The 55,291-nt window shown below is 71.4% G+C and carries 55 protein-coding genes and 2 pseudogenes; 24 read left to right on the plus strand and 33 right to left on the minus strand.

The annotated features are described in order from the left end of the window. Nucleotides 1–78: 78 nt before the first annotated feature. Nucleotides 79–1,260, minus strand: a complete 1,182-nt coding sequence (locus ACWED2_RS41560) for an NAD(P)-dependent malic enzyme (RefSeq protein ID WP_449696006.1) — start codon at nucleotides 1,258–1,260, stop codon at nucleotides 79–81. Between the two features lie 357 nt (nucleotides 1,261–1,617). On the opposite strand from ACWED2_RS41560, the gene ACWED2_RS41565 reads away from it, so the two are divergent. The 4 genes from ACWED2_RS41565 to ACWED2_RS41580 all read left to right on the plus strand — a co-directional run bounded on the left by ACWED2_RS41565 (nucleotide 1,618) and on the right by ACWED2_RS41580 (nucleotide 3,861). Next, a complete protein-coding gene (locus ACWED2_RS41565; RefSeq protein ID WP_449696007.1) occupies nucleotides 1,618–2,223 on the plus strand; it encodes a dTDP-4-dehydrorhamnose 3,5-epimerase family protein in 606 nt (201 codons plus the stop codon). A gap of 63 nt (nucleotides 2,224–2,286) precedes the next feature. Then, nucleotides 2,287–2,700 (plus strand): SRPBCC family protein, encoded by a 414-nt coding sequence (locus ACWED2_RS41570; RefSeq protein ID WP_449696008.1) that lies wholly within the window; start codon nucleotides 2,287–2,289, stop codon nucleotides 2,698–2,700. Further along, nucleotides 2,697–3,131, plus strand: coding sequence for a MarR family winged helix-turn-helix transcriptional regulator (locus ACWED2_RS41575; protein WP_449696009.1), 435 nt, complete (start codon nucleotides 2,697–2,699; stop codon nucleotides 3,129–3,131). The genes ACWED2_RS41570 and ACWED2_RS41575 overlap by 4 nt, the downstream gene beginning before the upstream one ends. A 70-nt stretch (nucleotides 3,132–3,201) precedes the next feature. Continuing rightward, nucleotides 3,202–3,861 carry a hypothetical protein gene (locus ACWED2_RS41580; protein WP_449696010.1) on the plus strand — a complete coding sequence of 220 codons (660 nt, stop codon included), beginning with the start codon at nucleotides 3,202–3,204 and terminating at the stop codon, nucleotides 3,859–3,861. On the opposite strand, the gene ACWED2_RS41585 is transcribed toward ACWED2_RS41580, so the two are convergent. Continuing rightward, nucleotides 3,858–4,331 carry a hotdog fold domain-containing protein gene (locus ACWED2_RS41585; RefSeq protein WP_449696011.1) on the minus strand — a complete coding sequence of 158 codons (474 nt, stop codon included), beginning with the start codon at nucleotides 4,329–4,331 and terminating at the stop codon, nucleotides 3,858–3,860. The genes ACWED2_RS41580 and ACWED2_RS41585 overlap by 4 nt on opposite strands. Before the next feature lie 83 nt (nucleotides 4,332–4,414). On the opposite strand from ACWED2_RS41585, the gene ACWED2_RS41590 reads away from it, so the two are divergent. Next, entirely contained in the window at nucleotides 4,415–5,002 is a 588-nt protein-coding gene (locus tag ACWED2_RS41590) for an acid phosphatase (protein WP_449696012.1), read from the plus strand. Between the two features lies 1 nt (nucleotide 5,003). Beyond that, on the plus strand, nucleotides 5,004–5,486 hold the full coding sequence (locus ACWED2_RS41595; RefSeq protein ID WP_449696013.1) for an N-acetyltransferase family protein: 483 nt from the start codon (nucleotides 5,004–5,006) through the stop codon (nucleotides 5,484–5,486). On the opposite strand, the gene ACWED2_RS41600 is transcribed toward ACWED2_RS41595, so the two are convergent. Continuing rightward, nucleotides 5,483–5,953: a hypothetical protein gene (locus ACWED2_RS41600; protein ID WP_449696014.1), complete on the minus strand. Its 471-nt coding sequence runs from the start codon at nucleotides 5,951–5,953 to the stop codon at nucleotides 5,483–5,485. The two genes, ACWED2_RS41595 and ACWED2_RS41600, sit on opposite strands and share 4 nt — an antisense overlap. Before the next feature lie 324 nt (nucleotides 5,954–6,277). On the opposite strand from ACWED2_RS41600, the gene ACWED2_RS41605 reads away from it, so the two are divergent. Both ACWED2_RS41605 and ACWED2_RS41610 read left to right on the plus strand, forming a co-directional pair. Beyond that, on the plus strand, nucleotides 6,278–7,204 hold the full coding sequence (locus ACWED2_RS41605; RefSeq protein ID WP_449696015.1) for a diacylglycerol/lipid kinase family protein: 927 nt from the start codon (nucleotides 6,278–6,280) through the stop codon (nucleotides 7,202–7,204). A gap of 274 nt (nucleotides 7,205–7,478) precedes the next feature. Continuing rightward, entirely contained in the window at nucleotides 7,479–7,733 is a 255-nt protein-coding gene (locus ACWED2_RS41610; protein WP_043777259.1) for a WhiB family transcriptional regulator, read from the plus strand. Between the two features lie 468 nt (nucleotides 7,734–8,201). Here ACWED2_RS41610 and ACWED2_RS41615 read toward each other — a convergent pair whose 3' ends face one another. Next, nucleotides 8,202–9,722, minus strand: coding sequence for a sensor histidine kinase (locus ACWED2_RS41615; RefSeq protein WP_449696016.1), 1,521 nt, complete (start codon nucleotides 9,720–9,722; stop codon nucleotides 8,202–8,204). 74 nt (nucleotides 9,723–9,796) lie between these two features. Here ACWED2_RS41615 and ACWED2_RS41620 point away from each other — a divergent pair, with 74 nt between their 5' ends. After that, nucleotides 9,797–9,871 carry a 50S ribosomal protein bL37 gene (locus ACWED2_RS41620; RefSeq protein WP_098515123.1) on the plus strand — a complete coding sequence of 25 codons (75 nt, stop codon included), beginning with the start codon at nucleotides 9,797–9,799 and terminating at the stop codon, nucleotides 9,869–9,871. A gap of 61 nt (nucleotides 9,872–9,932) precedes the next feature. Here ACWED2_RS41620 and rsrA read toward each other — a convergent pair whose 3' ends face one another. Both rsrA and ACWED2_RS41630 read right to left on the minus strand, forming a co-directional pair. Further along, on the minus strand, nucleotides 9,933–10,253 hold the full coding sequence (gene rsrA, locus ACWED2_RS41625; RefSeq protein WP_449696017.1) for a mycothiol system anti-sigma-R factor: 321 nt from the start codon (nucleotides 10,251–10,253) through the stop codon (nucleotides 9,933–9,935). Continuing rightward, nucleotides 10,250–10,873 carry a sigma-70 family RNA polymerase sigma factor gene (locus tag ACWED2_RS41630; RefSeq protein WP_043777180.1) on the minus strand — a complete coding sequence of 208 codons (624 nt, stop codon included), beginning with the start codon at nucleotides 10,871–10,873 and terminating at the stop codon, nucleotides 10,250–10,252. Before ACWED2_RS41630 ends, rsrA begins: the two co-directional genes overlap by 4 nt. A gap of 192 nt (nucleotides 10,874–11,065) precedes the next feature. Between ACWED2_RS41630 and ybaK the strand changes: the two genes are divergently transcribed. The 3 genes and pseudogenes from ybaK to ACWED2_RS41645 all read left to right on the plus strand — a co-directional run. Further along, nucleotides 11,066–11,542, plus strand: a complete 477-nt coding sequence (ybaK, locus tag ACWED2_RS41635) for a Cys-tRNA(Pro) deacylase (protein WP_449696018.1) — start codon at nucleotides 11,066–11,068, stop codon at nucleotides 11,540–11,542. 495 nt (nucleotides 11,543–12,037) lie between these two features. After that, on the plus strand, nucleotides 12,038–12,178 hold the full coding sequence (locus ACWED2_RS41640) for a hypothetical protein (protein WP_449696019.1): 141 nt from the start codon (nucleotides 12,038–12,040) through the stop codon (nucleotides 12,176–12,178). Between the two features lie 6 nt (nucleotides 12,179–12,184). Beyond that, a pseudogene (locus ACWED2_RS41645) lies at nucleotides 12,185–12,348 on the plus strand (IS30 family transposase); the annotation flags it as partial. A gap of 148 nt (nucleotides 12,349–12,496) precedes the next feature. Here the strand turns inward: ACWED2_RS41645 and ACWED2_RS41650 are convergent. Next, nucleotides 12,497–13,105 (minus strand): alpha/beta hydrolase family protein, encoded by a 609-nt coding sequence (locus ACWED2_RS41650; protein WP_449696020.1) that lies wholly within the window; start codon nucleotides 13,103–13,105, stop codon nucleotides 12,497–12,499. Then, complete coding sequence (locus ACWED2_RS41655) at nucleotides 13,102–13,860, minus strand: SOS response-associated peptidase (protein ID WP_449696021.1); 759 nt, start codon at nucleotides 13,858–13,860, stop codon at nucleotides 13,102–13,104. The genes ACWED2_RS41650 and ACWED2_RS41655 overlap by 4 nt, the downstream gene beginning before the upstream one ends. Before the next feature lie 114 nt (nucleotides 13,861–13,974). Here ACWED2_RS41655 and rsgA point away from each other — a divergent pair, with 114 nt between their 5' ends. From rsgA to ACWED2_RS41670, 3 genes are all read left to right on the plus strand, one after another. Next, on the plus strand, nucleotides 13,975–14,997 hold the full coding sequence (gene rsgA / locus ACWED2_RS41660) for a ribosome small subunit-dependent GTPase A (RefSeq protein ID WP_449696022.1): 1,023 nt from the start codon (nucleotides 13,975–13,977) through the stop codon (nucleotides 14,995–14,997). A 101-nt stretch (nucleotides 14,998–15,098) separates the two neighbouring features. Next, nucleotides 15,099–15,980, plus strand: a complete 882-nt coding sequence (locus ACWED2_RS41665) for a hypothetical protein (protein WP_449696023.1) — start codon at nucleotides 15,099–15,101, stop codon at nucleotides 15,978–15,980. A gap of 69 nt (nucleotides 15,981–16,049) precedes the next feature. Next, nucleotides 16,050–16,787 (plus strand): hypothetical protein, encoded by a 738-nt coding sequence (locus tag ACWED2_RS41670; RefSeq protein WP_449696024.1) that lies wholly within the window; start codon nucleotides 16,050–16,052, stop codon nucleotides 16,785–16,787. Nucleotides 16,788–17,242: 455 nt separating this feature from the next. Here ACWED2_RS41670 and ACWED2_RS41675 read toward each other — a convergent pair whose 3' ends face one another. Together ACWED2_RS41675 and ACWED2_RS41680 are read right to left on the minus strand one after the other, a co-directional pair. Then, nucleotides 17,243–17,734 carry a DUF6912 family protein gene (locus ACWED2_RS41675; RefSeq protein WP_364014012.1) on the minus strand — a complete coding sequence of 164 codons (492 nt, stop codon included), beginning with the start codon at nucleotides 17,732–17,734 and terminating at the stop codon, nucleotides 17,243–17,245. After that, complete coding sequence (locus ACWED2_RS41680; protein ID WP_449696025.1) at nucleotides 17,731–19,137, minus strand: WS/DGAT/MGAT family O-acyltransferase; 1,407 nt, start codon at nucleotides 19,135–19,137, stop codon at nucleotides 17,731–17,733. The genes ACWED2_RS41675 and ACWED2_RS41680 overlap by 4 nt, the downstream gene beginning before the upstream one ends. Before the next feature lie 34 nt (nucleotides 19,138–19,171). Here ACWED2_RS41680 and ACWED2_RS41685 point away from each other — a divergent pair, with 34 nt between their 5' ends. Beyond that, nucleotides 19,172–19,933 (plus strand): TrmH family RNA methyltransferase, encoded by a 762-nt coding sequence (locus ACWED2_RS41685; RefSeq protein WP_449696026.1) that lies wholly within the window; start codon nucleotides 19,172–19,174, stop codon nucleotides 19,931–19,933. A gap of 3 nt (nucleotides 19,934–19,936) precedes the next feature. Here the strand turns inward: ACWED2_RS41685 and ACWED2_RS41690 are convergent, their stop codons facing one another. Continuing rightward, nucleotides 19,937–20,311: an HAD-IA family hydrolase gene (locus ACWED2_RS41690; protein ID WP_449696049.1), complete on the minus strand. Its 375-nt coding sequence runs from the start codon at nucleotides 20,309–20,311 to the stop codon at nucleotides 19,937–19,939. Nucleotides 20,312–20,498: 187 nt separating this feature from the next. Here ACWED2_RS41690 and ACWED2_RS41695 point away from each other — a divergent pair, with 187 nt between their 5' ends. After that, nucleotides 20,499–20,960 carry an Rv3235 family protein gene (locus ACWED2_RS41695; protein WP_449696027.1) on the plus strand — a complete coding sequence of 154 codons (462 nt, stop codon included), beginning with the start codon at nucleotides 20,499–20,501 and terminating at the stop codon, nucleotides 20,958–20,960. Nucleotides 20,961–21,116: 156 nt separating this feature from the next. On the opposite strand, the gene ACWED2_RS41700 is transcribed toward ACWED2_RS41695, so the two are convergent. The 8 genes and pseudogenes from ACWED2_RS41700 to ACWED2_RS41735 form a co-directional block, all read right to left on the minus strand. Continuing rightward, a complete protein-coding gene (locus ACWED2_RS41700; RefSeq protein ID WP_449696028.1) occupies nucleotides 21,117–22,322 on the minus strand; it encodes a cytochrome P450 in 1,206 nt (401 codons plus the stop codon). Between the two features lie 66 nt (nucleotides 22,323–22,388). Further along, complete coding sequence (secA, locus tag ACWED2_RS41705; protein WP_449696029.1) at nucleotides 22,389–25,274, minus strand: preprotein translocase subunit SecA; 2,886 nt, start codon at nucleotides 25,272–25,274, stop codon at nucleotides 22,389–22,391. Nucleotides 25,275–25,571: 297 nt separating this feature from the next. Next, entirely contained in the window at nucleotides 25,572–26,258 is a 687-nt protein-coding gene (hpf, locus tag ACWED2_RS41710) for a ribosome hibernation-promoting factor, HPF/YfiA family (protein WP_449696031.1), read from the minus strand. A 745-nt stretch (nucleotides 26,259–27,003) separates the two neighbouring features. After that, entirely contained in the window at nucleotides 27,004–27,795 is a 792-nt protein-coding gene (locus ACWED2_RS41715; RefSeq protein ID WP_449696050.1) for a ComF family protein, read from the minus strand. Nucleotides 27,796–27,866: 71 nt separating this feature from the next. Next, on the minus strand, nucleotides 27,867–29,576 hold the full coding sequence (locus ACWED2_RS41720; RefSeq protein ID WP_449696032.1) for an LpqB family beta-propeller domain-containing protein: 1,710 nt from the start codon (nucleotides 29,574–29,576) through the stop codon (nucleotides 27,867–27,869). 59 nt (nucleotides 29,577–29,635) lie between these two features. Continuing rightward, on the minus strand, nucleotides 29,636–31,363 hold the full coding sequence (gene mtrB / locus ACWED2_RS41725; protein WP_449696033.1) for an MtrAB system histidine kinase MtrB: 1,728 nt from the start codon (nucleotides 31,361–31,363) through the stop codon (nucleotides 29,636–29,638). Between the two features lie 7 nt (nucleotides 31,364–31,370). Beyond that, nucleotides 31,371–32,048: pseudogene (gene mtrA, locus ACWED2_RS41730) on the minus strand (MtrAB system response regulator MtrA). A gap of 179 nt (nucleotides 32,049–32,227) precedes the next feature. Then, the gene (locus ACWED2_RS41735; RefSeq protein WP_449696034.1) at nucleotides 32,228–32,542 is read right to left on the minus strand and encodes a bifunctional 3-phenylpropionate/cinnamic acid dioxygenase ferredoxin subunit; all 315 of its coding nucleotides are present in this window, start codon (nucleotides 32,540–32,542) and stop codon (nucleotides 32,228–32,230) included. Between the two features lie 166 nt (nucleotides 32,543–32,708). On the opposite strand from ACWED2_RS41735, the gene ACWED2_RS41740 reads away from it, so the two are divergent. From ACWED2_RS41740 to solA, 3 genes are all read left to right on the plus strand, one after another. Beyond that, nucleotides 32,709–33,533 (plus strand): IclR family transcriptional regulator, encoded by an 825-nt coding sequence (locus ACWED2_RS41740; RefSeq protein WP_449696035.1) that lies wholly within the window; start codon nucleotides 32,709–32,711, stop codon nucleotides 33,531–33,533. Between the two features lie 85 nt (nucleotides 33,534–33,618). After that, nucleotides 33,619–33,885 carry a hypothetical protein gene (locus ACWED2_RS41745; protein ID WP_449696036.1) on the plus strand — a complete coding sequence of 89 codons (267 nt, stop codon included), beginning with the start codon at nucleotides 33,619–33,621 and terminating at the stop codon, nucleotides 33,883–33,885. Continuing rightward, the gene (gene solA, locus ACWED2_RS41750) at nucleotides 33,882–35,012 is read left to right on the plus strand and encodes an N-methyl-L-tryptophan oxidase (RefSeq protein WP_449696037.1); all 1,131 of its coding nucleotides are present in this window, start codon (nucleotides 33,882–33,884) and stop codon (nucleotides 35,010–35,012) included. Before ACWED2_RS41745 ends, solA begins: the two co-directional genes overlap by 4 nt. On the opposite strand, the gene ACWED2_RS41755 is transcribed toward solA, so the two are convergent. The 3 genes from ACWED2_RS41755 to ACWED2_RS41765 form a co-directional block, all read right to left on the minus strand. Continuing rightward, a complete protein-coding gene (locus ACWED2_RS41755; RefSeq protein WP_449696051.1) occupies nucleotides 35,001–35,654 on the minus strand; it encodes a dTMP kinase in 654 nt (217 codons plus the stop codon). The genes solA and ACWED2_RS41755 overlap by 12 nt on opposite strands. Before the next feature lie 62 nt (nucleotides 35,655–35,716). Then, entirely contained in the window at nucleotides 35,717–36,466 is a 750-nt protein-coding gene (locus ACWED2_RS41760; protein ID WP_449696038.1) for a hypothetical protein, read from the minus strand. After that, a complete protein-coding gene (locus ACWED2_RS41765; RefSeq protein WP_449696039.1) occupies nucleotides 36,463–37,041 on the minus strand; it encodes a papain-like cysteine protease family protein in 579 nt (192 codons plus the stop codon). Before ACWED2_RS41765 ends, ACWED2_RS41760 begins: the two co-directional genes overlap by 4 nt. A 246-nt stretch (nucleotides 37,042–37,287) precedes the next feature. Here ACWED2_RS41765 and ACWED2_RS41770 point away from each other — a divergent pair, with 246 nt between their 5' ends. After that, the gene (locus tag ACWED2_RS41770) at nucleotides 37,288–38,286 is read left to right on the plus strand and encodes a hypothetical protein (RefSeq protein ID WP_003085563.1); all 999 of its coding nucleotides are present in this window, start codon (nucleotides 37,288–37,290) and stop codon (nucleotides 38,284–38,286) included. A 246-nt stretch (nucleotides 38,287–38,532) separates the two neighbouring features. Here the strand turns inward: ACWED2_RS41770 and ACWED2_RS41775 are convergent, their stop codons facing one another. Then, on the minus strand, nucleotides 38,533–38,958 hold the full coding sequence (locus ACWED2_RS41775; protein ID WP_449696040.1) for a YjdF family protein: 426 nt from the start codon (nucleotides 38,956–38,958) through the stop codon (nucleotides 38,533–38,535). Between the two features lie 221 nt (nucleotides 38,959–39,179). Further along, nucleotides 39,180–40,652, minus strand: a complete 1,473-nt coding sequence (gene ahcY / locus ACWED2_RS41780) for an adenosylhomocysteinase (RefSeq protein ID WP_449696041.1) — start codon at nucleotides 40,650–40,652, stop codon at nucleotides 39,180–39,182. A gap of 92 nt (nucleotides 40,653–40,744) precedes the next feature. Here ahcY and ACWED2_RS41785 point away from each other — a divergent pair, with 92 nt between their 5' ends. Next, a complete protein-coding gene (locus ACWED2_RS41785) occupies nucleotides 40,745–43,003 on the plus strand; it encodes a hypothetical protein (RefSeq protein ID WP_449696052.1) in 2,259 nt (752 codons plus the stop codon). A gap of 51 nt (nucleotides 43,004–43,054) precedes the next feature. Here ACWED2_RS41785 and ACWED2_RS41790 read toward each other — a convergent pair whose 3' ends face one another. From ACWED2_RS41790 to ACWED2_RS41800, 3 genes are all read right to left on the minus strand, one after another. Then, entirely contained in the window at nucleotides 43,055–43,744 is a 690-nt protein-coding gene (locus ACWED2_RS41790; protein ID WP_449696042.1) for an LPXTG cell wall anchor domain-containing protein, read from the minus strand. Nucleotides 43,745–44,013: 269 nt separating this feature from the next. After that, on the minus strand, nucleotides 44,014–45,540 hold the full coding sequence (locus ACWED2_RS41795; protein ID WP_449696043.1) for an amino acid permease: 1,527 nt from the start codon (nucleotides 45,538–45,540) through the stop codon (nucleotides 44,014–44,016). Nucleotides 45,541–45,629: 89 nt separating this feature from the next. Then, nucleotides 45,630–46,547 carry a cation diffusion facilitator family transporter gene (locus ACWED2_RS41800; RefSeq protein ID WP_449696044.1) on the minus strand — a complete coding sequence of 306 codons (918 nt, stop codon included), beginning with the start codon at nucleotides 46,545–46,547 and terminating at the stop codon, nucleotides 45,630–45,632. 153 nt (nucleotides 46,548–46,700) lie between these two features. On the opposite strand from ACWED2_RS41800, the gene ACWED2_RS41805 reads away from it, so the two are divergent. After that, entirely contained in the window at nucleotides 46,701–49,634 is a 2,934-nt protein-coding gene (locus tag ACWED2_RS41805) for a BTAD domain-containing putative transcriptional regulator (RefSeq protein WP_449696045.1), read from the plus strand. A 164-nt stretch (nucleotides 49,635–49,798) separates the two neighbouring features. Here ACWED2_RS41805 and ACWED2_RS41810 read toward each other — a convergent pair whose 3' ends face one another. The 6 genes from ACWED2_RS41810 to ACWED2_RS41835 form a co-directional block, all read right to left on the minus strand. Continuing rightward, nucleotides 49,799–49,936 carry a hypothetical protein gene (locus tag ACWED2_RS41810; protein WP_449696046.1) on the minus strand — a complete coding sequence of 46 codons (138 nt, stop codon included), beginning with the start codon at nucleotides 49,934–49,936 and terminating at the stop codon, nucleotides 49,799–49,801. Nucleotides 49,937–50,183: 247 nt separating this feature from the next. Continuing rightward, nucleotides 50,184–51,413, minus strand: coding sequence for a mannose-6-phosphate isomerase, class I (gene manA / locus ACWED2_RS41815; RefSeq protein ID WP_449696053.1), 1,230 nt, complete (start codon nucleotides 51,411–51,413; stop codon nucleotides 50,184–50,186). A 53-nt stretch (nucleotides 51,414–51,466) separates the two neighbouring features. Next, nucleotides 51,467–52,561, minus strand: a complete 1,095-nt coding sequence (locus ACWED2_RS41820; RefSeq protein ID WP_449696047.1) for a hypothetical protein — start codon at nucleotides 52,559–52,561, stop codon at nucleotides 51,467–51,469. After that, entirely contained in the window at nucleotides 52,545–52,766 is a 222-nt protein-coding gene (locus tag ACWED2_RS41825; protein WP_072476466.1) for a Trm112 family protein, read from the minus strand. The genes ACWED2_RS41820 and ACWED2_RS41825 overlap by 17 nt, the downstream gene beginning before the upstream one ends. Nucleotides 52,767–52,840: 74 nt before the next feature. Next, the gene (locus ACWED2_RS41830; RefSeq protein WP_449696048.1) at nucleotides 52,841–54,196 is read right to left on the minus strand and encodes a phosphomannomutase/phosphoglucomutase; all 1,356 of its coding nucleotides are present in this window, start codon (nucleotides 54,194–54,196) and stop codon (nucleotides 52,841–52,843) included. Between the two features lie 81 nt (nucleotides 54,197–54,277). Next, a complete protein-coding gene (locus ACWED2_RS41835; protein WP_033261311.1) occupies nucleotides 54,278–54,631 on the minus strand; it encodes a DUF3499 domain-containing protein in 354 nt (117 codons plus the stop codon). A gap of 79 nt (nucleotides 54,632–54,710) precedes the next feature. On the opposite strand from ACWED2_RS41835, the gene ACWED2_RS41840 reads away from it, so the two are divergent. Continuing rightward, nucleotides 54,711–55,175 (plus strand): metallopeptidase family protein, encoded by a 465-nt coding sequence (locus tag ACWED2_RS41840; RefSeq protein ID WP_004559274.1) that lies wholly within the window; start codon nucleotides 54,711–54,713, stop codon nucleotides 55,173–55,175. Nucleotides 55,176–55,291: the final 116 nt, after the last annotated feature.

Consider the following 55,291-nt stretch of genomic DNA (forward strand, 5'->3'; position numbering starts at 1 on the left):
CATAAGTGGCCGGGGATTTTGTTTTTTTTATTTCTGTTAATAACCCTAATTACCACTCACGACAAGCTGCGGCAGAGGTCAGTCCGTGACGCCGTCGGCTTCCGCGGCCTTCGCCACCGCGGCCGCGACCTCCGGGGCCACCCGCGGGTCGAGCGGCGACGGGACGATCCGGTCCGGGCCCAGGTCGTCCATCGCCACCGAGACGATCGCCTCGGCCGCCGCCAGCTTCATGTTCTCCGTGATCGCCCGCGCGCCGGAGTCCAGCGCACCGCGGAAGACGCCCGGGAACGCCAGCACGTTGTTGATCTGGTTCGGGAAGTCGCTGCGCCCGGTGGCCACGATCGACGCGTACCGCGCCGCCACCTCCGGGTGAACTTCCGGGTCCGGGTTGGACAGCGCGAACACGATGCCGCCGCCCGCCATCCGGCCCAGCAGGGACTCGTCGATCGTCGCGCCCGACAGGCCGAGGAACACGTCCGCGCCTTCCAGCGCCTCCGCCAGCCCGCCGCGCAGGCCGGCCTTGTTCGTCGTCGCGGCCAGCCGCTCCTTGACCGGGTTCAGGCCCTCGCGACCGGAGTGGATGATGCCGCGCGAGTCGAGCACCGTGACGTCGCCGATGCCGGCTTCCTGCAGGATCTTCGCGCAGGCCACGCCCGCCGCACCCGCGCCGGAGACGACCACGCGCTGGTCGGCGATCGCCCGGTCGAGCACCAGGTTGGCGCCGCGCAGGGCGGCCAGCGTCACGATCGCCGTGCCGTGCTGGTCGTCGTGCATGACCGGGCAGTCGAGCGCGTCCTTGAGCTTGTCCTCCAGCTCGAAGCACCGCGGCGCGGAGACGTCCTCCAGGTTGACCGCGCCGAACGACGGCCGCAGCCGCACCAGCGTCTCGACGATCTCGTCGACGTCGGTGGTGTCCAGCACCAGCGGGATCGAGTCGAGCCCGCCGAAGGTCTTGAAGAGCACCGACTTGCCCTCCATGACCGGCAGCGACGCGCTGGCGCCGATGTCGCCGAGGCCGAGCACCGCCGTCCCGTCGCTCACCACGACGACCAGCCTGTCCGCCCACGTGTAGCGCTTGGCCTTGGCCGCGTCCTCGGCGATCGCGAGGCTCACCTTCGCCACACCCGGGGTGTACGCGATCGAAAGGTCACGCGGGCTGGAAATCGGCCGGGTGGCCGCCACCGAGAGCTTGCCGCCCTCGTGCCCGGTGAAGATCTCTTCGTCGGTGACCGGCGCGACGGCGCCGGTGGGGTCGGTCATGGGGTTTCCTGTCGTCGTTTCCGTCATTCCCCCAGTGGGAATGACGGAACTCGCGGTTCGGACTCGGGTCACTGGAATTTCTCCTGGGCATGCGGGCTGGGACCACGGCTTGCAGGGGAAACCGTGGGGGATCCCGGCACGGCAGCCCAGCGCGGTAGCGCCGGCCTGTCGGCGAGGCGTCACGTCGGCCATCGGTGCCGTGGGTCTGGCGATGGCCGCGGACGCGGCGGTTCGTTCATTGTGACAGGTCCCCCGCCGCCGGTGACCCCTCGGTGCGGTTGATGTCACACCACCGCCGATTTCCGGCAATTCCCAAGACGTCCGTCCGGTTTTGTTGGCGCCCGATAAGGTGACCGCATGCAATTCCGCCGGCTGAGCGTCCCGGACGCCTACGAGTTCTCCCCCCGGGCGTTCCCCGACGACCGGGGCCTGTTCGTCGCCCCCTTCCAGGAGGACGTCTTCCGCGAAGCCGTCGGCCACCCGCTGCGGCTCGGCCAGGCGAACCACAGCGTGTCGCGGCGCGGCACGATCCGCGGGATCCACTTCGCCGACACCCCGCCCGGCCAGGCCAAGTACATCTACTGCCCGCGCGGCTCGCTGCTCGACGTCGTCGTCGACATCCGCGTCGGGTCGCCGACCTTCGGCCAGTGGGACGCGGTCGTGCTCGACTCGCGCGAGTTCCGCGCCATGTACCTCGCCGAAGGCCTCGGCCACGGCTTCGTCGCCCTCGAGGACGACACCGTGATGAGCTACTTCTGCTCGGAGCCGTACAACCCGGCGGGCGAGCACGGCATCGCCCCGCTGGATCCAGCGCTGGACCTGCCCTGGCCCGCGGACATCGAGCAGGTCCTGTCCGACAAGGACCGCGACGCGCCGACCCTGGCCGAAGCCGAGGAGCAGGGCTTCCTGCCGGTGTACGCGGACTGCGTCGCCTATTACGACAAGCTCCGCTCGGCGAACTGACCGGCCCCACCCCGGCCATCCGGCCGCTTGCGATTTTAGTAAGCGTGCATATAGTATGCTCACATGGCACTTTACGAATACGAGCACAGCGAGACCTCCACCGCCCCCGCCGCCGCGATCTGGCCGCTGTGGGCGGACACCGGCCGCTGGCCGGAGTGGGACGCGGGTGTCCGATCGGTGGTCCTCGACGGGCCGTTCGCCACCGGGACCGGCGGCACGATGACGATGGACGGCATGCCGCCGATCCCGTTCACCCTCACCGAGGTCACCGAGGGCCGGAGCTTCACCGACGAGACCCGGCTGCCGGACGCGTTCCTGCGGTTCGAGCACGTGCTGACCGACGTCGACGGCGGCACGCGGATCACCTACCGCGTCACCATCGACGGTCCCGAAGGCTTCGGCCCGCAGGTCACGTCGGACACCCCGGACGCCATGCGCGCACTCGCCCGCCTGGCTGAGGCAAGCTCGCGGGTATGACCGCCCCGGAGTCCCGCCTGCCCGGCCCCGAACGCAGCCCCGGCTTCCTGCTGTGGCGCGTCACACTGGCCTGGCAGCGGGCGATGCGGGCCGCGCTGGCCCCGCACGACCTCACGCACGTCCAGTTCGTGCTACTGACGACGACGTGGTGGCTCACCCGCGGGGGCGAGCCACCGACCCAGCGGCAGCTCGCCGACCAGGCCGGCACCGACACGATGATGACCAGCCAGGTCGTCCGCAAGCTCGCCGACCGCGGGCTGCTCGCGCGCGCCGACGACCCGGCCGACGCCCGCGCGAAGCGCCTCGAAGTCACCCCGGCCGGCCTCGAACTGGTCGCAAAGGCGCTGAAGGACGTCGAGGCCGCGGACGCCGAGTTCTTCGCGGCCACCGACGACGGCTTCGTCGACGCGCTGGCCCGGCTCGGTCCCTGATCGAATCCCGGGGCCCGCCTGGGGGCGATCCCGGATGTCCGGAATGCGCGCACCGAGCAGGCTCACCGTCATGAAACTTCTCGCACTGGGGGCGGCCGCGGCCGCACTGGCTCTGCTGCCGGGAACCGCGTCCGCGAACGAACTCCCGACGTTCGACTTCACCGACTGCCCGGCACCGCCCGCGAACGCCGACCCGGGCACGTGGCGCTGCGAAGCCTTTGTCTCCGAAGGAAAGCTGACGATCGGCGGCCAGGAGATCCCGCTCGGGGAGATGCGGCTGACGTTCAGTGAAGGCCGGGTGAACGGCCAGTACGCGCAGGTGTTCGGCGCGCTGCGGCACGAGCCGGTGCGCGTGCCCGGCCTGGCCGGCACGACGCTCCGACTCCGCTACGGCGGCTATTCGGACTTCCAGGGCAACGACGCCCGCCGCGGCGAGCTCGACGTCTACGCCGTGCTGCGACACCCGTTGCTGCGCAAGGACTGCAGCATCGGCACGGCGGCCGCGCCGCTGCACACCGTCGTCCACGACGACCCGGCGCTGCCGCCGACGGTGCTGTCCAAGAACCCGCCGACGTTCCACTTCGGCGTCGTCGACCCGGACCTGGCGCTCCCGGCGACGCAGGGCTGCGGCCCGTTCGGCAAGCTGGTGGACCGGAAGCTGGGGCTACCGTCCCCGACTGGGCAGAACACGTTCCACCAGACGACGTACGTGCAGTACAAGCAGCTCTAACGCTTCTTCGGCGTCACCCAGACGGTGATCGTCCCGGTGACCACGGCTTTGCCGTTCGTGTCCGAAATGGTCACCGGGACTTCGAGGTCGAAGCCCTCGTCGCCGAACTCGGGCAGCTCGGGCAACGCGGCGACCGCGCGCAGGCCCGTCTCGGCCTTGGCGACGTACTGGACGTTCATGCCCTTCGGCAGCCAGCGGTGCGTGGCGGGGACGGTCGCCTCGGCGAGCATGCCCATCGCGATCTCGGCGAGGTTGCAGGCGGCGATCGCGTGGAACGTGCGGATGTGGTTGTGAACACCCCACCACTTCGGCGCGGTCACCTCGCAGTGGCCCGGCCGCAGCTCGCGCACCGAAGGCAGCACCGTGCGGAAGTACGGCACCCGCAGGCACATCGCGGCACTGAACAGCTGCTTTCCGCCCGGCTTGCCGGCCAGCTTGTGCCACATCGCGAACGTCGGCGTCTCGGACATGGGGGTCTCCTCGAACTAAGCTACCGTTCAGTAGCTAAGCAGACGGCCAGCCGTCGCGCAAACGGCCGGGTATGTTCGGCCGGGTGGCGAACCGTCTCTTCCTCCTCCGGCACGGGCAGACCGAATGGTCGCTGAACGGGCGGCACACCGGCCGCACGGACATCCCGCTGACGCCGGCGGGCGAAGGGCAGGCGCGCGCCGCGGGCGGCACCCTCCGCAGCCTGGTGGGCGGCCCGTCGCTGGTGCTCTCGAGCCCGCGCGCCCGGGCGCTGCGCACGGCCGCGCTGGCCGGGCTGCGCGTCGACGAAGTCACCGAGGACCTCGCCGAGTGGGACTACGGCGAGTACGAAGGCGTCACCACGCCGCAGATCCGGGAAACCGTGCCCGGCTGGACGGTGTGGAGCCACCCGATCCCCGGCGGCGAAAGCGCTTCGGACGTCTCCGCCCGCGCGGATCGCGTGCTGGAGCGCGCGCGGCAAGCCTGCGAAGCCGGCGACGTGATCCTGGTCGGCCACGGGCACTTCAGCCGCGTGCTGGTGGCCCGCTGGCTCGACCTGCCCGCCACCGCCGGCGTCCACTTCGGACTCGACGCGGCCGGCATCGCAGTGCTCGGCGACGAGCGCGGCGAACCCCAGATCGAACACCTCAACCTGCTGCCCGCGGAGGACTGACGTGCCCAACGACCGCATCCGCCGGATCCGCCCCGAAGACGTCGAAGCGGCGGTCGGCCTGGCGCACGAGCTGGCGGAGTACGAGCGCGCGCCGGACGAGTGCCACCTGACCGCGGCGCAGCTGCACGAAGCGCTGTTCGGCGAGGCACCGAAGCTGTTCGGGCACGTGGCCGAAGTGGACGGCGAGATCGTCGGCTTCGCGGTCTGGTTCCTGAACTTTTCGACCTGGCGCGGCGTGCACGGGATCTACCTGGAGGACCTGTACGTCCGGGAGTCCCAGCGCGGTTCGGGCCTGGGCAAGGCCCTGCTGGCGGCGTTGGCGGCGGAGTGCGTCGCGAACGGCTACGCGCGGCTCGAGTGGTCGGTCCTGGACTGGAACCCGGCAACGGAGTTCTACAAGGCCCTGGGCGCGGTCGCGATGGACGAGTGGACGGTCAACCGCCTCACCGACGCACCCCTGAAGGCCCTGGCCGCCCAGGCTTAGCCCTCTTCGTGGCCCTCGCGCTCGGCGCGGCGGCCGGCGAGGCCGCCGCGTTCGGCGGCTTCCGTCTCCGTCTCGCCTTCGCGCAGGCCCAGCGCCCAGGCCCGCGACGGCCGCCGGAACAGCAGGACCAGCGCCGCGATGCCCAGCAGCGCGATCGGGACGCCCCACAGCGGCTCACCGGACGGGCCGAGCAGGTACCAGCCGAGCCCGATCACGATCAGCGCGATCACCACGCCCGGCGAACGCGCCCACGTCTGACCGAGCACCAGCCCCGCCGACGCGGCCAGGAACGCCAGCGCCACCACGATGAACGTGCCCGACTCGACGAAGACGTTGTTGCCCGGCTGTGCGGGCGCACCCAGGCCGTTCACCAGCACGACCACCCCGAACACCAGCAGGGCGAGCGACGGCACCGCGGTGACCGCGCCGGCCAGCCGGACCTCACGGGGAGCGGGCGAGAGCTTCACTGCGGCGGCCTTCCGGGGATCTTGACGGGGTCCTTTGCGGGAGCACAGCGAGCTCGACCAGGGCGAGTCACCGTGCGTGAGGCTCTTGCGATCGTATGCCACCCGGTCGGCCGTTTTCCCGGGGCCGCCCGCGCGTCGAAAATCAAGATGTCGTCGATGAGCGGGCGGTCGGCCCGGGTGCACTTGTCACGACGAGCGGACACTCGCACGCGAAGGAGGGCCGCCCGGCACAGGGTCTCGAAGGTGCTGTTCCCCGGGGTTGCGCCCGTCACCATGCGGCGCCGGAAGGTGTTCGGGCCGCCGGAAGTCACTTACTCTGCGGTAATGCGCGCAATCCTCGTGGTGAACCCCCAGGCCACCTCGACCACCGCGGGTGGCCGGGACGTGCTGGCGCACGCGCTCGCCAGCCAGGTCAAGCTCGACGTGGTCGAGACGGACTACCGCGGCCACGCGATGGCCGTCGCGCGCTCGGCCGCGCGGGACGGCATCGACCTGGTCGTGGCGCACGGCGGCGACGGCACGGTCAACGAGGTCGTCAACGGGCTGCTGGCCGACGCCGACGGCGATCCGAACGAAATCGGGCAAGTCCCCGCACTGGGTGTCGTGCCCGGCGGCTCGGCCAACGTCTTCGCGCGCGCCCTCGGTATCTCCGCGGACTCCTTCGAGGCCACCCACCAGCTGCTCAACGCGCTGGAGAACGACCGCTCGCGCCGGGTCGGGCTCGGCCTGGCCGACGGGCACTGGTTCACCTTCAACGCCGGCCTGGGCTGGGACGCCGACGTCGTCGGCCGGGTCGCCAAGCGCCGCGGCAAGCAGACCACCGCCGGTCTCTACATGCGGGCCGCCGTCCGCTCCTACTTCCGCCCGCCGCTGGGCCGCCCGACGCTCACGATCCGCATCCCAGGCGAGGAACCCGCCGAGGCGTTGACCGCTTTCGTGTCGAACACCGATCCGTGGAGCTACCTGGGCGAGCGCGCCGTCCACCTCAACCCGGGTTGCTCGTTCGAGACGGGATTGGGTTTGTTCGCGCTGAACGGTCTGGGGTTGCCCACCGTGTTCAAGCATGTACGCCAAGCTTTGGCTACGAAGAGCAACCAGCGCGGCCGGCGTCTCGTGCGTCACGATGACCTGCCGATGATCCGCATCGACGCAGCTGAACCGGTAAACTTCCAGGTGGACGGCGACCTCGTCGGCCAGCGGACCAGAGTGGAATTCTTCAGCGTCCCCCATGCACTCACGGTGATCGTGTGACGACGGGACCGCTGATCGCCTGCGGATAAGTGCAAGATGCCGTTCGTCGACGGAGAAGCTCCACTCAGCGCATCAGCCTTCCCTTCCGGCGGCTGTTTCGGAAAGAAACCGCAGGTCAGAGGGGTCGCTCGGCCGGGTGACCTGACTCACCGATCTTCCGGAAACCCTTGTCGAAAGCGGTGCTTCGTGAAAGCATTCACAAGCACCCAAGAACACGACCGCCATTGACGACTGTGGCGCGGCCCTCCCGCGCCATATGAAGGAGCTCACGAACATGGACTGGCGCCACGACGCGGCCTGCCGAGACGAGGACCCCGAGCTGTTCTTCCCGGTGGGAACCAGCGGTCCTGCTCTGTCGCAGGTTGCTCAGGCGAAGGCCGTGTGCCACCGCTGCCCCTCCGCTTCCGACTGCCTGGCCTGGGCTCTGGCCAGCGGCCAGGACGCGGGCGTGTGGGGCGGCATGAGCGAGGACGAGCGACGCGCGCTCAAGCGCCGCCGTACGCACATCGGCACGCGTACCAACGCCTAAGTTTCTCGAGATCCACCCAGGCCGAGCAGGAATTTCACCCGGCGGGCATTCGTCGTGCCCACGCCGTCTGGGGTGATACCTACCCGGCTTGAGCTTAACAACCGAGGCGAAACCACCTGGCGACGGGTGCGGTGAAACCTCACCGGGACTTCAAGTCCTCCCGCAAGCGCTGAACGGCCCGGCACCACGCACCTGGTGCCGGGCCTTCAACGTGTCACCCCCAATCTCGCGTGATGCCCCTCCAATCACGCGAGATGCCCCGCAATCACACGTGATGCCCATCGGCGCACACGAGATGCGCGCCCAATCACGCGAGATCCGCCTTCACTCACGTGAGTTCCGCCCTCAATCACGTGAGTCACGCGCTCGATCACGAGGCGAGCCGCCCAACCGCGACTTCAGCCGTGCGCAAATGGGTATCACGCGTGATTGAGCGGGCATCACGCGTGATTGGAGGGGCATCACGAGTCAGAGGCGGCGGGAAAGCGGGATGCGCAGGGCGGCTTCCGTGCCTGTCACGCGGGTCGACGACGTCTCCGACCGCACCTTCCGCAGCGAAAGCGAGCCCCGCAGCTCGGACTCCACCAGCGTCCGGACGATCTGGAGACCGAGGCCGTCCGAACGCTCCAGCGAGAACCCCGACGGCAGGCCACGCCCGTTGTCGCGGATCACGACGTCCAGCCAGCGGGCCGAACGCTCCACGATCAGCTCGACCTTGCCCGGCCGGCCCGCCGGGAAGGCGTGCTCGATGGCGTTCTGCACCAGCTCGGCCAGCACCATCACCAGCGGCGTCGCGATCTCCGCGACCACGATCCCGAACGAGCCCTTCCGCGACAGCCCGACCTGCGACTCCGCCGTGGCGACCTCGCCGACCATCGGCAGCACGTTGTCGAGCAGCTTGTCGAGGTCGACGCGCTCGTCCACCGAAATCGACAGTGCCTCGTGCACCAGTGCGATCGACGTCACCCGGCGCACCGATTCCGCCAGAGCGAGCCGCGCCTCCTCCGACGACGTCCGCCGGGACTGCAGCCGCAGGAGGGCCGCCACCGTCTGCAGGTTGTTCTTCACCCGGTGGTGGATCTCCCGGATCGTCGCGTCCTTCGACAGCAGCGCCCGGTCCCGCCGCTTCACCTCGGTGACGTCGCGGACCAGCACCAGCGCGCCCGCCGCCTGGCCGGCCGGCCGCAGCGGCAGCGCGCGGAACAGCACCACGGCGCCGCGTCGCGAGTCGGCCTCCGTGCGGCTCGACGGCTTCCCGTCGAGAGCCTCGATGATCCGGTGGGACACCTCGGTCGCGTCGAACGGGTCGCGGATCAGCGAGCGCGTCAACGGCGCCAGCCTGGTCCCGACCAGGTCGGATTCGTGCCCCATCCGGTGGTACGCGGACAACCCGTTCGGGCTGGCGAACACGACCGTGCCGCTCGAGTCGAGGCGGATCAGGCCGTCCCCGACGCGCGGGGACGTGTGCGTGTCGGTCGCGTTGGTCCCGTTCGGCGGGAACGTGCCGTCCACGATCATCTGGCACAGGTCGCCGGCGCTGCCCAGGTACGCGATCTCCAACGGCGAAGGCACCCGCGGCGCGGCCAGGTTCGTCTCGCGGCTCATCACGGCGATGACCTCGTCGTGGAACCGCACCGGGATCGCCTCCCGCCGCATCGGCAGGTCGCGGTACCAGTGCGGGTCCTCCTCGCGGCAGATCCGGACCTCGCGCATGGCCTTCGCCAGCTGCGGGTGTTCCTGGACCGTGAACCGCGTGCCGACGACGTCCTCGGGGTGTGCGGTGGGCGCCGTCGTCGGCCGCGCGTGCGCGACGCAGACGAAGTCGCCGCCGTCCGGCTGCAGCTCCTCGCTCACCGGCACCCAGAGCAGGAAGTCCGCGAACGAGAGGTCGGCCAGCAGCTGCCACTCGGCGACGACGGTCTGCAGGTGATCCGCGGCCTCCCCCGGGAGGCCGGTGTTGTCGGCGAGCAGTTCGGCGAGCGTGGACACGCACCCCATCCAACCAGAGCGGGACGTCATGACACACTTGAGAGGTTGACCAGCTTTGACGACGAGGAGTGAGCATGTCGAAGCGCGCCCGCAAGCGTCGCGACCGGAAGAAGAACGGCGCGAACCACGGCAAGAAGCCCAACGCCTGAGCGTTCGGCATGACGAAGGCCCCCACACCGCTGGTGTGGGGGCCTTCGTAGTGCTCGGGCGCTACTCGGAGCGCTGCTCGAGGGTGATCTCGGTGCGTTCCACGGTGACGCCGCCGCGGGAGGCGACGGTCTGGCGGATCGACGCGCGCAGCCGGCTCTTCAGCTCGGCCGGGGCGTGGTCGCCGCCGCACTTGCGGGCCAGCAGCTGCTTGATGTGCTCGTCGATGCCGTACTCCTCAAGGCACGGCGGGCAGTCGTCGATGTGGGCGCGCAACGCGGCGTCCCGCTCGGGGCTGCACTCGCGGTCGAGCAGCAGGTAGATGTCGGCGAGCGCCTCTTCGCAGCGGACCTTGTCCGACGCGCCGTCGCACATGTCGTTCATCGCCCCGCCACCTCCTCCTTGGCACTCCGGATGAAGCCGCGCTCCCGCGCCACGTCGGCCAGCAGGTCGCGCAGCTGGGCGCGGCCGCGGTGCAGACGGGACATCACGGTGCCGATGGGAGTGTCCATGATCTCGGCGATCTCCTTGTACGCGAAGCCCTCGACGTCGGCCAGGTAAACGGCCAGCCGGAACTCCTCGGGCAGCTTCTGCAGGGCGGCCTTGACGTCGGTGTCGGGCAGGTTGTCCATCGCCTCGACCTCGGCCGACCGGAGCCCGCTGGAGGTGTGGCTCTCCGCCTTGGCGATCTGCCAGTCGGTGATCTCCTCGGTGGGCGCCTGCACCGGCTGCCGCTGGCGCTTGCGGTAGCCGTTGATGTAGGTGTTGGTCAGGATGCGGTACATCCAGGCCTTGAGGTTGGTGCCGGCCTTGAAGGACGCGAAGGCGGCGTACGCCTTCAGGTAGGTCTCCTGGACCAGGTCCTCGGCATCGGCGGGGTTGCGGGTCATCCGCATCGCGGCCGAGTACAGCTGGTCGAGCAGCGGCATCGCGTCCCGCTCGAAGCGCTCGGCGCGCTCGGCCTCGGTCGCTTCTTCCGGCGCTGAGTTCTGCGTGCTCGGCAAACCGTTCCCTTCCCGCTCGGCGTCGATGCGCGTGCGCGCATACGGCGGACCCGAGTTTACGCGGGGACCGGGCACGCCGCGGTTCGCCGGTGCCTCGGGACGGCGGCGGCTGCGTGAGCGTGTGGTGGCGAGCGTTGGTGTCACGTCCCGTACAACCGATCGGGGTGATCGGGCATTCCCTAGACTTCCGCCATGGCTGGCAAGGGCACCCCGGCGACGGCGCTGCTGGGGAAGCAGAAAGTGGCGCACACGCTGCACGCTTACGACCACGACCCGCGCGCGGAGTCGTACGGCCTGGAGGCGGTGGAGGCACTGGGCCTGGACCGGGCGCGCGTGTTCAAGACGCTGGTGGCGGAGGTCGACGGCAAGTTGACGGTGGGCGTGGTCCCGGTCACCGGCCAGCTGGACCTGAAGGCCTTGGCGGCCGCGGCGGGCGGCAAGAAGGCGAAGATGGCGGACCCGGCGGCAGCCCAGCGGGCGACGGGATACGTGCTGGGCGGGATCTCGCCGTTGGGCCACCGCAGCCGGCTGCCGGTGGTGATCGACGAGACGGCTTCGAAGTTCGAGACGGTGTTCTGCTCGGCCGGCCGGCGCGGGCTCGAGGTGGAGCTGGCACCCGCTGATCTGATCCGGCTTACTGGGGCCGTGGTGGCGCCGATCGGGGGCTGAGCTGCGGAAATGCCGCCCCCAAGAGGGTTCAGACATCCCCGCTGTTCCGGCAAAGTCGTTGTGCAGGTCGTGTGGGGATTCGGAGGCCAGCGGGCGGCGAGAGGTGCAGCTGCCCCGGGCCTTCCCGGCTGACGAGGAAGGTCGGTGCCCACCACCCCGAAGCCGGGATTGTGACTACGGCCGCCAGTACCGCGTCAAGGCGGGAAAGCGTGCCTTGACCCGGCACCGCCGGCCGTGTTGAGGCTTCGGATCGGGGTTGCGGGGAGGTCTGGGTGGCAGCCTGCCGCTCACACCGGTGAGCCACCTGAAAGGGCCCTCAGACTTCGCCGGACACCCCCGCCCTCGGCGATTTCCAGGGGTGGTTGCAACACCTCAGTTCAGGAGTTGCCTCGTGCCCAGACGAGATCGAGATCGTGCCCCCGGGGCTGCCTCTCCGGCGGTCCTGGTCGGCCTGGCCGGGCGTTGACCGCAGAACGAGCGACCTACTTTGGCCTGGTGGACGCAGGGACAGGCACGAGGGGAGCGGCCCGGCAGGTCGGGGTCAACTACCGGACCGCGAAACGCTGGCGCGCCGAGGCGGCCCAGGCCGCAGCGGCGGTGCCGGTGGCCCGGTCGAGGTGTCTGCGCGGTTCTTGAGCACCCAACGAAAACACCAACAGCCTGCTCCGCCAGTACTCCCCCAAAGGCACCGACCACTCGCCGCCCACACCTCAGAGCACCTCGACACCGTCGCCGTCGAGCTCAACGACCGGCCCCGGATGACCCTCGACTGGGACACCCCGACCGAACGCATAACACAGTTACTCCACAACACCCACAACCAGCATCAGTGTCGCAACGACCGCTGGAAACCGCCCTCCCAGGGGGCCGTCCCTAAGTCCAGCTTATCGACTGTGGGAGCGCAAAACCGGCCCACAGCGAAATCTGTGGACAGCCGACCCCGTTGTGGACAACTCAGGCCAGCGGCCGCAGCACCCGCGACAGCCACTCGGCCGCCGCGCGGGAGATCGTCTCCAGGTCCTTGCCCAAGCTGTGGTCGCCGTCGACCAGCACCAGCTCCTGGTGTGGTCCCGGCTTCGGCCTGCCGAACGGGTCGCGCTCGCCCTGGATCACCAGCGTCGGCACCTCGACCGCGTCGAACTCCGGCTGGCGCGTCTTCTCCGGCTTGCCCGGCGGGTGCTCCGGGAACGCCAGGCACAGCACCGCCACCGCCTGCCCCGCCGACGACGTGCGGCAGGCCACTCGCGCACCCGATGACCGGCCGCCGAACACGAACGGGAGGCCGTCGAAGCGCTCCGACAGCTCGTCCGCCACCGTCAGCCACGCCGTGTCCAGCTGGTTCGCCGGGGCCGGCGCCCGGCGGCCCGCCACCCGGTAGGGCTGCTCGACCAACGCCACGTGCACGCCCGCCGCCTGCGCCGCGCGCGTCACCGCCACCAGGTCCTTCGCCCCGAGGCCGCCGCCCGCGCCGTGGCCGAGCATGAGCACCGCCTCGCCCTCCTCGGCGCAGTGCAGGTACACCCGCGCCGGGCCGTAGGCGGTTTCGATCGGGATGGCCGTCATGACTTCGGCGCGTCGAACAGGGCGCTCTCCTGCGCCGGGTCGACCCGCTCCAGCAGCTCGGGCCCGTTGTTGCGGACGTTGTTCACCTTGCTCGAGACCGGCCGCAGCTCCAGCGACGCCACGATCTCCTCGGGCGTCGGCACCAGCAGGTCGGTGACGTCTTCGCGGTCCGGGTCGAGCCAGCCGTCCCAGTGGTCGCGGGGCACGATCAGCGGCATCCGGTGGTGGACGTCGGTGAGCTGGCCCGCCGCGTCGGTCGTGATGATCGAGAACGTGATCAGCGGCGACGCCTTGTCGTCGTCCTTCGGCCGCCAGCTCTCCCAGATCCCGCCGAACGCGATCGACGAACCGTCGGGCGCCGTCATGTAGAACGGCTCCTTCTCCTTGCCCGTGCGGCGCCACTCGAACCAGCCGTCGGCCGGCACCAGGCAGCGGCGCGACACCAGCGCGCGGCGGAAGGCCGGCTTCTCGGCGGCCGTTTCGGCGCGGGTGTTGATCATCCGCGAGCCGACCGACGGGTCCTTGGCCCAGAACGGCACCAGGCCCCACTTCATCATCCGCAGCGAACGCTCGGCGGGCTCGTCCTCGAGGACCTGGCCGTCTTCGTCACGCGGGTGCCGCTGCACGACCGTGACCACGTTCTTCGTCGGTGCCACGTTGTGGTCGGCGCGCGCGTGGCCTTCGGTGAGGTCGATCGCGTCGAACTCCTCGATCAGCTTCGCCGGGTCCTTCGTCGCGGCGTAGCGGCCGCACATGAGCGCCTCCTCGTGCCGGATACGTCCGGGACGCCATCGTTACACGCAGGCCAGGGCCCTGGCGAGCGACGTGGGATCATTCGGGTGGGCACCGGCGCACGAAAGGACGAGGGTTTGGCGCGCAACGACTGGAGCAGGCTGGACGAGTCCGACGTCCGCGTGCGTCCGGGCAAGGGCAGCCGGCCCCGCAGCAAGCGCCGCCCCGAGCACGCCGACGCCGTCACGGCCATGGTCATCGGCAAGGACCGCGGCCGCTGGACCTGCGCGATCGACGCCGATCCGACCCGGGTGATCACGGCGATGCGGGCCCGCGAGATGGGGCGGACCCCGGTGGTCGTCGGCGACCGCGTCGGCATCGTCGGGGACGTCTCCGGCAAGCCGGACACCCTCGCGCGGATCGTCCGCGTCGACGACCGCACCAGCTCCCTGCTGCGCACGGCCGACGACACCGACCCGTACGAGCGGCTGGTCGTCGCGAACGCCGAGCGCCTGCTGATCGTCACCGCGCTGGCCGACCCGCCCCCGCGCACCGGCTTCATCGACCGCTGCCTCGTCGCCTGCTACGCGGGCGGCGTCGAGCCGGTGCTGTGCCTGACGAAGGCCGACCTGGCCAGCCCGGACGAGCTCCTGGCCGGCTACGCGGGTCTCGACATCCCGGTGATCGTCAGCCGGTACGACGAACAGCCCGAAGGCCTCGACGAGCTGCTGAAAGACCGGCTGACGGCCCTGGTCGGCCATTCCGGTGTCGGCAAGTCGACATTGGTCAACCGCCTGGTGCCGGACGCCGAACTGGCCACCGGTGTGGTGAGCGCGGTCGGCAAGGGGCGGCATACGTCCGTCGCGGCCGTGGCGCTGCCGCTGCCGGACGGCGGCTGGGTGATCGACACCCCCGGTGTGCGGTCGTTCGGGCTGGCCCACGTCACCGCGGACGACATCGTCGACGCCTTCGAGGAGTTCGCCGAAGCCGCCGAAGAGTGCCCGTCGGGCTGCGGCCACCTGGGCGCCCCCGAGGACCCGGACTGCGCGCTCGACGACGTCGTCACCGAGGGGAAGGCGAGCCCCGAGCGGCTCGCTTCGCTGCGGCGCCTGCTGGCGTCCCGCGGCGGCCACGACGTGAGCCGCGCCACCGAGTCCTGAAACCAACTCGGAACCGCTCGCCGACCGTCACCGTCAGATCGGTAACCATTCGCCCGTTCGGGCGATATGCCAGCGGAGAATCCGATCTTGAGGGGAAGTACATGCGCAAGACCACCCTGGTCGCGGCCGGCGCCGCACTGGTTCTGACGCTGACCGCGTGCAGCGGCAACGCCGCCACCGGCACCGCCGAACCGGCCGGGCAGACCCAGGCCCAGTCGAAGGGCCTGGCTTCGCCGTTCACCGACGCGATCCAGCTGGCCTCGGCGTCCAAGCAGGGCACCGAGAAGTCCAAGTCGGCGAAGTTCACCATGGAAGGCTCGGTCGCCGGCGAGAAGCTGACCGCCACCGGGGCGATGGCCATGGACGAGACGGACACCAAGTTCTCGATGACGAGCACGGCCGCCGGTCAGACGACCGAGATGCGCCTGGTCGACAAGGTCATGTACATCAAGCTGCCCGCCGATCAGCAGAAGCAGGTGGGCACGGACAAGGCGTGGGCCAAGATCTCGGCCGACGGCACCGACCCGCTCTCGCAGGCCCTCGGCGGCGCGCTGTCGCAGTCGGCGGAGCAGAGCGACCCGAGCAAGATGCTCGACCAGATCTCCAAGACGGGCCGGATCATCTCGTCCGACCAGACCGAACTGGACGGTGAGAAGGTCAACCACTACAAGGTCGAGCTCGACGTCGCCAAGTCCGTCGACCAGTTCACCGGCCAGGTCCCGGCCGCGGCGCGCGAAAAGCTCACGGACATGCTCAAGGGCAAGGACGTCAAGCTCCCGGCCGAGCTGTGGCTGAACAAGGACAACCTGCCCGTGCAGGTCACCATGGACCAGGGCCCGATGATGCAGGCGCTGGGCGTGCCGGCCGGTGACGCGAAGTTCACGATGAAGTACAGCGACTGGGGCACCCAGGTGGACGTGGCGGCCCCGCCCGCCGACCAGGTCGTCGACCTCGGCGAGCTGCTGAAGAAGGCCGGTCGCTGACCGCGCGACGCTGAGTAGCGGCGGCTCCCCCGAACGAGGTCGGGGGAGCCGCTGTGTTTTTGTTGCGCCATGCGCAAAGCCGTCCTGGTGCTGCTAGCTGCTCTGCTCGCCGGCGCGTGTTCCGACCCGCCGCGACGCCCGGCGTTCGAAGACGCGCGCGCCTTGGCGGACGCCGCCACGGCGGCCACGGCGAGCGGCGGCTCGGCGAAGTTCGGCACGGACGTCGCGGTCGGCTCGATCCGGTCGAAGGGCCAGGGCCAGGCCCGGTTCGGCGCGGGCGGGACGGCCCAGGTGATGACGACGGACGTCCTCGGCGAGCCGGTGGAGCTGCGGCTGGTGGGCGGGACGCTGTACGCGAAGGTGCCACGCGACGACGCCGGCAAGCCGTGGGTGGTGGTCGCCGCGGACGGCACGGACCCGTTTTCCCAGGTCCTCGGCGGCAGTCTGACCCAGCTGGCCGCGCAGAACGACCCGGCGCACACACTGGGCGAGATCCGCACGGCGGGCACGATCGTCGCGGCCGAGCGGGGCCAGCTGAACGGCGCGCCGGCGGAGCACTACCGGATCGACCTGGATCTGGCGCGCCTGGGCACGGACCTGCCGGCCGGGCTGCCGTCGGACGCGGCGGGCCGGGTGGGCGGCAGGTTCCCGGTGGAGCTGTGGCTCGACGAGGCGCACCGGCCGATGCAGATCGTGCTGGACATGTCGCCGATCCTGCCGGGCTCAGAAGCTCGTATCACGACGCGTTATTCGGACTGGGGCATCCCGGTCGAGATCCAGGCGCCGCCGGCGGGCGAGGTGGGGTAGCCGCTCCCCCGGCAGGGTTCCGGTGATGTCGTTGTGTTGGTCGTGTGGGGATGCCGAGCAGGGTGGTGTGTCCGGCTTGTCGGTGTGCGCTGGCGAGGTTGCTGAAGCCGGCCATGACTTGCTCGGCCGACGGGCTGTTGGTGCCCACCACCCCGAAGCCGGGATTGTGACTACGGCCGGCAGCACCGCGTCAAGGCGGGAAAGCGTGCCTTGACCCGGCACTACCGGCCGCGTTCTGGCTTCGGATCGGGGCGGTGGGGGGGTCTGGGTGGGGTGCAGGTCGGGCCGGCAGTATGCCGCTCACGACGGCAAGCCACCAGAAAGGGCCCTCCGACCTAGCCGGCACCCCCGCCCTCCCAGGGGGGCGTCCCCAGTTCCATTCTACCGGCCCCCACCGACAAAACCTCAGCTCAGAGGCAGTTGTCCACAGGGGGCGCCCATTGTGGACGGCGGCCTCAGAGCAACTCGAGCAGGAACGGCAGCTCCTGCGGCGCGTACCAAGCCAGCTCGTGGTCCTCGGCGTCCCCCAGCGTGAACTCCGCGTCCGGGTCCCCCAGGTCCGCCGCGTCGATCACCGCGGCCGCCGCGGCCACCGCCTCGGCCGCCTCCGGGGCGTCCACGTGGATCGCCGCCACCGCCGACAGCGGGATCGGGCCGCCGATGCGGACCACCGGGGCGTCCAGGTCCGGCCGCAACGTCACGCCCGCCACGTCCGCCGACACGACCACCCGGCGCGGCTCGCCCTTCTCCTCCGCCGCGATCAGGCGCAACGAGGCCCGGGCCGCGTCCAGCAACGCCGCGTACTCCAGCTCCTCGTCCGACCCGCTCACGTACGCCTCGCGCAACGCCGGGGTCAGCGCGAACGCCGTTCCGCTGCGGGCGCGGAACTCCCCCGATGTCTCGAGGTCGCGAAGCATCGCGATGGTCGCAGGCAGATAGACCCTCACCAGTGCGCACCCTTCAGCTCTTCCAAGGACTCTTCGATCATCCCGGCGACCAGATCGACGTCGAACGCGGCCTTGCGGTCGCCATTCAGTCCGAAGTAGACGCCGCCGTGGTAGGACGTCACCCCGATCGCCAGCGCCTGGGTGCGCATCAGCGGCATCACCGGGAACATCTCGACCAGTCTGGCCTCTCCCGCGTACATCGGCACCTGGGGGCCCGGTGAATTGGTCACCATGACGTTGAAGATGCGCCCGGACAGCGACCCCGCCGCTCGCGCGCCGAGCGAGTGGAGCGTAGCCGGGGCGAAGCCGCCCACCTTGAGCAGGCCGCGCGCCGCCACCGACCGGCCCGAATCGAGGTGCTCGGCCATCGCGTGGCCGATGTGCTGCAGCCGCAGGACCGGGTTCGGCTCGCCGACCGGCAGGTCCACCAGGTACGCCGCCACCTGGTTGCCGACCAGCCCGGGCGTCGAGTACCCGGGCGTCTCCGCGTCGCGGACCGCCAGTGGCACCAGCGCGCGGATCGTCGCGTTCGGCGTCAGCTGCACTTCGCGCGAAAGGAGCCATTCGCGCAGCGCCCCGGTGATGGCCGCGAGGACGACGTCGTTGACCGTGCCGCCGTGCGCCGCGCGGATCTTGCGGAAGTCCTCCAGCCGCGTGCGGACCACGGAGAACACGCGACCACCCGAGACCCGGACGTTCAGCGGCCCGGACGGTGCCGGGCTCACCAGCGTGCGCAGGGTCGACGCCACCCCGCCGACCGTCTCGGCGAACTTGCCCGCCGCCGCGAACGCGTCGTTCGCCGCCGACCGGACGTTCTCCACCACCTCGCCCGGCCGCTGGACGCCCTCGCTGATCGCGTCCAGCACCAGCTGGGCGCGGCTCGGCTCGCGGCGCGGCGTCCAGAAGTCCTCGAACGGCTCCGGCTCGGCCGGCGCCGCGTCGAGGACGATCTGACCGAGGTCGATCGTGCCGACACCGTCCACAACGGACTGGTGGGTCTTCGTGACCAGCGCCACCCGGTCGCCGGCCAGGCCCTCGATGAAGTACGCCTCCCAGAGCGGCCGCTCCGGCGCCAGCCGGCGCGACATCAGGCGCGCCACCAGGTCGAACAGCTGCTCGTCGCTGCCCGGCTGGGGCAGCGCCGAGCGCCGGACGTGGTAGTTCAGGTCGAAGTCGACGTCGTCCACCCACACCGGCCGCGCCAGGTGGCCGGGCACCTCGAGCACGCGCTGCCGGTAGCGCGGCAGGTACGCCAGCCGCCCGCCGATGAGGTCGACCAGCTGCGAGTAGCCGAACCCGGAGCGCGGCCGCTCGAAGATCGCCACGCCGCCGACGTGCATCGGGGTCGCGTGGTCCTCGACGTAGAGGAACGAGGCGTCCAGCGCGGAAAGGCGGTCGGGCATGAGGCGATCGTCGCACAGTGCGAGACTGCTGGGTGTGGGTGATGAGTCGACTATCTCGCCGAAGGACCGCTTCCTGACCGTGTACGGCCGGAAGCCGGTGCTCGAGGCACTGGCGGACGACGGCCTGCGCGTGGACAAGGTGATCCTGGCCGACACCGCCCGCGGCCCCGGCGCGGCCGAGATCCAGCGCGCGGCGAAGGCGGCCGGCGTGCCGGTGCAGCGCGCCAGCGCGCACCGGGTGAAGGTGCTCGCCGGCAACGGCAAGCAGGACCAGGGCGTGCTCGCCGACGTCGTCGCCCCGCGGATGCGAGCGCTTTCCGCGGCGCTGGCCGACCGGCGGCCGCCGTCGCGGGTGCTGCTGCTGGACGGCATCACCACGCCCGCGAACGTCGGCATGATCCTGCGGACGGCGACCGCGGCCGGGCTGGACGGCGTGATCGTGCCGCGGCGCGGTGTCGCGGCGCTCGACCCGCTGGTGGTCAAGGCCTCGGCCGGGGTGGCGTTCCGCGCGCCGGTGCTGCGCTGCGGCTCGGCGCGCGAGGCCGCGGAGATGCTCACCGAGGCCGGCTACGGGCTCTACGCGCTGGGCGCTTCGGCTCGGGCGACGGTGTTCGACGTGGACCTGCCGCAGCGCGCGGCGTTCGTCCTCGGCGGTGAGACGGCCGGAGTCGGGCCCGAGGTCGGCGAGCTCGTCACGGAGTGGGTGTCGATCCCGATGCCGGGCGAGGTCGAGTCGCTGAACGTCTCGGCCGCGGCCGCGGTGCTGTCGTTCGAGCTGGTCCGCCGCGCGCGCTGACCCTCACCCGGCCGCGAACAGCACGGCGAGCTCGTCCAGCGTCTCGCTGACCGACCGGTGGTGCACCCCGACCATGCCCGCCTCGACGGCGCCGCGGATGTTCGTCGCGGAGTCGTCGACGAAGGCGCAGCGCGTGGCGGGCAACCCGAGCCGGTCGGCCGCGATCAGGTAGACCGCCGGATCAGGTTTGGCCACGCCGACCTCACCGGAGAACACCAGAGCGTCGAAATAGCCGAACATCGTGTTCTTGACCTCGTCCGACGCGCCAGGGGCGTTCGACAGCAGCGCGGTGCGGACGCCGCGCTCGCGTGCGGACACGAGGTAGTCGTAGAACCGGCCGGCGTCGGGATCGGTGAGCACCCCGGCGAAATCGACCAACAGCCCTTTCAGCACCCCGCACACCATAGCCGGGGCGGCAACGCGGTGTCTCACGAACCGGTCGGCTTACCGCATCGGTCGCCGGGAATCCACGGCTTCCGCGGTTCTCGCCCGGATCGTGCGATTCCGGTGTCCTTTTCGGCCCGTTCCCACCTCTAAGCGAAAGCCGAGCCAGGGAGGGCAGGAAATGATCGAGGAACACCGGTTGCGGACGCTGATCCACTGCGAGGCGCCACGCGGGGCGGACCGTCCGGAAGACGTGACACCGAGCGGGCACCGGCAACCCGGCGGCGCGCGGTGCCCGGCGCCGAGGCAGCCCGAAGCGGGCGAAGTGAGCCACCTGCTGAACATGCTGCTGGAGGCGTACGACGGCCGCCGCCCGGCGGCGCAGATCCGCGCATTGGTGGCGCCGGAGGTCTACGCGAGCCTGGCCGGCCCCTGCCCGCCGCGGCCACGGCACCGGACGCAGACGGTCCACACGTGCACCCCGGCACCGGAGGTGGTCGAGGCGTGCGCCCGCGTGGAGGCGGACGGCCGGTCGTTCGCGCTGGCGGCCCGCTTCACCCGCACGCCGACGGGCTGGCGGTGCGAAAGGTTCGCCGTGTTGAAACCGCAGCCGCCGGCGAACCCGATCCGGCGGGCGGCGTGAGGTGGGGTGGCGAGGGCCGCTCGCCGCCGGCGCTGAGTGCCTCCGTCGAGGGTGATGGCGGGGCTTGGCCGGAGCACCGAAGGCACATTGGTGCGCTTCGCTTGGCCGCTGCCGACGCAGCCTCGGACGCGCGGCACCGGTCAGGCGAGCGCTTGTTCAGCTGGTCACCGGGAGGGCCGCCAGGCCGCGCAGGGTGGTCGTCGGGTTCCACTCCGGCGGTCCCGCCAAGGCCAGCCCCGGACGGCGGCGAGCCAGCTCGCGGAAGGCGATCCGGGCCTCCAGCCGCGCCAACGGCGCTCCCAGGCAGAAGTGGATCCCCTGGCCGAACGCCAGGTGGCGGCCCGGCTCCCGCGCCGGGTCGAACGAGTCCGGCGACGGCCCGGTCGCCGGGTCGCGGTTGGCCGCTCCGACGAGGACTATCACCTGGCTGCCCGCCGGTACCGGCAGCTCCGCCAGCGTCGTGTCACGCAGGGCCGTGCGGGCCGTCAGCTGGACCGGCGAGTCGTAGCGCAGGGCCTCCTCCACCACGCGCGCCGCGTGCTCGCCGTCCGCACCCAGCGGCTTCAGGCCCTCCGGGGCGCGCAGGAGCGCCAAGACGCCGTTGCCGATCAAGTTCGTCGTCGTCTCGTGGCCGGCGATCAGCAGGAGCGTGAGCGTCACCAGGAGCTCGCCTTCGCTGAGCACGTCGCCCGCGTCCGATACCGCCACCAGCGCCGACAGCAGGTCTTCGCCCGGGGCGCGCCGCCGGTCGGCGGCCAGTGCGCGGAAGTACGCCACGAACGACTGCCGCGCCTTCACCGCCGGTTCGAGCGTCTCGGGGCGCTGCAGGAACGGCGGGTCCAGCGCTCGCGCCATCGCGTGCGACCACTCCGCGAAGCGCTCGCGGTCGTCCAGCGGCACGCCGAGGAGCTCGGCGATCACTTCGACCGGCAACGGCTTCGCGAGCGCCGTCATCAGGTCGAACCCGGCCGGCGCGCGGTCGACGAGCGCGGCCGCGATCTCCTCGATGCGCGGCGCCAGCTGCTCCACCATCCGCGGGGTGAACGCCTTCGCCACCAGCCGCCGCAGGCGCGTGTGGTCCGGCGGGTTCAGCGACAGGAACGCCCGGACCACCCGTCCCGATTCGTCGACCGGCTGGTCCGGGAGCCGGTCCGCCGGATCCAGGTACTCGGGTTCGGGGTGCCCGAACGCCGGGTCGCGCAGCACCTGCGTGGCTTCGGCGAGGCCGCTGGCCACGAACATCCGCTCCGCGAGGGCCGCCACCGGCCGGCTCTCACGCCACCGCCGGTAGTGCGGGTACGGGTCCGGCCGCCGCTCGGCGGCGAACAGCGCGAAGAACTCCTGCGGATCCGCCGTGGTCATCGAGACATCCCCCATCAACGACTTCGGGGCGCGCGGGTCTCCCCGCGCGCCCCGGTCACACCCGTGTCAGCGACGCGGGCCCTTCTTGCCCTTCTTGGCGGCGTCACGCTGGGCGGCGCGACGATCGCGGCGGGTCCCGCCGGCACCACCGCCCGCGGCCTGCGGCCCGCCCTCGACGTGGGACTCGACCTCGCCGTCCTCACCCGGGCCGGACAGCATCATGCCCGGCTGCTGGCCACCGCCACCGAGGCCCTTGCCGCGCAGGGCGGCCGGGACGGACTCGGTGTCGGTCGTCGGCGGCTGCGGCGGCGCCGGCCGCGCGTGGCGGCCTTCCGTCGCCTGGCCGTTGCCGGTCGGGACGCCCGTCGGCAGCGCCGCGGCCTCCTCGGCCGGCGGGGCCTCCGCGCGCTCGACCTGCAGGTTGAACAGGAAGCCGACGGCCTCCTCCTTCAGCGAGTCGAGCATCGCGCGGAACATGTCGAAGCCCTCGCGCTGGTACTCGATCAGCGGGTCGCGCTGCGCCAGCGCCCGCATGCCGATGCCCTGCTTGAGGTAGTCCATCTCGTAGAGGTGCTCGCGCCACTTGCGGTCGAGGACCGTCAGCATCACCTGGTGCTCCAGGGTCCGCATGCCCTCCGGGCCGACGAGCGCGTTGATCTCCTCTTCGCGCTGGTCGTACGCGCGGCGGGCGTCTTCGAGCAGCGCCTGGCGCAGGCCGTCGGCGTCGAGGTCGCCGTCTTCCATCAGCTCGTCCCAGGTCACGCTGACCGGGTAGAGCTGCTTCAGCGCCGACCACAGCTTCTCGTGGTCCCAGTCCTCGGCGTAGCCGTTGGCCGTCGCACCGTCCACATAGGCGTTGACGACGTCCTCGAGCATGCCCTCGATCTGGTCGCGCAGGTTCTCGCCGGCCAGGACGCGGTGGCGCTCGGCGTAGATCACCTTGCGCTGCTCGTTCATGACCTCGTCGTACTTGAGGACGTCCTTGCGCTGCTCCATGTTGATCTGCTCGACCTGGGTCTGCGCGCTCTTGATGGCCTTGGAGACCATCTTGTGCTCGATCGGCACGTCGTCGGGCAGCCGCATGGTCGTCATGACGCGCTCGACCATGGTCGCGTTGAAGCGGCGCATCAGCTCGTCACCGAGCGACAGGTAGAAGCGGGACTCGCCCGGGTCGCCCTGACGGCCGGACCGGCCGCGCAGCTGGTTGTCGATGCGGCGCGACTCGTGCCGCTCGGTGCCCAGGACGTAGAGCCCGCCCGCCTCGCGGACCTCTTCGCCTTCGGCCTTCGACTCCGCCTTGACCTGCTCGAGGACCTCGGGCCAGGCGGCCTCGTACTCCTCGGAGTGCTCGACCGGGTCCAGGCCGCGCTCCCGCAGCACCTGGTCGGCGATGAGGTCGGGGTTGCCGCCGAGCACGATGTCGGTACCGCGGCCGGCCATGTTCGTGGCGACCGTGACGGCGCCCTTCTGGCCCGCGCGGGCGACGATCAGGGCCTCGCGGTCGTGGTGCTTCGCGTTCAGCACCTCGTGCGGCACGCTCAGCTTCACCAGCAGCTTCGACAGGTGCTCGGACTTCTCGACGCTCGTCGTGCCGACCAGCACCGGCTGGCCCTTTTCGTGCCGCTCGGCGATGTCCTCGGCCACGGCCTCGAACTTGGCCTGCTCGGTCTTGTAGATCAGGTCCGGCTGGTCCTGGCGGATCATCGGCCGGTTCGTCGGGATCGGCACCACACCCAGCTTGTAGGTCTGGTGGAACTCCGCGGCCTCGGTCTCGGCCGTACCGGTCATGCCGGACAGCTTTTCGTAGAGCCGGAAGTAGTTCTGCAGCGTGATCGTCGCCAGGGTCTGGTTCTCGGCCTTGATCTCGACCTTTTCCTTGGCCTCGATCGCCTGGTGCATGCCCTCGTTGTAGCGGCGGCCGTGCAGGATGCGCCCGGTGAACTCGTCGACGATCATGACTTCGCCGTTGCGGACGATGTAGTCCTTGTCGCGGTGGAAGAGCTCCTGGACCTTCAGCGCGTTGTTCAGGTACCCGACCAGCGGTGTGTTCGCGGCCTCGTACAGGTTGTCGATGCCGAGCTGGTCCTCGACGAACCGGACGCCCTTCTCGGTGACCGCGACGGTGCGCTTCCGCTGGTCGACCTCGTAGTGGTACTTCGAGTTGATCAGGTTCGTCTTCTCGACGCGCTCGCGCGACCCCATCGTGGTGGTGTCGATGCCCTGCATCAGCGGGGCGAGCCGGGCGAACTCGACGTACCAGCGCGACGACTGGTCGGCCGGGCCGGAGATGATCAGCGGCGTCCGGGCCTCGTCGATGAGGATCGAGTCCACCTCGTCGACGATGGCGAAGTTGTGCCCGCGCTGCACGCAGTCGTCGAGGCTCCACGCCATGTTGTCGCGCAGGTAGTCGAAGCCGAACTCGTTGTTCGTGCCGTAGGTGATGTCGGCGTTGTACTGGGAGCGCCGCACGTCCGGCTGCTGCTCCGAGAGGATCACGCCGACCTCGAGGCCGAGGAAGCGGTGGATGCGGCCCATCCACTCCGAGTCGCGCTTGGCCAGGTAGTCGTTCGTCGTGACGACGTGGACGCCCTTGCCGGGGATGGCGTTGAGGTAGGCGGGGAGGACGCAGGTGAGCGTCTTGCCCTCGCCGGTCTTCATCTCGGCGACCTGGCCGAGGTGCAGCGCCGCACCGCCCATCAGCTGGACGTCGAAGTGGCGCTGGCCGAGCACCCGCTTGGCCGCTTCCCGGACGACCGCGAAGGCCTCCGGCAGCAGGTCGTCGAGGGATTCGCCGTCGCCGTTCCGCTTGCGGAACTCCTCGGTCTTGGCCCGCAGCTCGGCGTCGGTCAGGTCCTTGACGTCGTCTTCGAGGGTGTTGATGTGATCGGCGATGTTGCGCAGCCGCTTCACCATCTTGCCCTCACCCGCGCGGAGCAGGCGGTTCAGCACCATCCGGTCGACCTCACTAGCTGAATATGAGCGCGCCCAGGCCGGTCCCGGGCAGGTTCTCCCGCGGTGGCGGCCGTGTTCGGCGCCACCTTCCCACCCCCATCGTAGGGAACGGTGGCGCTCGTGTGCACACGCCGTACGTCCTGAGAACCTTATTCAGCCGTCGGCCGGCGCGAATGTCACGTAGGTGGACGGCCTGCGGTCCGTAGCGCCAGCCTAACCAGAATAAGGCTCTGACATGCGGAGGGCCCGCACGCGAGCGCGTGCGGACCCTCCGTCCCGGCCTCCTTCGAACCCGGCTCAGCCGAGCCGGATCACGCCGTAGTCGAAGCCTTTCCGCCGGTAGACCACGCTGGGCCGGCCCGCGTCGGAGTCGTTGAAGAGGTAGAAGTCGTGGCCGACCAGCTCCATCTCGTAGAGAGCCTGGTCCACCGTCATGGGCTCCGCGGTGTGCTGCTTCTCGCGAACGACGCGGCCGGGCTGGTGACCCAGGTCGTCGTCGGCCCAGCTCTGCTGCTGGGGCAGGTGGAATTCTTCGGCACTCGCGAAGCCGTTCGGCTGCGGTTCGGCTTCGGGTGCGTCCAACACCGCGGTACGCGCGGCGGGACTGGCTGCGGCCGGGGATCCACCACCCGGCAGTGCCGAGGTCGCTTCGGCGACCGATTCCGGGCGGCTGCGGCCGTAGTGCACGCGCCTCCGGTCGTGTGTCCTCCGCAGCCGGTTTTCCAGCTTGGTGACTGCGGAATCGAGCGCCGCGTAGAAGTCGGCGGCACACGCTTCAGCGCGTACGGCCGGGCCCCGCCCCTTTCCGGTGATTTCGACGCGCTGGCAGCTCTTGGCCTGGCGCCGGTTGGGTTCGTGGAACAGTTCCACGTCGTACCGGATGACTTTCCTGTCGTAGCGCTCGAGGCGGGCCAGCTTTTCGCTGACAAGCGCCCGATAGTGGTCGGGCACCTCCACGTTGCGGCCCTTAACGACGATGTCCATACACGACCTCCCTCGCTGAGATGACTGCGAGCTGATGTGTTTCACACACGGCGCCGGTATTGCGGGGACGTAAGCCCGGATCGCGGGCTGAGAAGGAACTCGGAAACGGTGGACGACGTCTCGTTCCGGTGACCGAGCGCGGACTCAGCGCACCTCCGGCGCCAGGGACATGGGCTCGTCACCTCCCTGCCTGCGGGGATTGCTGATTGCGGAGCACGTTAGCTTCCCCACGCCCGTTACAACAGCCCCCGAGCCGGGGGATGTCAGGAGATGGGACTCGGTCACCCCGCGCAGTGATCGCGAAGTGGGCACCGCAAAACACCCGCTGGTCGGACGCGGCGCGCTCCTCGTGCTTTCACACGGACGGCGCATCGCTGCCTGCCGCTGGACGCCGAGGGTGACGACCCCGTCTCGCGCAGCCGCCACTCCGGTGGAGTGGTGCGGCGGCCGAGTGATCGTGATCGACACCCTCATGCCCGGACAACGGGCGCCGGTCCGCTCGCGTTCCCGCTTGTTGTCACTCGTGTAGGTGATAGCGGGTTCACCCGGGTGCGAGAAGCGGTTCTCGCCGGCCTTTTTTGACGCCTGAGCTGGGGAACAGTGGGATCGGAACCGGCGCTGTCGATGTTCGGTCGAGGTGAAGCGCGGAACCGGTACCACCGTTTTCGCCGGCGTTCTGCGCGCTTCCCGGAGAAGGTCCACAGTGGTGCCATGGGTGCTCTTCCCGAGTGTGGGCCCGGCCGGTTCAGCCGGCGGCCAGGAGGGTCAGGACGGCGGAGACGGTGAAGCCCGCCGCCACCAGGGCTCGGGTGCAGGCGGCCGCGGTGGCGCCGGTCGTGATCACGTCGTCCAGCACGACGATGCCGAAGCCCGGAGGTGGCCGGCCGGTTTCACGGAATCTCAGGTGGGTTGCCAGGTTGGCCTGGCGCTGTTCGCGGCCGAGGCCGACCGCATCGCGGGCCGATGCCGCCAGTTCCAAAGCCGGGGCGACCGCGACTTCGATGCCTCGCGCCGCCAGGACGCCCGCGGCCGCGTTGGCCAGGCGCTCGACGTGCGGGCCCCCTCGGACGCGCGCGGCCGACGGACGGCTGGGGGCGGGGACCAGGCAGATCGCTCGCGTCGGGGGCCTTGGCGGGGTGGGCGGCTCCGGGCCGGAAGCGGTACCGGAGGAGGCAGCGCGGGGCGAAGGCCCTGCCGGACTCGGCCCACCCGACCCTGGAGCGGGACCGGCCAAGCGAGCACGGGTGCCGGCCGGCGACGCCGGCTCCAGCGGCAGCGCCACCAGCGCCTCCGCCAGAACCCGCCCCAGCGACGGCGCCAGATCGCGACGGCCGCGCTCCTTGTAGGCGATCAGCAGCCGGCGGCCCACCCCGCGGTAGCGGGCCAGCGCGAACACCCGCACCACCCCCGCCGTCGGGGCGCGCACCACCTCCCGCGCCGCACCCCACACGCGCTCGCACCGGGCGCAGCACGGCGCGCCCCGGGCTCCGCACGCGGCGCAGCGGCTGGGGATCAGCAGATCGAGCAGTCTCTTCAGCACACCGACAGTGTCGCGACCGGCACCGACAGTTCCGGACGTCCAGCCGTCACCCACAGGCGTGAAAAAGATCAGCCCGGATAGAAGGGATCCGCGTCCTTCATCGTGTGGTTGTGCGGGCGCCACACTTCGCCCAGCACCGATGCCGTCCAGAGGCCGTTGGCGTCCGCCACCACGATCGGGCGGCCGGTGGCCGCCGTCACGCCGTGGACCGTCGGGGTGAGGTTGCTGCTGTTGAACGCGTCCAGGCGCTGGCCGTCCACCGTCACCTTGACCACCGGCTGCGACGGCGACTTCGTGGCCGCCACCAGCGCGTCCGGGGCGACCCAGTCGACGTCGACGACGTCCTCGAGGTCGTGCGGCTGCAGGTGGCGCGGCTCGCGCAGGGACACCGAGTCGCCGCTGGCGACCACCGAAGCCACCCACAGCTCGCCCTTGATCACCGCCGCCACACGGGCGCCGTCGCGGGAAAACCGCAGCTCCGTGAGGTCGCCCTGCTGGGTCAGGTCCGTGGCGTTGACGCTCAGCGCCGTCCACTGGCCGTTCTGGTCGAGCACCATCCGGCCCACCGACAGCCCGTCGACCACCGTCCACAGCTCCCCGGTGCCGGGGCGCCACGTCGGGCGGGTCAGGGAGCTGCCGCCGAGGGTGGTCAGCGCCAGGTCGTGCCCGAAGTCGCCGATCCGCAGGCGCACGCCGCCGCCACTGCGCTCCACCACCGCCAGGCGCTTGCCGTCGATCGACTGGGCCCCGCTCACGACGTCGTACCCGCCGTTGCCCGCCGGCCCCGGCACCGGCAGGCCGTCGGTGAGGGACCGGACCCGGCCGCCGACCGTCATCAGGCCCTGCAGCGGCGGGCTGATCGACAGCGACGCGCCGTACGCGGGCAGCTCGTTCTGCCGCCAGTCCGGGTGGTTCGGCACCAGCGGCGCGCCGTCGGCGAGGATGCGGATCCGGGCCGACGTGACGTACTGCAGCGAAAGCACGATCTGCGCGGCGATCAGGTTCCGGATGTCGTCGGGCACCCCGGAGAGCCCGGTCAGCGGCACCACCAGCGTCCCGTCGTCGAGGCTCTTGACGTTCGTGTCGATCTCGATGGGTTCGCCCAGGAGGTTCTTCACCGCGCCGGCCAGGCCCGCCGACGGCCCACTGACCAGCAGGTCCATCACCCGGCCCGGCAGCCCGGACTGCGGCTTCGCGACGACGTAGCGCCGATCGGGGACGAAGGTGGCCGACGACTCCGAGTAGAAGCTCACCGGCACCGGCGTGTAGTTCTCGCTGAAGTCGGACTCGGTCGCGTACAGCTCGGCCGGCGGGTCGACGATCCGCCACTGGTTGTTCGCCTGCTTGCGCACCTTCACCTGCAGCAGCGCCGAGCTGTAGTCCGGCACGAACGCGCTGTTCTGGTCCAGCGTGCCGATGTCGATCCCGCGCACGTTGACGACCTGGGTGTTCGGGTCCGGCGGCGGACCGGTGTCGTAGACCGTGCCGAAGGTGTCCTGGATGATCGTCAGGCTGCGGCTCGGCCGCCAGCCCGCCCGGCCCTGTTCGTCGAGGTAGGCGCGCGCGGCGGCGTTGTTCTGGCCCTGCTTGAGCGTCGCCCCGATGAAGGCGCGGACGAGCGAGAGCGGGTCGATGTTCAGCGGCGGCTCCGGGACCACGTCACCGGCGCTCTGGCCCTGGCGTTCGCCGGGCACCACCTGCGGCTGCGACTCCAGCGGCACGTTGGCGCACCCGGCAAGCAGCACCGAGCACAACACCAAGACCAAGAACCGCTTCACCCGGAGCTTCGCCCCGGGCCGGGGGCTCCGCCACCCGGACCCCCGGAAAACCTGGTGATTCACTGACCGATTCCCTCACGTTCGGCGAAGATCGCCTCCGGCGCCGGCGTGACGTCGATGACCCCGAGCGGCACCTCGGCGGCGAACCGGTCGGGCGGCGGCAGGACCAGCGGCGAGTCACCCGCGGGCACGTCCTGGCGGCGCGGCAGCAGGAGCCGGAAGCAGGCACCGTGGCCCGGCTCGCCCCACGCGTCGAGCTCGCCGCCGTGCAGGCGCGCGTCCTCCTGGCTGATCGCCAGGCCCAGCCCGGTGCCGCCGGTGCGCCGGTTGCGCGACGGGTCGGCCCGCCAGAACCGGTTGAACACCAGGTCCGCTTCGCCGGGCCGCAGGCCGACGCCGTGGTCCCGGACCGTGACGGCGACGGCGGTTTCGTTCGCCCCGACCGTCAGCACCACCGGCTTGCCCTCGCTGTGGTCGACGGCGTTGGCGAGCAGGTTGCGCAGGATCCGCTCCACGCGCCGGGCGTCGACCTCGGCGATCACTTCTTCCTCGGGCAGCACCAGCTCGACCGAGGAGCCCGCGTTGCCGGCGATCACCCGCACCTGCTCGACCGCGCGGGTGGCGATCGGGCGGACGTCGATGAACTCGGCGGCCAGCTCCTCGACGCCGGCGTCGAGCCTGCTGATCTCCAGGAGGTCGCCGAGCAGCGCTTCGAACCGGTCGAGCTCGTCGACCAGCAGCTCCGTCGAGCGCGCGAGCCCGGCCGGGAACTGCTCGCGGGACGCGTGCAGCACGTCGGCGGCCATGCGGACGGTGGTCAGCGGGGTGCGCAGCTCGTGCGAGACGTCGGAGGTGAACCGGCGCTGCAGCCCGCCGAACTCCTCGAGCTGGCGGATCTGGCGCTGGATGCTCGCGGCCATCCCGTTGTAGGACACCGCGAGCTTCGCCAGGTCGTCTTCGCCGAGCACGGCGAGCCGCTGGTCAAGGTCGCCGCCGGCGAACTGCTCGGCCGCCGCGGCGGCCTGCCGGACCGGGCGGACCACCTGCCGCGTCACCAGGTTCGTGATGCCCGCCAGCAGGAGCAGCAGCACGAGCCCGCCGACCAGCAGCGTGTTCTGCACCGTCGAGACGGTGTTCTGCTCGGTCGTCAGCGGGAACAGCAAGTACAGCTGCAGCGGGGTGGCCACGGTGCTCAGCGGCGTGCCGACGATCAGGTACGTCGTGCGCGCGCCGCCGGTCTCGGAGACGGTGTGCTCGAGGAAGCTCATCTGATCGGCTTCGACGAACTGGCGCAGCCGCGGCGGCACGTTCTCGAACGGGCCGGCGGTCGACAGCTGGCCACCGGACTGGTCGTGGCCCCCGCTCGCGAGCACCGGGACGAACGTGCCCGCCGCCGACCCGGCCGCCTCCTGGCTGGTCGGCGTGATCGCGATCTTCTTCAGCGCGTTTTCGAGGCGGTTCCGGAGCGCCTCGTCGTTCTCGGAGGAGCCCAGGCCGACGAGCTCGCCGGCGGCCGTCTCCGCCGCCGCGCGGGTCTGGGCGATCGCCGCCGTGCGCTTGGTGTCCAGCAGCCGTTCGGTGATCTGGTTCTGCAGCACCATGCCGAGCACGAAGACGACGGCCGAGGACAGCGCGAGCGTCGACACCGTGACGCGGAACTGCAGCGAGTGCTTCCACAGCTCGTTGAACGCGACCGCGCGGCGGCGCGCGAAAACGACGACACGCCGCACCAGGCGTGCCGTCGAACGCGCGAAGGCGGGGAGCCGTCTGCCGGTCTCCGTGCTCATCGACTCATCACGGCGGGCCGGCCTTGTACCCGACGCCGCGAACGGTCAACACCACCTCGGGGTGCTCCGGGTCCTTCTCCACCTTCGAACGCAGGCGCTGGACGTGCACGTTCACCAGCCGGGTGTCGGCCGCGTGCCGGTAGCCCCACACCTGCTAGAGCAGCACCTCGCGGGTGAACACCTGGCGCGGCTTGCGGGCCAGCGCCACCAGCAGGTCGAACTCCAGCGGGGTCAGCGGGATGGCCTTGCCTTCGCGCGTGACCTCGTGGCCCGGCACGTCGATCGCCAGGTCGCCGATGGTGAGCGATTCCGCGGGCTCGGCCTCGGTGCGGCGCATGCGGGCCCGGACCCGCGCGACCAGCTCCTTCGGCTTGAACGGCTTGACGACGTAGTCGTCGGCACCGGACTCCAGGCCGAGCACTATGTCGACGGTGTCGCTCTTGGCGGTGAGCATGACGATCGGCACCCCGGACTCGGCGCGGATCGCCTTGCAGACGTCGATCCCGTTCATCCCGGGCAGCATCAGGTCGAGGAGGACGAGGTCGGGCTTCAGCTCACGCAGCGCGGGCAGCGCGCGTGAGCCGTCGGCGACCACCGCCGTGTCGAACCCCTCCCCACGGAGCACGATGGTGAGCATCTCCGCGAGGGCGGGGTCGTCGTCGACCACGAGAACACGTGCCTTCATGTCCACATATTCGCACTAGTTCCGGCGCCCGCACGCACGACCCGCGTGTTTGACCACCAGAAAGATCAAGATCGCGTGCATCCCCTGCTCCATCCGGGTGCCGGTACCGGCCGCTTTGGACGGTCCGCGGAGGCCGCGCCGGAACCCCGGCGCGGCCTCCGCGGACCTGTGAGGAGGGCTCAGGGAACGGCCGGCACGGGCGCGTCGACGTACACGACGCCGTCGGTGACGACCACGCGGTGGGTGCGCACGGGGTCCTTGGCCGGCAGGCAGGTGGCCGCGCCGGTGCGCAGGTCGAACCGCGCGGCGTGCAGCGGGCATTCGACGGAACAGCCTTCGAGCCAGCCGTCGGCCAGCGAAGCGTCCTGGTGCGTGCACGTGTCGTCGACGGCGAAGAAGCCGTCCTCGGTGTGGAACACCGCGATCGGAGCGGGACCGTCGAGGCGGAGGGCCTCCCCTTCGGGCAGGTCGGCGACGGCGCAGGCTCGGATCATCAGGGCCTCCGGGAAAACGACTGGCAGGATGCCGGGACGGTACGTAAAAGTTGCGCATTGTGAGACACTGTGCCTCCTCCGCAACAATCCGACGTGAGGTGGGGCCGCGTCAAGAGATTCGCCCACTCAGCCGATAGGAACCCCGCGAAACGGATACTGTTGCGCCATGCGGAACCAGGACTCTGCTGACGCAACCTCGGCGGGAAAGCGTGCCTCGGCTGATGGCAACGCGACTCAGAGCCAGGTGCAATCGGTCGACCGGGCCATCAGCGTGCTGGAACTCCTCGCGCGCAACGGCGAAACCGGCATCACCGAGATCGCGGGCGAGCTGGGCGTCCACAAGTCGACGGCGTCGCGCCTGCTCAGCGTCCTGGAGACCAGAGGCCTGGTCGAGCAGCTCGGCGAACGCGGCAAGTACGCGATCGGCTTCGGCGTCGTCCGGCTGGCCGGCGCCGCCACCGGCCGGATGGACCTCGCGAAGCTGGGCCGGGCCAGCTGCCTGGCGCTGGCCGAGGAGCTGGGCGAGACGGTGAACATCGCCATCGCCGACGACGGCGTCGCCATCAACATCAGCCAGGCCCGCGGCTCGGCCGCGATCACCACGCAGAACTGGACGGGCCAGCGGACGCCGCTGCACGCGACCTCGAGCGGCAAGATCCTCCTGGCGTACATGGGCGAGCCCGAGCGCAAGCGGGTGCTGAAGCGGAAGCTGGAGCAGTACACCCCGCGCACGACGACCGAGCCGGAAGAGCTGCTGACCGAGCTGGAGCGCGTGGTCGAAGACGGTTACGCCGCCTGCTACGAGGAACTCGAGCTCGGAATGCACGCGGTGGCGGTGCCGATCCACGGCCCGGGCGGGGACGTCGTCGCCGCGATGAGCGCTTCCGGGCCGTCGTACCGGCTCTCGAAGCAGCGGGTGAAGCAGATCGTGAAGCCGATGACCGAGGCGGCGGAGGAGCTTTCCGCGCAACTGGGGTACTTCCGGGACTAAGGGCACCGTTTCGGGTGCTTGACAGTGCGTCGCGCATAACGCACGTTGTTGCCGAAGACGCAACCTCGCCCGGAGGGATCCGCGAATGGCAGCACGGCTCCGGGTGGTCGTCGGCAGCGCCGGCCTGGACGGCCAGTGGTGCTCCGACCCGGTGGGCGGCCCGCGCGGCAGCTCGACCGTGGCCGTGTCCACAACGGACTTTTTCGCCGAGGAGAAGTCCATCGAGGACGTCCCGGCTGCCGCTTTGCGACTGTCCACAAGGGATGAACCGGCCTGGGAACGACACAGCCGATCCGGGACACCGGTGCAAATCGGGCACTTCGGCACGCGGGTCCCGGGGAGGGTGGTATGACGCACTACGACGTGATCGTCGTCGGTCTCGGCGGGATGGGCAGCGCCGCGGCGTACCGGCTGGCGCAGCGCGGGCAGCGGGTGCTCGGCGTCGACCAGTTCGCGCCGGTGCACAACCGCGGGTCGAGCCACGGCGGTTCGCGGATCACCCGCCAGGCGTACCTCGAAGGCCCCGAGTACGTGCCACTGCTGCTGCGGGCCCACGAACTGTGGGACGGCCTCGAGCGCGACAGCGGCCGGCGGCTGTTCACCCGCTGCGGCGGGCTCATGGTCGGCACGGCGGATTCGCGGACGATCACCGGCAGCCTGGCGTCGGCGCGGGCCTTCGGCATCCCGCACGAACTCCTGGACGCGCCGGAAATCCGGCGCCGGTTCCCGACCATGGCGCCGGCTCCGGGCGAGGTCGCGCTGTACGAGCCGGGCGCCGGGTCGGTGTCCCCCGAAGGCAGCGTCGCCGCGCACCTGCAGCTCGCCGCGCGGTGCGGCGCCGAACTGCACCACGAGGAGAAGGTGTTCACCTGGAGCTCCACGGCCGGCGGAGTGCGCATCGGGACGTCGGACAACTACTACACGGCCGGCCGGCTGGTCCTCTGCCCCGGCGCGTGGGCCGGTGAGCTGCTGCACGGCTTGGGCGTCACTTTCACCGTCCGACGGCAGGTGCAGTACTGGTTCGCGCCCTCGGGCGGGATCGCGCCGTTCCGGGAGCACCCCGTCTACATCTGGGAAAGCGACGGCTACACGTTCTACGGCTTCCCGGCGCACAACGCGCCGGCGGACGGCGTCAAGGTCGCGTTCCACAGCGGCGGCCGGACGTGCACCCCCGACGGCATCGACCGGACCGTGTCCGGCGACGAGGTGCACGAGATCGCGTCCGTGCTGAAGCGGCACCTCCCGACGCTGCCCGGCGCGTTCCTCCGGGCCGCGACGTGCATGTACACCGACACGGCCGACGAAAGCTTCGTGCTCGCCCCGCACCCGGCCGAGGAACGGGTGGTGCTCGCGTGCGGCTTCTCCGGGCACGGCTTCAAGTTCGCCCCGGTGATCGGCGAAATCCTCGCGGATCTGGTGGTGGACGGCGCCACGGCCCACCCGATCGAGCAGTTCGACCCGGCCCGGCTACTGCCCTAGCAGCGTCGTCGCCAGCGCTTCGTGGTCCACGCCCGCGACGCCGTCCAGGACGTGCCACGGCGCGAGCCAGCCCGACGCGGCCAGCTGGTCGTAGACGGCCGCGCACCGCCGTTGCAGGCCGTCGTCGGTTTCGAAGGCGTCGCGCTCCCGGCCGGTTTCGGTCTCCGCGCGGCGTTCGGCGCGCTCGGCCGCGACCGCGGGGGCGACCCGCAGCAGCAGGTGCGCGTCCGGGCGCGGCAGGCCGAAGCGGTCGACCTCCAGCTCCCACACCCACTTCACGACTTCGCCGGACGCGTCCTGCCGCAGGCGCGCGGCCGCGTACGCGGCATTCGAGGCGACGTACCGGTCGAGCAGGACGACGTCGTGCGCGTCCCGCAACGCGCGGATCTCGTCCGCGGCGCCGCTGCGGTCCAGCGCGTAGAGCATCGCCATGCCGTACACCGAGTCGGCGAGGTCGCCGTGCCCGCGGTGGAGCGCCTCGCGCACGAGGTCCGCGTGCACGCTTTCGCCGTAGCGCGGGAACGCCAGCGACGCCACGCTCGCGCCCTTCGCGTTCAGCGCCGTCGTCAGCCCGTCGGTCAGCGTTCGCTTGCCCGCGCCGTCGAGCCCTTCGATGACCACCAGTCGACCCACGCGGGTCAGATTAGCGGTGGTGGACCGGCGGGCTCGGTGGAAGGGGATCGACGCCGAGCCCGCCGGTTCGTCTAGGCGGCGTGCCGCCGGAGGTGGAGCACGTAGCCGGCGCCGCTGAGCGCGAGCACGCCGGCGAGGATCAGCAGCGGCACCCAGCCGGTGTCGTGGCCGGACGGTGCCGGGCCGCCGTCGCCGCGGGGCATCACCTGGGAAGCGGCGTCGTAGCCGCCGGCCTCGCCGTCGCGGGCGTAGGCCGAGCCGGGAAGCTTGTCGGCGTAGCGGTTTTCGACCGTCTGCCGGTAACCGGCGATCGCCTCGCCGTCGGCCAGCGACGTCACCCGGCCGTCGCGGACCGCGTACCAGGCGTCGATCTGCGGTTCGTGCAGCAGCTGGGCGCCCGCGGGCAGCTGCCGGGCGTGCTCGCCCTCGACGTCACCCGAGGCGATGTTGCCGACCTGCCAGGTGCCGTCCGCGCCGCGGACCGACCAGAGCGTCGCGGTCCGGCCGTCGGAAGCGCGCGCGGGGATCGCGAAGTAAGCGAAATCACCCGGCGCCGCGCCGGGCTTGCCCGCGACGAAGTCCGGCGAAAGCTCGTACACGGGGAAGGCGTCCGGGGCGATCTGCACCGTGACCGGCCCCTGCGCACCCGGCGCCTGTGCGAAGAAGCGGACCAGGACGTCCTGGAACCCCGCGGCCGCGCGGTGCGCCGCGGAGGCGTCGGCGCTGCTGATGCCGGCGGACTGGGCCGCGCCTGACACCGGAGCCGTCATCAGCAGCGCCGCGCCCGTCAGCACGGCGAGCACGAGCGCCCGCCTGCTCATCGGGCGATCCCGGTGAGCGTGTGCGTCCAGGTGAAGGCGGAGTTCTGCGTGTAGTACCCGTAGGTCGACCAGTTGTAGCGCTTGGCGGGACCGGGGTCGCCCCAGAACACCCAGTCGCCGTGGGTGTCGTAGCCGTACAGGACGTGCACGTGGCCGCCGCCCGAGCGGTAGCCGACGCGGGTCTCGACCGGCCGGTCCGCCGCGGTCTCCGTCCGGACGTCGGCGTAGGGGATGCGCCGGTCGAGGTAGCGGCCCGGCGAGGTGAACCCGAGCTTCGCGAAGGCGCGCTGCGGGTCGGCGAGGGTGCCGGGGAGGTTCGCGCAGTCCGCGCCGGTCTCGTTGTGAGCGAGCTGACAGAACCGCGTCTGGCTGACGGCGAGGCCGTGGTAGGCGGCGATGGTGTTGCCCGCGCCGGCCCAGCACCACTGGTTCTTCTGCTGGAGCTGCAGGACGATCCGGTTCCGGTGGGTCGACGGCACTCCGGGCGCGGCTGCTTGGGACTGCGTCGGCGCGACCAGGCACAACAACAGGCTCACGGCCAGTACGGCGTGGACCTGGCTCGACTTCACCAGCACAGACGGCCTCCGGCGTGGAGTGGGCGAACCAGCGGTGGTCACAACGGTGAACAACGCGGTCACAAGGAGCAAGAACGCCATCCGGAGGAACGGACCGTTCCGGGGCACAGCCGGAACGCGGAACGCTCACCTCAACGAGGCCAACCACCCTGATCGGGGGTCGGCACGCCCACTCTACGCTGCTACCGTGAACGTTCCGCGGTGTTCACGCCCAGCGCACACACTGGTCGGGTGAAGGGACGAGCGGTGGCACAAGACGGGAACCTCCCACTGATCATCGATGGCGCCCGCACGACCCGGGCATCGGTCGCCGAGCTGCCGAAAGAGCTGACCGAGGCCCTGCGCACCGGCGAGTTCCACCACGCCTTGCGGCTGGCGATCGCCTATCGCGGGCTGTCCCTGGCCCGGCTGCGCGCCCACCTCGCGCTGCGCGGCGTCCAAATCGGACAGTCGACGCTGAGTTACTGGCAACGCGGGCTGCGTCAGCCCGAGGTGCCGAAGGCCCTGCCGGCGGTCCGGGCCCTGGAGTCGGTCCTCCAGCTGCCGGCGGACGCCCTGGTGGTGCTGATCGGGCCGCGCCTGGTCCGCCGCGGCCACCAGCCGGCGGCGTCGTTCCACGACCTGCGTTCCGGCGACATGGGCTCGATCGTCGAGGATCTCCTGGCCGAGCTGGGCGCGTACCCGTCGTCGAACCACTACAACGCGGACCTCGAGCTGCTGTCGGTCCACGACACGATCACGTTCGACGCGGAGCACCGCCAGGTGAGCCTGCGCACGAGGCTGGTCACGCGCGCGCGTCGCCACGGCCCGGACCGGTACCTGACGGTGTACAACGGCGACCCGGGCTGCCGCATCGACGACGTCGAGCTGATCACGGACGAGGGCTGCCGGGTCGGGCGGATGCGCCGCAACCCGGACGCGGACACGATGGCGACCGAGCTGCTGTTCGACCGCAAGCTCGCCGAGGGCGACATCCACGTGTTCTGCTTCGAGGTCCGCGACGACTCGGGATCGGCGTCGCCGGGGTACTACCGGATGCTGCGGGACCGGTGCGCGAGTTACCTGGTCCAGCTGCGGTTCGACCGGAACGCCCTGCCGGCCCGGTGCACGCGCCAGGTCCGGGCCCGAGACGACGCGCTGCCGGTGGTGGCGGAGGAGCTGGCGTGCGACATGGGCGGGGTGAGCAGCGCGTTCTTCAGCGACGCCGGGCCGGGGCTGGCCGGGGTCGCCGTGGAGTGGAACTAGCGCGGCCGGCCCGATGCCCCGCTGATCACGCTTGATGCCCCGCCAGTCACGGATGATGCCGGTCCGGACACGCATGATGCCCGGTTGAGCACGGTCGGGTCCGTGTAGCCGGGCGATCCGGGTGACCAGGGCCGTGATCCGCGTGACGGGCCGGGCATCTCGCGTGACTGGCGGCGCATCTCGCGTGATTGAGGGCGCATCTCGCGTGACTGGCGGGGCATCTCGCGTGACTGGGCGGGCATCTTGCTAGTGGCCGCGGTGTTTGGCCCGGGCCTTGGTGCGGGCGAGGGCGCGGCGGCGGGTGGCCTCGGCGGCCGCGCGGCGCTTGCGGGCCGCCTTGTTCTCGGCCGCGTGCTGGGTGACCGCGTCGCGCAGGGCGCGTTGGGCCGCGGTGCCGATTCCCTCGTCTTCCTGCGCTTTCTTGGCCAGCTTCGCCAGGCGTTTGGCGTTGAGGCGAGCTGTCGGCCGCTGTTCGGCGGACACCGGCGGGGCCGCGCGGGCTTCGTCGGCCAGTCGCGCGAAGTCGTGGCCGGCGGCGAACGCCGCCAGCTCGGCGTTGGTGGGCTCGGCACCGAAGACGTGGCGCGCGGCCCGGACCAGGCCGTCTTCGTGGATTTCGTAGACGCCGACCCAGAACCGGCCGTCGTGGTACAGCGTGAACACCCCGCTCATCGGGAAACCTCCAGGCGTGACGAATCAGCCTGGCGCCACCGGTTTCCCGCCGGAGCGGGACAACGAGCCCTGAACGAGCCGCCCGGACTACCTACCGGGCCGTGAGGTTCGTGATGCCAAGAACGTCCTCGAGGTTACGCGGATCCGCCGCCGATGCCGAACCCGTTTCCCGCGGAAGGGCCGCCCCGAACACTTTCGGGACGGCCCTGACCGGCGAAACCTCAGTACCGGTAGTGCTCCGGTTTGAACGGGCCCTCGACGTCCACGTCGATGTACTCGGCCTGCTCCTTGGTCAGCTTCGTCAGCTCACCACCGAGCGCCTCCAGGTGGATGCGAGCCACCTTCTCGTCCAGCTTCTTCGGGAGGCGGAAGACCTCCTTGTCGTACTCCTCGTGCTTGGTGAACAGCTCGATCTGCGCGATCACCTGGTTGGAGAAGCTGTTCGACATCACGAACGACGGGTGGCCGGTCGCGTTGCCCAGGTTCAGCAGGCGTCCCTCCGACAGCACGATGATCGTGTTGCCGTTCGGGAAGATCCACTCGTCGACCTGCGGCTTGATGTTGATCTTGCGGATGCCCGGGTAGCGCGCCAGCCCCGCCATGTCGAGCTCGTTGTCGAAGTGACCGATGTTGCCCAGGATCGCCTGGTGCTTCATCTTCGCCATGTGCTCGACCAGCACGACGTCCTTGTTGCCGGTCGTCGTGATGACGATGTCGGCCTCCGGCAGCGCGTTCTCCAGCGTGCGGACCTGGTAGCCGTCCATCGCCGCCTGCAACGCGCAGATCGGGTCGATCTCCGTCACGATCACCCGGGCGCCCTGGCCGCGCAGGGACTCCGCCGCGCCCTTGCCGACGTCGCCGTAGCCGCAGACCACCGCGACCTTGCCGCCGATCAGCACGTCGGTGCCGCGGTTGATGCCGTCGATCAGGGAGTGGCGGATGCCGTAGCGGTTGTCGAACTTCGACTTCGTCACCGCGTCGTTGACGTTGATCGCCGGGAACAGCAGCTCGCCCGCCGCCGCCAGCTGGTACAGCCGCAGGACGCCGGTCGTGGTCTCCTCGGTGACGCCGCGGACGCCCTCGCCGATCTTGGTCCACTTGTCCTTGTCCGAAGCGACCGACGCGCGCAGCAGCTCGAGGAACACGCGGAACTCGTCCGAGGTGTTCTCGTCCGGGGTCGGCACGACGCCGGCCTTCTCGAACTCGGTGCCCTTGTGCACCAGCATGGTGGCGTCACCACCGTCGTCGAGGATCATGTTCGGACCCTCACCGTCCCAGGTGAGCATCCGCTCGGTGCACCACCAGTACTCCTCGAGCGACTCGCCCTTCCACGCGAAGACCGGGACGCCCTTGGGCTCCTCGACGGTGCCGTGCGGGCCGACGACGATCGCCGCGGCCGCGTGGTCCTGCGTCGAGAAGATGTTGCAGGACGCCCAGCGCACTTCGGCACCCAGCGCCACCAGCGTCTCGATCAGCACCGCGGTCTGCACGGTCATGTGCAGCGAACCGGAGACGCGCGCCCCGCGCAGCGGGTAGACCTCCGCGTATTCGCGCCGCAGCGCCATCAGTCCCGGCATCTCGTGCTCGGCGAGGCGGATCTCCTTGCGGCCGAACTCGGCGGCCTCGAGGTCGGCGACGGCGAACTCGATGCCGTTGCGGGTCTCGTGCCGCTTGGCAACGCTTTCGGGGGTCATAGTGGCGATTCCTCCAAGACTCGATGACACCCGAACACTACCGTTGTCCGCTCGACTGTCACTGGAAGTGTTAGGAGGCCCTTACCGTGCCCATGCCCGGCCCGGACACCCGCGTCGTGGAAATCCGCGTCGCCGGTCTCGTGGGCACCAGCGGGGAGACGCTGCTCGACGCGGTTTCGACCGTCGACGTCGCCGGCGACGGACTGGGCCGGGTGGTCCGCCCGGCGGACCGGTTACGCCGCCCGGCGCCCGGGCCGGTGCTGCCGGCGCTCGGCCGATCGATCCCGCGGACCCTGGAGGGCTACCTCTGGCACGGCATGACCTCGGGCGGCGCCGCGAAGGCCACCTGGGCGCTGCTGTTCCCGTTCTCCCTGGCCAACGTCGCTTTCTGGATGCTGCCACCGGTCCCGGCGGGGAGCCGCCTGGCGCGCGTGCTCGGCGCCGTCTGCCGCGGCCTGCTGCGGGTGGGCGCCCTGCTGCTCACAATGCTGCTGATGGGCCAGCTCGCGGCGATCGCGCTGGACCTGTTCGCCACGCAGTGCCTCGCGCCCGGGTCGGGCTGCCTGCCGGTGATCCCCGACGTCCTCCGCTCGGTACCCGCCCGGATCGCGGTCGGCGTGCTGCCGCTGCTCGTCGTGCTCTTCGTCCTGCACCGGATTTCGAGCGCGACCTGGGCGGTGCACGCCGACGGCGACCTGACCGGCGGCCCGCTGCGGATGCGCGCCGACCCGGAGACGCCGGCCCTGCGCTGCCTGCACACCGTCGCGGCGCTGGCCGCGGTCGCGCTGCTGCTGCTCGGCGGCCCGTTCCGGGTGCCCGGCGACCCCGTCGACCTCGTGGCCTGGATCGTCACACTGGCCGTGGTGCTCGCCACCGTCGTCGCGGCGGCGGTCGGCGTCGACACCGGCCGCTTCGCCCGGCCCGGCGTGCTCACCTTCGCGACCCTGCTCGTCGTCGTGGCCGCGGTGCGGCTCAGGCCGGGCACGGGCCCGCTGCCCGGCACGAACGGCGTCGTCGAAGGTCTCGGCGCGGCCCTGGTCGCCGTCACGGTGCTGTTCGCGCTCTTCCTCGCCCCGGCGGCCCTGCTGGCCCGGCCCGGCTGGCAGCACAAACCGCGGCGGCTGCGGCCGTGGATGGGCGGCTGGGCGGCCGCGCCGGTGCTCGCGCTCGCCGGCCTGCTCGGCGGCGGGTTCGGCGCCGGGCTCGCCGAAGCGCTCCGCCGGCTGTCCGGAGCGGAAAACCTGCGGGTGCCGGACACGTATTTGCTGGTCACGGTCCTGTGGGGAGCCGGGCTGGCGCTGGCCGCCGTGCTCGGCGTGCTGGGCTTCGCGGTCGCCGTCCCGCTGCGGCGGCTGCGGCGGGGCATCCCCGAGATCGTCGCGCTGATGGAGCACGACGAACGGCAGGAAGCGCAGGCCGCGGCCGCCTGGGCGCGGTCGGCGTGGGAACGGCGGCACCTGCACCACCTGGCGCTGGCCGTCGCGAGCGCGATGTCGGCCGGCGGCGCGGCGCTGCTGGTGCTGCGGTTCGGGTTCGGGCTGGTCCCCGGCTGGTTCGGCCCGCTGTCCGCGATCGGCGTGGTCGCGCTCGGCGCGCTGGCCGCGGGCCTGCTGCGCGTGGTCTACACCGCCGCGCGCACCCCGCAGCGCAGCCGCCACCTCGGCGCGCTGGCCGACCTGGTCTGCTTCTGGCCGCGGGCGGCGCACCCGACGGTCCCGCCCTGTTACGCGCTGAAGGTCGTCCCGGAGCTGGCCGCGCGGGCGCGCGAGCACCTCGCCGAACCGGGCACGCGCGTGGTGCTCTCCGGTTACAACCTCGGCAGCCTGCTGACGATCATGGCCGCCGCCCGGCTCGCCGCCGAACTGCCGGCCGCGGACCTCGAACGCGTCGGCGTGCTCACCGCCGGGTCGCCGCTGCAGTGGGGTTACCAGCGCGCCTTCCCGGCGCTGCTGCCACAGGACGCGCTGGAACGGCTCTTCGCCGACCTCGACGGCCGCTGGCGGGCCCTGTGCCGCGGCACCGACATCTTCGGCGGCGGCGTGACGACCTGGCGGCACTCGGTCGCCGACCGGCGGCTGCACGGCGTCGGCTTCCTGCCCGAGGGCGGCTGCGGCCCGGTGTCGGCGACGGCGGACGGCAACGGCGTCCTGATCCTCGGCGGCGACCACTGGCTGCCGGACCCGCTGCGCGGCCCGACCGGGCGGCACCGCTGGGCACCGGGGGTGCTCAAGCACCAGGACTACGTGGTGGACGCCGAATGGGACCACGCCGTCGCGATGGCCGCCGGCCTCGGCAAGCCGTCCTGGGGCGAGCAGGGCTCGCTGTTCGGGGACTTCCCCCCGAAACGGTGAAGGCCCCTCGCGCGCGGAGCGAGGGGCCTTCGACCGTGGACTAGCTCAGCTTCACTCGGAAGCCTTGCGGCGGAACTTCAGCAGCGCGAGCAGGCCGCCACCGGCGACGAGCAGCAGCGCGCCGACCCAGATCAGCCAGCTGTTGTCGAAACCGGTGTTGGCCAGGCCGCCACCGGTGCCCGACTCGTTGCCCGCCGGGACCACGGCCGGAGCGGTGGTGCTGGTCTGCGAGACGGAGGTCGCGGAAGTCGCCGGGGTGGTCGTCTTCGTGGCGGTGGTGGGCGGCGTCGTCGTCTTCGGCGGCGCCGTCGTCGTGCTGGTCTGCGGCGGCTTGGTGGTCTTCGTGCCGCACAGGTACCAGTTTTTGCCGATCTTCGGCTGGCTGCCGTTGAAGTTGAACGGCGCGCGCAGGTCGTTCCACGGGGCGTCCTGGCTGAGCTGCTTCTTGCCAGGCGTGTAGTCGTTGAAGCCGTCGTCGCCGCCGGCGACCACGATGCGGGTGACCGTGACACCCTCGTTGACCGACTTGATGTTCAGCCGGGTGTCGTTCTTGGTCAGTTCGAAGACGACGTCCTTCTGGTCGAGGACCTTGCCGTCGGCACAGGGCGTCGGATTGCCCGGCGTCGGCTTGGGACGGTTGTCGTCGCTGTAGCAGGCGAGAGCGGAACCGGCGGTCCCGATCAGGGCGGCGGTGGTGAGCGCCATGACCGCAACGGCGCCGCGGAAGGAACGTCTGCGCATGAGTTCTCCAGTACCGAACGGGGGATGAACGGCAAAATCGGGGGACGTGGCGCCACTGCCCGTGGGAATCACGCGGCTGTAATTCACCCGTCAGTGGCACACGAAGGATCGAAAGGTATCGCACGTCACCCGGCCGCTTACAGGGGGTCCCCTTTTGGGTACGAATCGCAAGATCCTCTTGATCAAGCCGTAACCTCGCATCAAGCAACCAAACGTGAAAAGCCCCGCCCACCTGGGCATCCAGGGTGGCGGGGCTTTTCGCGCGCAAGTCAGGCGTCGGGCGCCTTCACGGGCTCGTCGAGTCCTTCGGCCTGCCGCTTGCCCAGCAGCGAATGCCGGCGGCTGTACCCGAAGTAGAGCACCACGCCCAGCACCATCCAGGCGAGGAACCGCAGCCAGGTCAGCACGGTCAGGTTCAGCATCAGCCACAGGCAGGCGAGGATGGCCAGGATCGGGATCAGCGGCACCAGCGGCACCTTGAACGCGCGGGGCAGCTCCGGCCGCGTCCGCCGCAGCACCAGCACCCCGGCCGAGACGAGCACGAACGCGAACAGCGTGCCGACGTTCACCATCTCTTCGAGCTTGTCCGCCGGGAAGAACCCGGCCGCGACCGCGACCAGCCCGCCGACGATGAGCGTCGCGCGCTTCGGCGTGCCGTGCTCGCCGGTCTTCGCCAGGCCGCGCGGCATCAGGCCGTCGCGGGACATCGCGAAGATGATCCGGACCTGGCCCAGCATGAGCACCATGACGACGGTGGTCAGGCCGGCCAGCGCGCCGAACGAAATGATGTTGGCCGCCCAGTCGACGCCGTTCGCGGAGAACGCCGTGGCGAGGGTCTTGTGGCTGCCGTCGCCCGCCTTGGTCGCGAGGTCCTTGTACGACGTCATGCCGACGACCACGAGCGACACCGCGACGTACAGCACGGTCACGATGGCCAGCGAGCCCATGATCCCGCGCGGCACGGCCTTCTGCGGGTTCCGGGTCTCCTCCGCGGTGGTCGCGACGATGTCGAATCCGATGAAGGCGAAGAACACCAGCGAAGCGCCGGCCAGCAGGCCGAAGACGCCGAACGAGCTGCTCGCGCCGCCCGCGATCAGGGAGAACAGCGACTGGTCGATGCCGGTCTGGCCGGCCCCGCCGGTCTCGCCCGGCGGGATGTACGGCGTGTAGTTGGCGCCCTTGATGTAGAAGAGGCCGAGGATGATCACGAACAGCACCACGGCGACCTTGATCCCGGTGATCACCATGGAAACCCGCGAAGACAGCTTCGTGCCGACCGCCAGCAGGACGGTCAGGATCGCCACGACGAGCAGCGCACCCCAGTCGACCGTCACGCTCCCGATGTCGAACGTCGTCTTCGTACCCTTGCCGAACAGGTAGCCGAGCACCGTCTCGAGGTACACCGACCAGCCCTTGGAAACCGCCGCCGCGCCGACGGCGAGCTCCAGGATCAGGTCCCAGCCGATGATCCAGGCCATGAATTCGCCGAAAGTGGCGTAGGAGAACGTGTACGCGCTCCCCGCCACCGGCACGGTCGAGGCGAACTCCGCGTAGCACAGCGCCGCCAGCGCACAAGCGATCGCGGCGAACACGAAGGCCAGCGAAACCGACGGCCCGGCGTAGTCACCAGCCGTACGCGCGGTCAGCGTGAAGATACCGGCGCCGATGACGACCGCGACGCCGAAGACCGTGAGGTCCCACGCGCTCAGGTTCCGCCGGAGCTTGGTGTCCGGCTCGTCGGTGTCCGCAATGGACTGTTCGATCGATTTAGTGCGCCACAATCCCGTTCCGGGCACCGTTGACCTCCTGCCGCTGGCCTGCATGTATCGCAGTAGGTCACCCTATCGGGTCAGGTCGGTGACGGCTCGCCGAAGACGGTCCCCGGCTACCGCGCGAGACTGCGGTCGAGGTCCGGCTCGAGGTAGATCAGCTTGGCCACCGGCACCTTGGCCCGGACGCGGGCCTCGGCGTCGTCGATCGCCGTCGCCACCTGGGCGGTGTCCAGCCCCGGCACCAGCGCCAGCTTCGCCGCGACGAGCAGCTCGTCCGGGCCCAGGTACTGGGTGCGGATGTGGATGACGCGCTCGACCTTGCCCGCGGCGAGCTCGTCGACGATCGTCGCGAGCACGCTCTCGTTGGCGCCTTCGCCGATGAGCAGGCTCTTCATCTCGATGATGAGGATGATCGCGATGACGCCGAGCAGCGCACCGATCGCCAGGGTGCCGACGCCGTCCCAGACGGGGTCGCCGGTGACGATCGACAGCCCGACGCCCAGCAGCGCGAAGACGAGGCCGAGCAGCGCGCCGGCGTCCTCGAGCAGCACGACGGGCAGCTCGGGCTCCTTGGCCTGGCGGATGAAGCCCCACCAGCTCGCGCCGCCCTTGATCTTCCTCGACTCGCCGATGGCGGTGTAGAAGCTGTAGCCCTCGAGCGCGACCGCGACGAGCAGGATGATCACGGCGACGATCGGCGATTCGAGCGGCTCGGGGTGGCCGATCTTGTGGATGCCTTCGTAGATCGCGAAGGCCGCGCCGAGCGTGAAGAGCATCAGCGCGACGATGAAGGAGTAGAAGTACCGGTCGCGGCCGTAGCCGAAGGGGTGCTCCTTGTCCGCTTCCCGCTTCGACGTCTTCTGGCCGAGCAGCAGCAGGCCCTGGTTCGTGGTGTCGGCCAGCGAGTGCACGGACTCGGCCAGCATCGACGACGACCCCGTGACGAGGAAGCCGACGAACTTCGCCGCCGCGATCCCGGCGTTCGCCCCGAGTGCGGCGAGGATCGCCTTGGTTCCGCCTCCAGCTGACACGACCGCTCCCCTGGTAGGTCCTGAAATGTCCGGGTGGAGCCTAATGGGAGCGCGCGGCGGCGGCCGTCCCGACCGGGTGAACCGCGGCCACCGGTTCTGTCGTACCCCTTCGCTACCGTGGTTTTTCCAGCCGACCACACCCGGGAAGGTGACATGGCGCACTTCGCCGTGCTCGGTCCGCTCGCCGTCGAGAGCCCGCCGGGCCGGTGGGCGGTCCTGCGCGGTGAGCGGCAGCGCACGCTGCTGGCCGTGCTGCTGCTCAACGCCGGCCGGCACGTCCCCGTCGACGTGCTCGTGGCGGCGCTGTGGCCGGACGGGCCGCCCAAGTCGTACACGTCCAACCTGCACACCTACCTCTCGCGGCTGCGCGAGCGGATCGACGGGCTGCGGGTCGAGCACGGCCCGCCCGGCTACCGGCTGCAGGTCGAACCGGAGGAACTCGACCTGCTCGTCTTCCGGTCCGCCGTCGCCGAAGGACGGCGGGCCGCGGAGCCGGTGGCCGCCGCGGGGCACTACCGGCGGGCGCTCGCGCTGTGGCGGGGGCCGGTGCTGGCCGGGCTGCACGTGCCGCTGCTCGACGCCGACATCGCCCGGCTCGAGTCCGAGCGGCTCGCGGTGTTCGAGGACTGCGTCGACGCGGAGCTCGCCGCCGGGCGGCACGGGGAGCTGACCGGCGAGCTGCAGGCCGTGCTCACCGAGCACCCGCTGCGCGAACGGCCGGCCGCCCAGCTGATGACCGCGCTGCACCGGGCCGGGCAGCAGGGCAGCGCGCTGGAGGTCTACCGGCGGCTGCGCACCACGCTGATCGAGGAGCTCGGCGTCGAACCCGGCGCCGAGGCCCGGCGGGTGCACGCCGCCGTGCTGCGCGGCGAGGACCCGGTGCCGCGGCTGCCACCCGCGGTGTGGCCGGTGTGCCAGCTCCCGCCGGACATCGGGGACTTCACCGGCCGCGAGAGCGAGCTCGCGGAGCTGACCGGCGTGCTCGGCGCCGGCACCGGCGTCCCGGTCGCGGTGCTCAGCGGCGAGCCGGGTGCGGGCAAGAGCACCCTCGCCGTGCGCGCCGCGCACCGGCTGCGCGCGCGGTTCCCCGACGGCCAGCTGTACGTGCCGCTGGCGGGCCGTGACATCGGAGAGGTGCTCGCCGACCTGCTGCGCGCGCTGGGCGTCCCCGGCCCGGCCGTGCCGGACGACGTGCGGGCGCGGGCGGCGGTGTTCCGCGGCCGGCTCACCGACCGGCGGGTGCTGGTGGTGCTCGACGACGCCGTCGACCCCGAGCACGTCCGCACCCTGCTGCCGGGGACACCGGGCTGCGCGGTGCTCGTGACCAGCCGCCGCCGGCTGAGCGGCCTGGCCGGGGCGCACCGGCTGCCCCTCGGTCCGCTGTCCGGCGCCGACGCCGAGGAGCTGTTGCACCGCCTGGCCGGGGCCCGGGTGGCGCGGGAGCGCGCCGACGCCGAGCGGATCGTCACGGCCTGCGCGCGGCTGCCGCTCGCGCTGCGGATCGCGGGCAGCAGGCTGGCCATCCGCCCGCACCTGCGGCTGGGCGAGCTGGCCGGCCGGCTGGAGGACGAAGTCCGCCGGCTCGACGAGCTGACCGTGAGCGACCTCGCCGTCCGGAGCAGCATCGCGCTGAGCTACGAAGCCCTGCGGCCGCCCGCGCGGCGCGCGTTCCGGCTGCTCGGCCGGTGCCGCCTCGCCGACCTGCCGGCCTGGGCCGTCACCACCCTGGTCGTCGCCCCGGACGCCGACGAGGCGGTCGAAGAGCTCGTCGAAGCGAGCCTGCTGGAGGCCCGCGGAGCGGACGCGACCGGCGAAGGCCGGTACCGGATGCACGACCTCGTCCGGTTGTACGCGGCGGAGCTCGACGAACCGGCGCCCGGCGAAGGTCTCCCCACGGTGCTGGCGGCCACGCTCGCGCTCGCCGACGCGGCGGCGGCCCGGCTGCCGCGCACGGTGCCGATGCCGTCGCCCGCCCACGGGCCGCCCGCGCAGCCGTTGCCGGATTCGCTGGTGGAGCGGCTGCTCGCGCGTCCGGACGACTGGTTCGCCGCCGAGCGCGCGAACCTCCTGCTGCTCATCGGCACGCTCGGCGCGCGGGACGCGCTGCTGCTGCTCGACCGGCTGGGCGTCTACCTGTACCTGCACGGGCAGTACGCCGACATGCGCGCGGCGTACGAGTCGGTGTCGGCCGCCGATCCCCCGCTGGCGACGGTGGCCGAGGCCACGCTGACGCTGCTGCGGCACGCGCGTGGCGAGTACGAGGAGGCGGCGGTCCGGTATCGGGCGTGTGCGAAGGAGCTCGAAGCGCAGGGGGACCGCCGCACGCACGCGTGGGTTTCGGCGAACCTGGCGCACTGCCTGATCGGCTTGGGCCGTGCGGACGAGGCCTTGGAGGCCGCGGCCCACGCCCGCGAACTGTTCACTGTGGACGGTTCGGCGGCGGAGCCGGGGTGGGTCCGGGCGGCGGAGTCGGCCGCGTTGCTGCGGCTCGGCCGGATCGCCGATGCCCGGGAGGTCGACCGCGCGGCCTTGGCGGCGGCCCGCTCGACGGGAGACGCCCGGGTGATCGGCGAGGCCCTGCACGGGTTCGCGTGGTCGTCCCTGCTGACGGGCGACGACCCGGGCGCGGTGGCGGCGATCGCGGAGTCGGTGCACCTGTTGCGCGGCACGATGGCGCGCTCGGCGCTGGCGAAGTCGTTGCGGACGTCCGGCGCGATCTCGGCGGCGACGGGCGCACGCTCGGACGCGACGGCGGCGTTCGGGGAGGCGCGTGACCTGGCGCGGGAGCTGGACGAGCGGCCGCGCGAGCTGTCGTGCACGCGGGCGTTGGCGGCGGCGTGGATCGGCTCCGGGCAGGCGGCACGGGCGATCCCGGTGCTGCGGGCGTGTCTGGACGAGTTCCGCGAGATGGGCGGCCGGGCGGCGACGGGGCTGACGTGGCTGGTGCTGCACCGGGCGTACCTCGCGACGGGAGCTGCCCTGGCGGCGGAGGAGGCCGCAGCCGAGGCCGCGGAGCTGCTCGACCCCCGCGACGCCAGCGCGGCCGCGCTCCGGCGGGCGCTGCTCGCGCTGACCGAACCGGCCTGACGGCGCCCCGGGCGGGCCGGGTGGTGCTCCCCCGCACCACACCGGCCGACCGGCGATGCCGCCCCCACGGCACGACCTGCCTTCGCCCCTGGCCAGACCCAGCGATGCCACCCCTCACGACACCGCCTGCCTTCCCCCTTGGCGAGACCCGGCGATGCCGCCCCTCACCGCACCACCCGGCTCGCCTCGGTCTGCCGGGGGTGGTCGCCGAGGTGGTGCCGCCCCCTCGCGGCACCACCCTCGGCCCACGGACGCCGGGCGTTTCCGACCGGCGCCACCCCCAGCAGACCGGCGGCGCGCATCAGCGCACCAGGGTCCCCCGTTGGTGAGGATCGTGGCGGACCCCGCCACACGGAACGCACACAGAAACCCGCGGCCCCCACACAGCTGCCCCACGCACCCGCGCGGCCGACCCACGCACCCACACGGTCGGCCCGCGTACCCGCGCGGTCGGCCCGCGTACCTGAACAGTCGGCTCACAAGCCGACCCTCCAGGCACGCAGACCGACCCTCTGGGGACGTCAGGCGACCTGGTGGGTACCTGCGGTGTCAGTCCTCGCAGGTGCCGGCCGTCGCGCGGAACAGCTGGGCTCGCTCGCCGCCCAGTGGGCGGATGTTTACCGGCGGGTCCGCCGCCGGGAGCCACACCGACTGGCCTCGCCGGAGCTCGACCTTCTCGCCGTCGTCCGCCGTCACCAGCAGGTCGCCCGCCGTGCACAGCAGGATCTGCGGGCCCACGCTGTCGACCGAGATCTCGTCGTCCTGGCCCGCCGCCCACTCCACGCGCGACAGCTCGAACTCCGGCGCGTCCGTGCGGTACACCGCCATGCGCCCGCCCGTGTCACCGCACTGGACCGGCATCTCGCCGCACGCGAAGTCCACCACGCGCAGCAGCTCCGGCACGTCCACGTGCTTCGGCGTGAGCCCGCACCGCAGGATGTTGTCCGAGTTCGCCAGGATCTCCACGGCCGTCCCGTGGAGGTACAGGTGCAGGTTGCCGGCCGGCAGGTAGATCGCCTCGCCCGCGCGCAGCGTCAGCCGGTTCAGCAGCAACGCCGCCAGCACGCCCGCGTCGCGCGGGTGCGCCTCGCCGAGCTCCAGGATCGTCCGGCACTCGACCGCGAACTCGCCGTGCTCCTGGACGTGCCGGACGCACGCGTCGAGCACCTCCGGCAGCAGCGAATCCAGTGACGCCTGCGGCAGCGTGATCCACGTCGTGAACAGCGCGCGCAGCCCGGCGGGATCCGGCTGGGCCTCCAGCAGCCCGGTGTACTTCGCCAGCCCCGGCGTCTCGATCGCCTTGAGCAGCTTCACCGTGCGGTCCGGTGCGCGGAACCCGGCCAGCGCGTGGAACTCCGTCAGCGCGCAGACCAGCTCCGGCTTCGCGGTCGGGTCCGGGTAGTTGCGGTTCGCCGCGTCGCGCGGGATGCCCAGCTGCTCCTCGCGGGCGTGCCCCTCCGCGGCCTGGGCCGCCGACGGGTGCGCCTGCATCGACAGCGGCTCCTCCGCCGCGAGGATCTTCAACAGGAACGGGAGCCGCCCGCCCCACCGCTTCGCGCAGCGCTCGCCGAGCTGGGTCACCGGGTCGGCGTCCACCAGCTCGAGCAGGCTCCGCTCGGTCCCGTCGGGGCCGATGACGTGCGACGGGTCGCCCGGGTGGGCACCCATCCACAGTTCGGCCTCGGGGTGCGGCGCGGGTACCGGACGGCCCAGCAGCTCGGGGATCGCCGTCCGCGATCCCCAGGCGTAGGGCCGCACCGCGTTGCGCAGCAGCTCCACTGTCACCTCAACTCCACTCCTTCGGCACCGGCCTGGCCGGTGCTAGGCGGGTCTCACGCCGTCGCAGGCGCGAAGCGGCCGGCGCCGCCGATGCTGCCCGCCGCCAGCCCGAGATAGACCGCCGCCAGTTCGAACCGCAGTGCCAGCACCGCGGCCCGCACGATTTCGTCGGCCTCGATCTCCTCGGCCGGCGCGATGACGTCCGCACCCGGCAGCAGATCCTCGGCCTGGTAGCGCGCCGCGTCCGTGGCCGGACCGGTCCGCACCGAGAGCAGCAGCACCCGGGTGGGGATGTCACCAGAGGAGTCGTCCGGATCGGCGAAGATGTCACGCTCCGCGCCACCTGATTGCGCAGCCCGCCGCAATGCGGGGCGCGCCAGGGCCTGACGATAGTCCTCGACGTCGCACACCGTGGCGGCGTGGGCGGCGAACGCGTGCGCAGCGTGTTCGCCGACGGCGACCGCGACCGGGTCCAGCCCCCACAGCAGGGGCACGCGATCCGCGACGCGCAGCGCCAGCGCCTTGGCCGGGTTCGCGAACGACTCCCTGGCCAGGTAGTCCTTTTCGGCTTCGAGGTCCAGCTGGTCGGCGAGCACCTGGACGTCGGAGATCAGCAGGCCCAGCGCGTTCGCGGTGAGCAGCCCGGCGGCCAGGCCACGCGGGAACGCCAGCTCCGGCGGCACCGGGATGCGCGGGGCCAGCAGGATGCCCTTGCCCGCCACTGCGGCCGCCACCGGGCCGTCCGACGGCGCCGAGAGCACCACCGAGGCGCCGTACCGGGCGGCGCGCTCCAGCGACGCGGCGAGCTCGCGGTCACCGGCGTCGTCGGTGTGCGCGAACACGACGTCGAGCGCGCCGATCCAGCTCGGCACCACCTCGGCGACGACCACCGGAACCGGGCACGACGGCGCCAGCAGGGCGGCCAGGAGCCGCGTGAGGGTGCGGCTCACCCCCGGCCGGTCGATGAGCACGACGGCGCGCGGGCGGCCCATGTCCAGCCGGTCGGACAGCTCCAGCTCCGCGGCCAGCTCGGCGGTCGCCCGCACCTGGGCGCCGGCCATGGCGGCGGCACGGAGCAACCCCGCGCTGTCGGCCTCGGCCAGCCGCGCGGGGTCGTCGAGCAGCGAGTCGTCAAGCACTGTCGGCATCGGAGTTCCCGTGATCCCCGGGAAGGGTCGCTTCGTCCAGGAGCAGCACCGGGATGCCGTCACGGACCGGGTACACGCGACCGCATTCGGTGCACGTCAGTGCGTCGGCCTCGGGGTCGTCCGGGGCGCCCGGCCGGAGCGGGGCGTGATCGGGCGACGGGCACGCCAAGATCTCGAGGAGCTGGGCGTCGAGCGTGATGGCCATGGTTCCTCCATACCACGCAGAGGGGTGTGATGAAGGGCACCTTCAGGACACGGTTGGCCCTTCATCGCGGACGGTCAGTTGCGGATGATCGCGAGTACTTCGTCGACCAGCCCCTGCACGGCCTCGGCGTTCGCGGCCTCGACGTTCAGCCGGAGCAGCGGCTCGGTGTTCGACGGGCGCAGGTTGAACCAGGCGCCGCCCGGCAGCTGCACGGTGAGGCCGTCCAGCTCGTCGATCTCGACGCCGGAGCGGGTGCCGAAGGTGTCCTTGACGGCCATCATCTTCGCGACCTGGTCGTCGACCGTGGAGTTGATCTCCCCCGAAGCCGCGTAGCGCGAGTACGCGCTGGTCAGCTCGGACAGCGGGCCGGTCTGCTCGCCGAGCGCGGCGAGGACGTGCAGCGCCGCCAGCATGCCGGTGTCGGCGCGCCAGAAGTCGCGGAAGTAGTAGTGCGCGGAGTGCTCGCCGCCGAAGATGGCGCCGGTCTTGGCCATCTCGGCCTTGATGAAGGAGTGCCCGACGCGGGTGCGGACCGGCTTGCCGCCGTGCTCGGCGACGATCTCCGGGACGCCCTTGGACGTGATCAGGTTGTGGATGATCGTGCCGCCCGGGTCCTTGGCCAGCTCGCGGACGGCGACCAGCGCGGTGATCGCGCTCGGCGAAACCGGCTCGCCGCGCTCGTCGACGATGAAGCAGCGGTCGGCGTCGCCGTCGAAGGCCACGCCGGCGTCCGCGCCGACCTCGCGCACCTTCGCCTGCAGGTCGACGATGTTGGCCGGGTCGAGCGGGTTGGCCTCGTGGTTGGGGAAGCTGCCGTCGAGCTCGAAGTACATCGGCACGACCTCGATCGGAAGGCCGTCGAAGACGGTCGGGACGGTGTGCCCGCCCATGCCGTTGCCGGCGTCGACGACGATCTTCAGCGGACGGCTGCCCGACAGGTCGACGAGGTTGCGCAGGTAGGCGGCGTAGTCGGCGAGGACGTCCCGCTCGGAGACGGTGCCGCGCTGGCCCTCGAACTCCGGCACGCCCTGCTCGACGGTGTCGCGGATCTCGGCGAGCCCGGTGTCCTGGCCGACCGGCGACGCGCCCGCGCGGCACATCTTGATGCCGTTGTACTTGGCCGGGTTGTGGCTGGCGGTGAACATCGCGCCCGGCAGGTTCAGCGAACCCGAGGCGAAGTAGAGCTGGTCGGTGCTGGCCAGCCCGATGCTCACGACGTCGAGGCCCTGCGAGGTGACGCCCTCGGCGAAGGCCGCCGCCAGCCCCGGCGACGAGTCACGCATGTCGTGGCCGATCACCACCGAGGGCGCTTCCGGCTTGATGAGCAGGGCGAACGCGGCGCCGAAGTCGCGGACGAGGTCCGCGTCGAGCTGCTCGCCGACCACGCCGCGAATGTCGTAGGCCTTCACGATGCCCGAAAGGTCTGGCACGCCGTCTCCCCGCGATTGGTCCGTTCCGGCGCTCGCTGCGCCGCGCGGAAAGCCTACCGGCGAGGTGAGTGGGTTACGCGTTCAGGCGCGGCCGGGCAGGACCCGCAGGTGGCCGCGGCGCCCGGACGGGCCCTCCGGCTCGGGCGCGGGGGCCGGTTTGTCGGAGCGGCCGGCCTCGCGCACGGCCTCGGCCAGCGCGGTCAGTTCGTCGGCCGACGGGTCCGGCGCGGCGAAGGCCCCTTCGTGCCGGACGACTTCCCAGCCCTTCGGGACGGTCAGCCGCAGCGCGTGGGCTTCGCAGAGGTCGTAGGAGTGCGGCTCGGAGGCGGTGGCCAGCGGGCCGACGACGGCGGTGGAGTCGCTGTACGCATACGTCAGCGTGGCCACAGCTGGCTCGAGACAGCCAGTACGCGAACACTTCCGTACGCTCCGCACGAAACGAAACGATAGCGCGTCGCCGCAAGGTAGTAGGAGCGACACGCGCTGAACGGCGCCGACCGCATAGACTTCGGAGGTGGCGACGGCTCGTGATTACCGACAGCGGCGGCGCTCGCGGCGGGACCGGCACGGCCGGGGCCTGCGCGGGACGCTGTATCCGGCGACCCTGCCCGCCGCCGCGAGCCGCGCGGAGCGGTTCGACGCGCTGGTGCTGGACGCACTGGAGCCGATCGAAGCCCGCTGGCGCCACGAGCTGACGAAGCTCGACGTGGCGGTCGACGACGTGCCGGAGGTCCGCGAAAACGGCCACTCGCCAGCGGACGGCGTCCTGCACGACGGCGCGGTGCCGCTGTCGCGCCTGGTCCCGGCCGGGGTGGACCGCACGGGGTTGCCGACGCGGGCGCGGATCGTGCTGTACCGGCGGCCGCTGGAGGCGCGGGCGAAGGACCCGTCGGAGCTGGCCGAGCTGGTGCACGACGTGCTGGTGGAGCAGGTGGCGGGGTATCTGGGCGTGGAGCCGGACGTCATCGAAGGCGAGTAGCGCCTCGGCCTGGCTGAGGCGTCGCTGCGAACCGCCGGCCGGAAGCCGGAGCCTGGATTCGGCAACACGCGAACCGCCGGCCGACAGCCGGAGCCTGGGCTCAGCAACACGCGAAC

It is taken from the genome of Amycolatopsis sp. NPDC005003, assembly GCF_053600695.1.

Bases quoted from the DNA above. Each gene is read 5' to 3' on its own strand.
- ACWED2_RS41825 (WP_072476466.1), bottom strand. From the start codon at position 52,766: ATGGCCATCACGCTCGACGCCCAGCTCCTCGAGATCTTGGCGTGCCCG.
- ACWED2_RS41810 (WP_449696046.1), bottom strand. From the start codon at position 49,936: ATGCGCGCCGCCGGTCTGCTGGGGGTGGCGCCGGTCGGAAACGCCCGG.
- ACWED2_RS41680 (WP_449696025.1), bottom strand. From the start codon at position 19,137: ATGCCCGACCGCCTTTCCGCGCTGGACGCCTCGTTCCTCTACGTCGAG.
- ACWED2_RS41610 (WP_043777259.1), top strand. From the start codon at position 7,479: ATGGACTGGCGCCACGACGCGGCCTGCCGAGACGAGGACCCCGAGCTG.
- ACWED2_RS41650 (WP_449696020.1), bottom strand. From the start codon at position 13,105: ATGACGGCCATCCCGATCGAAACCGCCTACGGCCCGGCGCGGGTGTAC.
- ACWED2_RS41585 (WP_449696011.1), bottom strand. From the start codon at position 4,331: ATGTCCGAGACGCCGACGTTCGCGATGTGGCACAAGCTGGCCGGCAAG.
- ACWED2_RS41655 (WP_449696021.1), bottom strand. From the start codon at position 13,860: ATGTGCGGCCGCTACGCCGCGACGAAGGACCCGGCGAAGCTGATCGAG.
- ybaK (WP_449696018.1), top strand. From the start codon at position 11,066: ATGGCTGGCAAGGGCACCCCGGCGACGGCGCTGCTGGGGAAGCAGAAA.
- ACWED2_RS41700 (WP_449696028.1), bottom strand. From the start codon at position 22,322: ATGACCACGGCGGATCCGCAGGAGTTCTTCGCGCTGTTCGCCGCCGAG.
- ACWED2_RS41790 (WP_449696042.1), bottom strand. From the start codon at position 43,744: ATGCGCAGACGTTCCTTCCGCGGCGCCGTTGCGGTCATGGCGCTCACC.
- ACWED2_RS41570 (WP_449696008.1), top strand. From the start codon at position 2,287: ATGGCACTTTACGAATACGAGCACAGCGAGACCTCCACCGCCCCCGCC.
- ACWED2_RS41775 (WP_449696040.1), bottom strand. From the start codon at position 38,958: ATGAGCGGGGTGTTCACGCTGTACCACGACGGCCGGTTCTGGGTCGGC.
- solA (WP_449696037.1), top strand. From the start codon at position 33,882: ATGACGCACTACGACGTGATCGTCGTCGGTCTCGGCGGGATGGGCAGC.
- ACWED2_RS41740 (WP_449696035.1), top strand. From the start codon at position 32,709: ATGCGGAACCAGGACTCTGCTGACGCAACCTCGGCGGGAAAGCGTGCC.
- ACWED2_RS41760 (WP_449696038.1), bottom strand. From the start codon at position 36,466: ATGAGCAGGCGGGCGCTCGTGCTCGCCGTGCTGACGGGCGCGGCGCTG.
- hpf (WP_449696031.1), bottom strand. From the start codon at position 26,258: ATGGACATCGTCGTTAAGGGCCGCAACGTGGAGGTGCCCGACCACTAT.
- ACWED2_RS41575 (WP_449696009.1), top strand. From the start codon at position 2,697: ATGACCGCCCCGGAGTCCCGCCTGCCCGGCCCCGAACGCAGCCCCGGC.
- ACWED2_RS41695 (WP_449696027.1), top strand. From the start codon at position 20,499: ATGATCGAGGAACACCGGTTGCGGACGCTGATCCACTGCGAGGCGCCA.
- ACWED2_RS41820 (WP_449696047.1), bottom strand. From the start codon at position 52,561: ATGCCGACAGTGCTTGACGACTCGCTGCTCGACGACCCCGCGCGGCTG.
- ACWED2_RS41745 (WP_449696036.1), top strand. From the start codon at position 33,619: ATGGCAGCACGGCTCCGGGTGGTCGTCGGCAGCGCCGGCCTGGACGGC.
- ACWED2_RS41735 (WP_449696034.1), bottom strand. From the start codon at position 32,542: ATGATCCGAGCCTGCGCCGTCGCCGACCTGCCCGAAGGGGAGGCCCTC.
- ACWED2_RS41560 (WP_449696006.1), bottom strand. From the start codon at position 1,260: ATGACCGACCCCACCGGCGCCGTCGCGCCGGTCACCGACGAAGAGATC.
- ACWED2_RS41565 (WP_449696007.1), top strand. From the start codon at position 1,618: ATGCAATTCCGCCGGCTGAGCGTCCCGGACGCCTACGAGTTCTCCCCC.
- ACWED2_RS41670 (WP_449696024.1), top strand. From the start codon at position 16,050: ATGCGCAAAGCCGTCCTGGTGCTGCTAGCTGCTCTGCTCGCCGGCGCG.
- rsrA (WP_449696017.1), bottom strand. From the start codon at position 10,253: ATGAACGACATGTGCGACGGCGCGTCGGACAAGGTCCGCTGCGAAGAG.
- ACWED2_RS41785 (WP_449696052.1), top strand. From the start codon at position 40,745: ATGCCCGGCCCGGACACCCGCGTCGTGGAAATCCGCGTCGCCGGTCTC.
- ACWED2_RS41580 (WP_449696010.1), top strand. From the start codon at position 3,202: ATGAAACTTCTCGCACTGGGGGCGGCCGCGGCCGCACTGGCTCTGCTG.
- ACWED2_RS41665 (WP_449696023.1), top strand. From the start codon at position 15,099: ATGCGCAAGACCACCCTGGTCGCGGCCGGCGCCGCACTGGTTCTGACG.
- secA (WP_449696029.1), bottom strand. From the start codon at position 25,274: ATGGTGCTGAACCGCCTGCTCCGCGCGGGTGAGGGCAAGATGGTGAAG.
- mtrB (WP_449696033.1), bottom strand. From the start codon at position 31,363: ATGAGCACGGAGACCGGCAGACGGCTCCCCGCCTTCGCGCGTTCGACG.
- ACWED2_RS41805 (WP_449696045.1), top strand. From the start codon at position 46,701: ATGGCGCACTTCGCCGTGCTCGGTCCGCTCGCCGTCGAGAGCCCGCCG.
- ACWED2_RS41605 (WP_449696015.1), top strand. From the start codon at position 6,278: ATGCGCGCAATCCTCGTGGTGAACCCCCAGGCCACCTCGACCACCGCG.
- ahcY (WP_449696041.1), bottom strand. From the start codon at position 40,652: ATGACCCCCGAAAGCGTTGCCAAGCGGCACGAGACCCGCAACGGCATC.